Genomic DNA, 56,225 nt, shown 5'->3' with positions numbered 1-56,225 from the left:
GGTCGGCGGCGGCCGCGTCCTCGAGCGCCGCGTGGCCCTCGTGGCGGAAGCCGGCGTTCTCGTCGAGGGTGACCTTGCCGTCGAGCGCGATGATGTCGCCCGACTCGGTGAGCACGAGCGGGTTGACCTCGACGAGCGTCGCGTCCTCGTCGCGGTAGACCCACCAGAGGCGCTCGAAGACGGGCGCGACCTTGGCGATGAGCTCCTCGGGGAAGGAGGCGGCGCGGGCGATCTCCTCGGCCTTGGCGGCGTCGATGCCGGCGACCGGGTCGATCTCGATGCGGGCGAGGGCCTCGGGCCGAGTGACCGCGAGCTCCTCGATCTCCATGCCGCCCTCGTAGCTGGCGAGGCAGAGGTAGGAGCGCTCGGCGCGGTCGAGGAGGATCGAGAAGTAGAACTCCTGCGAGATGCGGGCGCCCGCCGCGACCATCACGCGGTGCACGGTGTGCCCCTTGATGTCGAGGCCGAGGATGCCCTTGGCCGCCTCGAACGCCGCGTCGGCGCTCTGGGCGACCTTGACGCCGCCGGCCTTGCCTCGGCCGCCGGTCTTCACCTGCGCCTTCACGACCACGGTGCCGCCGAGCTTCTCCGCCGCGGCGCGCACCTCCTCGGCGGTGTCGGCGACGATCCCCGGGAGGACCGGGACGCCGTAGGACTCGAAGAGGTCCCTGGCCTGGTATTCGAAAAGATCCACGCGTGTCATCCCATCCGCACCCGCGCCAGGCGGTACGTGCGTCGTTCGAGGCTGCGGTGCCACGACCGTCTGGTGGCGGCACCCGGTGTGTTGCGGCTGGTCGGCCCGCGTGCTGACCGCCCGGAGGGGCCGGCCCGCCGCGTCGACGACCGTGGAGAGCCTATCGGGTCACGGGTCGGCCGACCCGGGTCGGCGGGAGCCGTGCGGCGACGGCACCTGTGGAGGGAGACTGGAGGGATGAGCCCGAGGACCCACCCCGCCCGGAGGCGCGGCGGGTCCATCCGCGACATCGCGGGCGAGGGCATCCTGCTCGCCGCGGGGGGCCGCGCGATCCTGCTGCAGATCGCCGATCCGGCGGTCGCGCGCGGCGTCGCGGAGCACAGCGACTTCGCGTCCCGGCCGCTCGACCGCCTCGAGGGCACGCTCGGCTACGTGTACGCGGTCGTCTTCGGGTCGCCGGCCGAGGTCGCCCGGGCCCGGCGCATCGTCGGCCGCGCGCACGCGCCGGTGCGGTCCGACGCCCCCGCCGCCGACGGATCGGCCCCGGCCTACTCCGCCTACGACCCCGACCTGCAGCTGTGGGTGGCGGCGACGATCTACGACAGCGCGGTGACGATGTTCGAGATCGCCTTCGGACCCCTGCCGGACGAGGTGGCCGACCGCGTCTACCGCCAGTACGCCGTGCTGGGCACCGCCCTCCAGGTGCCCGAAGGGCGGTGGCCGCCGGATCGCGCGGCGTTCCGCGCCTACTGGGAGGAGCGGGTCGCGATCCTCGAGCCGACCGCGGACGCACGCCGGATCGCGCGGGCGCTCCTGCGAGGAGGCGACGGCCCGATGTGGCTCCGGAGCATCATGCCCCTGGCGGCGCTCATGACCGCGGCGCTGCTTCCGCCGCGGATCCGAGCGGGCTTCGGCCTGCGCTGGGATGCGCGCCTCGAGCGACGGGCGACGCGCGCGATCAGCGCGATCCTGGTGCCGTACCGGCGGATGCCGCGATGCGTGCGGGAGGCGCCGCGCACCGTGGTCACGCGGCGGTACGCGCGACGGGAAGCCGGGTAGCCGGACGCGCGATCGGCCGTGCGCCGCGCCTCCTGCACAGGCACCGGACGCCGCCCGACGTCCCCGATGCGGGCCTTGCGCGACGTCCGGCGGATCGGTCCGGAGCACCATCCGGCCATGACACGCATTCGCTCCGCTTCTGCCAGCTCCGCCTCCGCTGCCCCCGGCCCCGGCCCCGGCCCCGGCCCCGGCCCCGCGACGACGCACCGGCCGAGTCGATCGCGCGCGGGGCGCCTCGTCTCGGCGGCCGTCGGGATCGGGCTCGCCCTCGGGATCGCGGCGAGCGCCGTCCCGTCCGCGCAAGCCCTCACGGCCGTCTCGCACGGCATCGGGTACTCGTCCCCGGGCGACGGGAGGTGGCTGGGTTCGTACCGGCTCGACGACGGCCGCCTGGGATTCTGCATCGACGTCGGGCTCGCCGCGCCGCCCGGGCACGCCTACGCGCCCGTCGACGACGCGGGCCGCTCGGCGGACGACCGTGCCCGGCTCGCCTACATCGCGCGCGAGTGGGCCGGATCCTCCGATCCGGACACCGCGGCCGCCGGCCAGCTCGCCACCTGGAGCATCACCGGGCTCGGCGGGCACGATCTCGGGTGGTACGCGGCACGGGCGGGCGATCGAGCCGGCGTCGTGGAGGCGCGCGCACGGGAGATGCTCGCCGAGACCGACTCGGCAGCGGGGGCGTCGCGCTCGGTCACGGCTGCGGCGAGCGCGGTCCTCGGCGACGATGGTCGCGGGACCGTCCGCGTCGACCTGCGCGCCGACTTCCTGGCGACGGGTCCGGCGTCCGTCCCCGCCGGCACGCGGACCGGCACGGTCCAGCTCGAGGGGGCGACCTTCGCCGACGGGAGCACGACGGCACGGGTGGCGGACGGCGTGGACACGGCCATCCGCGCCACCGGGTCGGATCCGACCCTGCACGTGCACGCGCGCGTCGTCTTCGCCGACCTCCCGTACGGAGACGCGCTCGACGTCGTCGGCGACGGCGGCGCCTCGCAGGGGCTCGTCCTCGCCCGTCCGGCGGACGCGAGGGCGGACGCGGAGGCGGAGGCGACGACCCCGAACCCGCTGCCCTTCGCGCCGCGCGTCGAGACCCATGCGTCCTCGGCCGTCGCGCATGCGGGTGACGTCGTCACGGACGCCCTCCACGTCACGGCGGACCCCGCCGCGGGATCGACGCCGGTGTCCGCCGGCTGGGGAACGACCCGGCGGCCCGATGGCGGCCTGCGTCCGGTGCCCGTCGTCGTCCGCAGCCGACTGCTCGGCCCCTTCCCCGAGCAGGTGGGCCCCGAACGCGACGACGTCCCCGTCGACGCGCCGGAGGTCTGCCGGGTCGCGACCCTCGTCGACCACGGCCCCGGCGACTACGTCACGCCCCCGTGCACGCTGCCGTCGGGCGGTTACTACACGTGGGTGACGTCCATCGCCCCGGAGGACACGTCCGTGGCCGACGGCCGGTCGCGGGTGCTCCCGTGGCGCTCGACGTTCGGATCCGCCCTCGAGACGACGCAGGTCCCGCATCCCCCGACCATCGACACGACCGTGGCCGCGCAGGAGGTCCTCGCGGGCGCCTGCCAGACCGACACCCTGCACGTCACCTCGTTCGCCGGCACGGGGCCGGTGCCGGTGCGGGTGCGCCTCGCGGGCCCCTTCGCCTCGACGCCGACCGATGGTGCGCCCGTCTCCCCGAGCGACCTCGCCGGGGCGACCGGTCGATCCGCCGAGGTGACGCTCACCGACGACGGCGACATGGCCACGCCATGCATCCCGGTCGACGCTCCTGGCTGGTACGTCGCCGTGCTGGACAGCCCCGGACGGCCCGCGTCCGACGCGGACGGGGCGGCGGTCGCGCCCTTCTCGGACATGGTGGCGCACGCGAGCGAGACCTTCCACGCGAGCCCGCCTCCCCCGGTGGCGCAGGTCACGCCCCCGGCACGGCACGAGCTCGCCATGACGGGCGGAGCGCCCGGCATCACCGCGCCCATGCGATGGTCGGCGCCGCAGCTCGCGATCGGCGCATCGGTCCTCGGCCTGCTCGGCGCCGCCGGGGTCGGTCTGGGACGCACCGGCCGACGCCGCGCCTCGGCTAGAGCTTCTCGATGGGCGCGATCTTGATGAGCAGGCGCTTCCGGCCGGCCGGCCCGTCGAACTGCACCTCGGCTATGCGCTTGCGCCCCTCGCCGGTCACGCCGGTGACGCGCCCGTCGCCGAAGTCGGTGTGGCGGATCCGGTCGCCGAATGCGAGCTCGAGGTCGCCGTTGTCGCGCACCTGGCCGGTGACCGTGTTGGCCCACTGCGTCTTCGGGCGGGGAGGCGGCGGCAGGGCAGGATCCTCGAAGCCGCTCGAGGACCGGGACCGGCCGCCGTACCCGCCGCCCTCGCGGCGCGCGTTCAGGGCCCGGGGCTGCGTGCCGCCGCGCGACGTCGCCATGCCGGGCGACTGCTTCCAGTCGATGAGCTCGGCGGGGATCTCCTGCAGGTACCGGCTCGGCATCGCCACGTTGACCTCGCCGAACTGGGCGCGGGTCATGGCGAGGGAGATGAAGAGCCGACGGCGGGCGCGGGTGATGCCCACGTAGAACAGTCGCCGTTCCTCAGCCGGTCCGCCCGGCTCGTTGGCCGACATGCGGTGCGGGAGCAGGTCCTCCTCGACGCCCGTGAGGAACACGGAGTCGTACTCGAGGCCCTTCGCGGTGTGCAGCGTCATCAGCGACACCGTGCCGCTCGAGTCGTCGAGCTCGTCCGCGGCGGCCACCAGGGAGACCTCCGTGAGGAAGTCCACCAGCTGGCCCTCCGGGTTGTTCCGCGAGAACTCCTTCGTGACGGCGACGAGCTCCTCGACGTTCTCGGCGCGCGCCTCGTCCTGCGCGTCCTTGCTCGCGCGCAGCGCCTGCACCAGCCCGCTCCTCTCGAGGAGGGTCGTGACGAGGTCGCCGACGGAGGTGCGGCCCTCCGGTCGTTCCGGGTCGAGGAGGAGGGCGACCTCGTCGAGCATCCGCGAGAGCGTCAGGATGGCCTGCGTCACCTTGGGTCCGAGCCCCAGCTCGGACGCACGGCGCATGGCCTCGCGGAAGGTCACGCCGTGCGCCTCGGCGAAGTTCGCGAGCGCCGTCTCCGTCGCCGGGCCGACGCCGCGCTTCGGGGTGTTGAGTATCCGGCGGAGCGCCAGCACGTCGGCGGGGTTGGCCACCGCGATCAGGTAGGCCATGGCGTCCTTGATCTCGGCCCGCTCGTAGAACTTCGTGCCGCCCATGATCCGGTACGGCACGGCGGAGCGGATCAGGATCTCCTCGAGCGCCCGGGTCTGCGCGTTCGTGCGGTAGAACACCGCGATCTCGGAGTACGCGGTGCCCTCCTCGTGCAGCTTCTGGATCTCGTCCGCCACGAACTGCGCCTCGTCGTGGCCCGAGTACCCGGTGAAGCCGATGATCTTGTCGCCGTCGCCGATGGACGTCCACAGCTTCTTGTCCTTGCGGTCGAAGTTGTTCGAGATCACGGCGTTGGCGGCGGTGAGGATGTTCTGCGTCGAGCGGTAGTTCTGCTCGAGGAGCACGACCTTCGACTGCGGGAAGTCGCGCTCGAACTCGGTGATGTTGCGGATGTCGGCGCCGCGGAAGGCGTAGATCGACTGGTCGCTGTCGCCCACCACCGTGAGGGAGGCGCCGTCGATGCCGCCCATGCCGTTGGTGGACATGCGCGTGTCGACGGGCACGTCCTCCGGGGCGACGGCGCGCGTGAGCTCGCGGATGAGCGAGTACTGCGCGTGGTTCGTGTCCTGGTACTCGTCCACGAGCACGTGGCGGAAGCGGCGCTGGTAGAGCGCCGCGACCTTGGGGAACGCCCGGAAGAGGAAGACGGTCTGGCCGATGAGGTCGTCGAAGTCGAAGGCGTTCGCCGCGGCGAGCGAGCGCGTGTACTGCCGGAAGATCTCCACGAACATCGCCTCGGCCGGGTCGTTGAAGTTCGCGGTGCGCGCGAACGTGTCCGCGTCGGAGAGCTCGTTCTTGAGCTTCGAGATGCGCCCGGACACCGAGGAGACCGTGAAGCCCAGCGTGTCCGCGTCGAGCTGCTTGATGATCCGCTTGATGAGGACCCGGCTGTCGGCCGAGTCGTAGATCGTGAAGTTCTGGGTGAAGCCGAACGCCTCGGCCTCTCGGCGGAGGATCCGCACGCACGCGGAGTGGAAGGTCGAGATCCACATGCCCTCGGACGCCTGCCCGAGGAGCGACTCGACGCGCTCGCGCATCTCGGCCGCCGCCTTGTTCGTGAACGTGATGGCGAGGATCTGGCTGGGCCACGCCTCCCGCGACTCGATGAGGCTCGCGATGCGGTGGGTGAGCACGCGCGTCTTGCCGGAGCCGGCGCCGGCCACGATGAGCAGCGCGGGGCCCCGGTACACGACCGCCTCGCGCTGCTCCGGGTTCAGCCCCTCCAGCAGCGGATCCGCGGGTGCACCCGGCCCGCCGACGCCGCCCTGCCGACCGTCGAGGATGATCGGCGGGCGGGAGGCGGGAACGGCTGCGGGGTCGGCACTCATGTCGGCTTCGATCCTAGGCTCTGCCCCCGACGGGCCTCCGGGCGCAGCCGCCGACGGTCGTCGGGCGTCCTGCCGACACGACAGGTTCACGACGCGGCCGGGCACCTCGCGCGCCGCCGGGCGGGCCTCCCCTACCCGGCGGCCACGCCCGCCGCTTCCGCGCGGTCGGCCACGAGCCGCACCGCCAGGTCGGGATGGTCGGCGAAGACGCCGTCGACGCCCGCGTCCAGCAGGCGGCCCCAGTACGCGCGGTGGTCGCCGTGGTCCGACTTCGCGCCGGCGCCGCGGAGGGGACGGGGGAGGAACGCGTTCTCGGGCCGGAGCGTCCACGTGAAGACGGAGAGCCCCGCGCGGTGCGCCCGGTCGACGAGGTCCGAGACGGGCGCGTCGCCCGGGCTCCCGGCACCGCCGAAGCCGGCCGCCGGGCAGATGCGCTCGAGGCCCACGCTGATCCCGTCGACGTCCGCGGCGAGCGCCGCCAGCCCGGCGTCCGTGAGCTGCGCGTCGAACGTGATCGCGTCGTCGCCGTGCCGCGCGACCTCGTCGATCGCGGCGCCGCGACCCTCGAGGAGGTAGACGAGCCGGGCGCGGATCCCCCGCTCCCGCACGCCCAGCAGCACGTCGCGCTCGAACGACTCGATGGTGAGCCGCGAGGCGTCCGAGGCCCAGCCGTGGGCCTCGAGGTCGCGGGCGAGCAGCTCGTCGAGCGGCATCCCGAGGCCGGCGAAGTGCGTGGCGTGCTTGATCTCGGCGACCATCCCGAACGGGCGGCCACGGCGCGCGGACTCCTGGTCGATGATGCGCAGCAGGTCGGGCAGCGAGAGCACCGTCTCCTCGTCGTCGTGCGCGGCGCTCGCGGGGCGGACGGCCGGGATCCGCTCGCGGCAGCGGAGCGTGCGGATCTCGGCCCACGTCATGTCCTCGGTGAACCAGCCGGTGCGCTCGACGCCGTCGACGACGCGGGTGGCGCGGCGGTCGGCGAACTCGGGACGGTCGGCGACGTCGGTCGTGCCGGACAGCTCGTTCTCGTGGCGGATGACGAGCACGCCGTCCGACGACGCGACGAGGTCGGGCTCGACCGCGTCGGCGCCCTGGGCGAAGCCGAGCCGGACGGCGGAGGCGGAGTGCTCAGGGCGGTAGCCGCTGGCTCCGCGATGGGCGATGACGAGGGGGCGGGGGCGGGAGGCGTGATGCACGCCGCGCACGCTACAGGCGCCGGGTGGACGGCGGGCGCGTACTCATCTGGGGAAATTCAGGGCCCGCGCGAGTGCTTTCCCAGCCTGGTCGGCTAAATTGACAGCGATCACGTTCATCCACCATCGAGAGTAGAAGGATCATGGCCAACCCCACGTTCTCCAACAACCCGGTCTTCAACGGCCGAGGTGCGACGCCCACGAGGGATGTGACCCCGGAGAGCCTCGACGAGCTGTACAGCCGCCCGTCCGCGACGGCCTCCGAGACCGACCGCATGACCTTCGAGGACACGACCGTCAAGACGGTCAGCCTGCTCGCCATCGTCGTCGTCCTCGGCGCGGTCGCGTGGCTCTCGGGCCCGCTCGCGCTCCCCCTCGCCATGCTCGGTGCCATCGGCGGCCTCGTGCTCGGCCTCGTCAACTCCTTCAAGAAGGAGCCGTCCGTCCCGCTCATCGTCGCGTACGCGGCGTTCGAGGGGCTCTTCGTCGGCGGCATCTCGCGCGTCTTCGAGGGCATCTACCCCGGCGTCGCCACGCAGGCCGTCCTCGGCACGGCGGCCGTCTTCGTCACCGTGCTGCTGCTGTTCCGCAGCGGCAGGATCCGGGCGTCGAAGAAGGCCACGAAGATCTTCATGGTCGCCATGGTCGGCTACCTGCTGTTCTCCGTGCTGAACTTCGCCCTCATGGCGTTCGGCGTCACGAACAGCGCGTTCGGCCTCCGGAGCGAGCCCGTCTTCGGCATCCCGCTCGGCGTGATCCTCGGCATCTTCGTCGTGATCCTCGCGTCGTACTCGCTGGTGCTCGACTTCGACTTCATCCAGCGCGGCGTCCGCTCGGGCGCCCCGCGTCGCTACGGCTGGACCGCGGCGTTCGGCCTCGTGGTCACCATCGTGTGGCTGTACGTCGAGCTGCTCCGCCTGTTCGCCATCCTGCGCGGCAACAACTAGCACCACCGCAGGTCCCCGGCACAGCACCGCGGACCTGCAGCACGACGAAGGCCGCTCCCCTAGGGGAGCGGCCTTCGTCGTTCACGGCGTGCGCGGGAGGATCACTCCCACTCGATGGTGCCCGGCGGCTTCGACGTGACGTCGAGCACGACGCGGTTCACGCCGTCCACCTCGTTCGTGATGCGGTTCGAGATGCGCGCGAGCACGTCGTACGGGAGGCGGGTCCAGTCGGCGGTCATCGCGTCCTCGCTGGAGACGGGACGCAGCACGATGGGGTGGCCGTAGGTGCGTCCGTCGCCCTGCACGCCGACCGAGCGGACGTCCGCGAGGAGCACGACGGGGCACTGCCAGATCTCCTGGTCGAGGCCCGCGGCGGTGAGCTCGGCGCGCGCGATGGCGTCGGCCTTGCGCAGCAGCTCGAGGCGCTCGGCCGTGACCTCGCCGACGATGCGGATCCCGAGGCCGGGGCCGGGGAACGGCTGGCGTCCCACGATGACCTCCGGCAGGCCCAGCTCGCGGCCGATGGCGCGCACCTCGTCCTTGAACAGGGTGCGGAGCGGCTCGACGAGCTCGAACTTGAGGTCCTCCGGGAGGCCGCCGACGTTGTGGTGGCTCTTGATGTTCGCGGTGCCCGTGCCTCCGCCCGACTCCACCACGTCCGGGTAGAGCGTGCCCTGCACGAGGAAGCGGATGGGCTCGCCGTCGGCCTTCGCCTCGAGCACGAGCGCCTCCGCGGCGCCCTCGAACGAGCGGATGAACTCGCGGCCGATGATCTTGCGCTTGGCCTCGGGATCCGTGACGCCCGCGAGCCCGTCGAGGAACTGCTCGGCCGCGTCGACCGTGACGAGGCGGACGCCCGTGGCGGCCACGTAGTCCTCCTCGACCTGGCGGCGCTCGTCATGGCGGAGGAGGCCGTGGTCGACGAAGACGCAGGTGAGCTGGTCGCCGACCGCGCGATGCACGATGGCCGCGGCGACCGCGGAGTCGACGCCGCCGGACAGGCCGCAGATGACCTTCGCGTCGCCGACCTGGGCGCGGATCCGCTCGACCTGCTCGGCGATGACGTTGCCGCTGTTCCAGTCGCCGGGGATGCCCGCGGCGCGGTGCAGGAAGTTCTCGAGCACGGCCTGGCCGTGCGCGGAGTGCTTGACCTCGGGGTGCCACTGCACGCCGTAGAGGCGGCGCTCGTCGCTCGCGAAGGCGGCGACGGGGGTGGAGGCGCTCGAGGCGAGCACCTCGAAGCCCTCGGGCGCCTTCGACACGGAGTCGCCGTGGCTCATCCACACGGTCTGGTCGTCGGGCTGGCCGTCGAGCAGGGTGCTGCCGGGCGTGAGCGTGACCGCGGTGGATCCGTACTCGCGCTGCCCGGTGTGCGCGACCTCGCCGCCGAGGGCGCGGGCCATGACCTGGAAGCCGTAGCAGATGCCGAGCACGGGGACGCCGAGGTCGAGGATCCCCTCGTCGAGGCCGGGCGAGCCCTCCTCGTAGACGCTCGACGGGCCGCCGCTGAGGACGATGCCGGACGGGTCCTTCGCGCGGATCTCCTCGGCCGTGATCGTGGACGGCACGATCTCCGAGTAGACGTTGGCCTCGCGGACGCGGCGGGCGATCAGCTGCGCGTACTGGGCGCCGAAGTCGACGACGAGGACGGGGCGCTGGTTCGTGGGGTTGTCGACGCTCAAGTGGTGGCCTCCGTGGTGGTGGTCGGGTCGATGGGTCGGGGGTCCTCGTCGTCGCGGTCGGCGGCGTTCGCGCGCCGCGGGGTCTCGAGCTTCGCGATGACCTCCCGCACCTGGCGCGCGATGCGCGACTCGACGACGAAGGAGAGGAACGGCACGACGCCGCCCGCGGCGATGAGGATGAAGCGGGTGAACGACCAGCGCATCTTCTGCCAGAGCAGGAAGTCGCTGATGAGGTAGACCACGTAGATGTTGCCGTGGACGATCTGGATGATGAGGCTGAGGTTCGTGCCCGTGAGGGTGTCGGCCGGCGACAGCGCCAGGAAGCCGGACGGGCCGTTCAGCTCGAGCTCGTAGCCGGCGCCCGCGAGGTACTGCAGGGATCCGTCGACGAACTGGAAGCCCGGCAGGTACTTGAAGCCCATCTCCACGACGAGGAGGAGCAGGAACGCGCCGGTGATGAACGCCATGACGCGGTAGAAGCCGAGGACCCTCCGGATCTGCGGGACGTCGGAGCGCTTGAGTCCGTAGGCCATGCGTGGATCCTACCGGTCGGCGTCTGCGCGGCTCCCGCGGCGGGGAGCGCCGGAGACCTCGTCGTCGGCATCCTCGGGGAGCGGATCCTCGTCGTCCTCGTCGTCCTCGCGGTAGCCGGGCTGCTCGCGCGTCCACGCGTCGCGGACGGTGCGGTACCAGATGACGATGGCGAAGATCGCGAAGACGGCCCACTCGGCCGCGTAGAAGATGTTGAGCCAGTTGAGCTGCACGGCCTCGCTCGGCGGCGGCGAGTCGATGGCCTGGAGGCCGGCGACCGGGGTCGACGCGACGATGAAGCCGTTGTAGACGTCGCCCACGTCGCCCGGCCAGAGGTTGACGAGCGCGGAGGTGGCGAGGCGCGTCATGCGCGCGGGGTCCTGGCCGGATCCGGGCGGCTCGGGCGACTCGCTCGGGAGGAAGCGGCCGACGAGCTCGGCGTCGCCCGTCGGCGCGCCGACGCCCGCGTTCAGCGCGGCGACGACGCCCGCGGCATCGGCGTCCGTGGCGGCCCAGCCGAGGGCGACGGGCACGCTGTCCGGGAGGCCGCCGTCGGTGTCTCCCCCGGGCGCGCCCGCGTCCGAGATGGCGAGGTGGCCGACGACCCAGGCGCCCGTGCGTCCGTCATTGAGGCGGTCGGACACGACGACGTAGTCGCCGGGCACCAGGGATCCCGACACCGTGACCAGGTGACCCGCCGACCGGTCCGTCACGTAGCCCTGCGGCTCGACGAGCGTGCCGAGCGGCAGCGCGGTCTCGGTGTCGCGCTCGATGACGACGCCGGACTCGACCGCGCGCGCCAGCTGCCACTGCCCGAGGGCGGCGAAGCCCGCGGCGATGAGGAGCGCCAGCGCGAGCAGCGCGATGAAGCGGGGTCGGCGGGCGACCTGGCCGACGGTGGGACCGACGGGGGCGGGCTCGGATTCGGCGGCGGGGCGCGCGCGGCCGGGATCGGGTGCGGAGGTCATCAGTAGTCGGGTTCCCGTTCGCGGGTGGGCGGTGTCCAGGTGTCGTGGTCGGACTGCTGGCCGGCCTGCTCGGCACGACGCCGGTCGGGGGCGGGGTGCCTGTCGGCGTCGTCGTCGTCGGGCGCACCGGCGTCGGGGCCGACCGCCGCGGCGGTCGGTCGGCGGGCGCCGTCGGCCTCCGGGCCGGTGCCCGGCGCCATGCCGCGGGCGGCCGTGCCCGGGCGGGATCCCGTCACCGCGAGGCCGTCGTCGTACGCCTCGGAGGCCGCGTCGCCACGCGCCTCGCCGCGCTCGGCCGCCTCGAACAGCGCCAGCGCGTCCGCCCGCTCCGCGTCGCGCTCGGCCTTGGCGGCGGCCCGCTTGGTGGCGGAGCGGTAGCGGGTGGGCAGCACGGCCGTGCCGATGCGCACCGAGTTGGCGGCGAGCAGCGGCCCCATGATCGCCATCACGAGGACGTAGAGGCCCGCGAACGGCTGGATGCGCTCGTCGAGCCCCGCCGAGAGCGAGAGCGTCGCCAGGATGAGCGCGAACTCCCCCCGGTTCTGGAGGATGAAGGCCGTGTTGATGCCGGCCTGCGCGCCGTGCCCGTTCAGCCAGGCGACGAACTGGCCGGCGATGAGGTTCAGCGCGACGGTCATCAGCACGGCGACGAGCACCGGGATCAGGACGGTGGGGAACTCCCGCGGGTCGAGCGCGAGGCCGAAGTTGAGGAAGAAGAACGCGCCGAAGACGTCGCGGAGCGGGATGGCGATCTGCTCGATGCGGTTGCGCATGCGCGTCGCCCCGAGCACGAGGCCGATGAGGAACGCGCCGATCGCGTCCGTGACGCCGAGCACCTCGCCGATGCCGCCGAACAGGATCGCGAGGCCGAAGAACAGCACCGTGAAGAGCTCCACGTCGCGCGTGCGCATGAAGCGCGACAGGAACGCGCCGCCCTTCCGCGCGACCGTGAACATGACCACGAGGAACGCGAACGAGATCGCCAGCTGCCCGACCACGGCCCACGGCTCCGTCTGGCCGCTCAGGACGACCGACACGATGGCGAGGTACACGGCGATGAAGATGTCCTCGACCACGGTGACGCCCAGGATCATGGGCGTCTCGTCGTTCGCGAGGCGGTTCAGCTCGATGAGGAGCTTCGTGACGATGGCGCTCGACGAGGTCGCCGTCATGCCCGCGATGACGAGCGCCTCGCGCGTGCCCCAGCCGAGGGCGAAGCCGAACGCGAACCCGACGCCCATGTTGATGAGCACGTACGAGCCGCCCGAGACGATGAGCTTCCCGGCGTTGCCGAAGAACTCGTCCTGGTCGAACTCGAGGCCCAGGTTGAACAGCAGCAGGATCAGGCCGAAGACGGCGATGAGCTCGATGTCGCCCGAGGCGAAGTCGAGCGGGAACCACTCCACGCTCGGGCTCGCGAGGAGCCCGACGAGCATGTAGATGGGGATCGCGGGCAGGCCGATGCGCTTGCCGAGCTGGCCGAACGCGTAGGCGAGGACGAACAGCAGGCCGAGGACGATGAGGTCGAGGCCGTGATGCACCCGCTACCCTCCGTCCGGCGCGGAGCCGGAGGCGGGGCGGTGCGGGAACTCGCCCGTCCGGTAGAACGCGAAGGCCTTGGCGACCTTCTCGGGGGATCCGGCCACCACGAGCGTGTCGCCCGGGTAGACGGTGAAGTCGTCGGACGGTGCCGGGTTCGCGGACTCGCCGCGGACGACCGCGACCACCGTGAGGCCGACGACGCCGCGGGACGCGAGGTTGCCGAGCGCCTGTCCGGCGATGTGGTCGTCGTAGTCGACCGTGAACCAGTCGATGCTGAGGCCGGGGATCTGGTCGAGCTTGTCGAGCGACTCCGTGATGCGCGTGCCGCCGAGGAGCTCGGCGAGCGTGTGGGCCTCGTCCTCGCTGAGGCGGAGCGACACCTTCTGCGTGTCGGGCCCGTCCTGCTCCTCGGAGAAGGTGATCAGGTCGCTGTGGCCGGAGCGGTGGGCGATGACGCCGACCTTGCCCCCATCGTCCGTGATGAAGGTGTGCAGCACGCCGACACCCGGCAGCTTGACGCGACGGACCTCCGCCATGCGCGCACCTCCCTCTTCCTGTGGTTCACAACGCGGGCCGCGCCCCGCATGTTCCCGTGCCGCCTGCGCGATCCGGACCGGCCGGGCGGCCGGACGCGGGCTACTTGCCGTACGGCGCGACGACGACCTCGACGCGCTGGAACTCCTTGAGGTCGGAGTAGCCGGTGGTGGCCATGGCACGACGGAGCGCGCCGACCAGGTTGGCGCTCCCGTCGGCCGTGGTGGACGGGCCGTAGAGGATCTGCTCGAGGGGCGCCACCTGGTCGACCCGCACGCGGTGCCCGCGCGGGAGCTCGGAGTGGTGCGCCTCGGCGCCCCAGTGGTAGCCCTGGCCGGGCGCATCGGTGGCGCGGGCGAGCGTGCTCCCGAGCATGACCGCGTCGGCGCCGACCGCGATGGCCTTGACGATGTCGCCCGAGCTGCCGAGACCGCCGTCCGCGATGACGTGCACGTAGCGGCCGCCGGACTCGTCCATGTAGTCGCGGCGAGCGCCGGCGACGTCGGAGAGCGCGGTGGCCATGGGCGCGTGGATCCCGAGGGTGGACCGGGTGGTGGACGCCGCTCCCCCGCCGAACCCGACGAGCACGCCGGCCGCGCCCGTGCGCATGAGGTGCAGGGCCGCCGTGTAGGTGGCCGCGCCCCCGACGATGACGGGCACATCGAGCTCGTAGATGAACTTCTTGAGGTTGAGCGGCGCCGCGCCCTTGGAGACGTGCTCGGCGGAGACGGTGGTGCCGCGGATGACGAAGAGGTCGACGCCCGCTGCGACGACCGTCTCGTAGTGGTCGGCGGTGCGCTGGGGCGAGAGCGCGGCGGCGACGACGACGCCGGCCGCGCGGATCTCGGCGATGCGCGCAGTGATGAGCTCGGGCTTGATCGGCTCGGCGTAGATCTGCTGCATGCGCGCGGTGGCCGACTCGGGCGGGAGCGAGCGGATCTCCTCGAGCAGCCGCTCGGGGTGCTCGTACCGGGTCCAGAGGCCCTCGAGGTCGAGGACGCCGACGCCGCCGAAGCGGCCCATCGCGATGGCCGTGGTCGGGGAGACCACGGAGTCCATGGGCGCCGCGAGGATCGGGATCTCGAACTGGTACGCGTCGATGGACCACGAGACCGCGACGTCCTGCGGGTCGCGCGTGCGCCTCGACGGGACGATGGCGATGTCGTCGAACGCGTACACGCGGCGGGCGCGCTTGGCGCGGCCGATCTCTACATCACTCACCCCCACAGCCTAGCGGCGGGCTCCTGCGCGACCGGTCGCCGGCCGGGCCGCCGCGACCACCCGGGGCCACGGCGGGCGCGGACCGCCGCTCCGGCTCGAGGCCGGCGTGGAGGAGGAGCGCGCGCAGGCGCCCTGCCCCCAGGACGTCGCGCTCGGCGACCTCGATGACGCGCCAGCCGCCGTCCGATCCCTCCGCGTCGGCCGTCGGCCCCGTCTCCCGCGCGGCCGCCGGAGCGCCGCGAGGGGGCCCGCCGAGGATCCGCAGCGCCACCCGCTCGCGCGGCCACGCCAGGGCGAGACGACCGTGCCCGGGCGCGTGCGGCGCCGCCAGGGGGACGGGGAGCCCGGCCTCGTGGGCGATCCCCCGGGCGATCGACTCGACGGCGGACGCCGACGCCCCGTCCGCCGCGGCGACGAGCGCCTCGGACCGCCGGCTCCAGGGGCCGGGCCCGCGGAGAGCGCGCTCGGCGTCGAGAGCGGATCGGCTGCAGGGCGCGGGGCGTCCCGCGGCGAGCGCGGCATCCAGCGCGACGAGCCCGTGGGCGAACCAGCCGGGACCGCGGGGAGCGGCGGAACGCACCGCCTCCATCGCCGCGTCGTGGGAGGCGGCGAGCGCGGCGGCGGCCAGGCCCGGCGCGCGGATCCCGCTGACGATCTGCACCAGCCGCGAGCGCCCCTGCGCGGGATCCCGCACGATGCGCGTGCCCGCCCGGCGCCCCGGCGGCGCGTGCGGCAGGTCGAGCAGCGTGACGAGCGTCGGCCAGGGCGCGATGCGCGGCAGGTCGTGCACGGCCGCCGCCGACGCCCCGCCCAGCACCACGGGCGTCGTCGAGACGCGGGCCAGCGCGCGGATGCGCAGGAGGTGCCGCTCCCGCGCCGACACCGCCTCCCACGCTCGCCGGTCCACGTGCACGCCGGCGCGCAGCCGCACGAGCTCGCCGCGCGCCTCGGCACGCGCCACCGTGGCGGCCTCGGCGCGTTCCTCGACCGCGGCGACCGCCGTGCCCGCGCCTGCTGCCGGAGCCGCCGCCGGGGGCCCCGAGAGGATCAGGACCACACCGGGCGGACCGAGCGCCCACGCGCGGAGGCCGGGGACGGGTGGAGGGGGAGGCGGGCAGCAGGAGGGCGGATGCGAGGGCATGCGGGCAGTGTCGCCGCGTCGCCGATGCGGTGGGCCGCTCGTCGACGACGCGCCGGACGCGCGTGGCCGCCCGTCGCCTGTGAGGGAGGCCCGGGACGCGGAGGAGGGGCCGGCGCACGATGCACCGGCCCCTCCTCGGCCGCGCGGGACCCGAGCGGCTCCCGCCCGCTCCCGCGTCAGCGCCGGTAGTTGGGCGCCTCGACGACCATCTGCACGTCGTGCGGGTGCGACTCCTTGAGCCCCGCCGCCGTGATCCGCACGAAGCGGCCGCGGTCCTTCAGCTCGCCGACCGTGCGGGCGCCGACGTAGAACATCGACTGCCGGAGGCCGCCCGTGAGCTGGTACACCACGTTCGCGAGGGACCCGCGGTAGGGCACCTGGCCCTCGATGCCCTCGGGGATGAGCTTGTCGTCGCTCGGCACGTCGGACTGGAAGTAGCGGTCCTTCGAGTACGAGGTCTTGGATCCGCGCGTCTGCAGGGCGCCGAGCGAGCCCATGCCGCGGTAGCTCTTGAACTGCTTGCCGCCGACAAACATGAGGTCGCCGGGGCTCTCGTCGCAGCCGGCGAGGAGGCTGCCGAGCATGACGGTGTCCGCGCCGGCGACGAGCGCCTTCGCGATGTCGCCCGAGTACTGCAGCCCGCCGTCGGCGATGACGGGGATGCCCGCCGCGCGCGCCGCCAGCGACGCCTCGTAGACCGCGGTGACCTGCGGCACGCCCACGCCCGCGACGACGCGCGTGGTGCAGATGGATCCGGGGCCGACACCCACCTTGATCGCGTCGGCGCCCGCGTCGATGAGCGCCTGGGCGCCCGAGCGCGTGGCGACGTTGCCGCCGATCACGTCGACGTGCGCCGACGCGGGGTCGGACTTGAGGCGGCGGATGATGTCGAGCACGCCCTTGCTGTCGCCGTTGGCCGTGTCGACGACGAGCACGTCGACGCCCGCGTCCACGAGGGCCATGCCGCGCTGCCAGGCATCCCCGAAGAAGCCGATGGCCGCGCCGACGCGGAGGCGCCCCTCGGCGTCCTTCGTCGCGTCGGGGTACTGCTCCGACTTGTCGAAGTCCTTGACCGTGATGAGGCCGCGCAGCTTGCCCGCGTCGTCGACGAGCGGGAGCTTCTCGATCTTGTGCTCCGCGAAGATCGCGATGGCGTGGTCCGGGTCGATGCCGACGCGGCCGGTGATGAGCGGCGTGCGGGTCATGACGTCGCGCACGAGGGTGGTCGCCGCCTGCACGGGCGACACGAAGCGCATGTCGCGGTTCGTGATGATGCCGACGAGCGTGCCGTCCGACTCCACGACCGGGAGGCCGGAGACGCGGAACTGGCCGCAGAGCGCGTCGACCTCGGCGACCGTGGCGTCGGGACGCGTGGTGACCGGGTTCGTGATCATGCCGGACTCGCTGCGCTTCACCTTGTCGACGAAGGCGGCCTGGTCCTCGATGGAGAGGTTGCGGTGGATCACGCCGAGGCCGCCCTGGCGCGCCATCGCGATGGCCATGCGCGCCTCGGTGACGGTGTCCATGGCGGAGGAGAGGAGGGGGGCGGCGACGCTGATGTTGCGCGTCAGCCGGGAGGTGGTGTCCGCCTCGCTCGGGATGACGTCGGTGTGCCCCGGCAGGAGCATGACGTCGTCGTAGGTGAGGCCGATGACGCCGAACGGGTCGGACTGATCCAAGTTCCCTCCAGGGGGATGAGAGGCGGGTGGTGGGGCCGGGGGACCGCGTCGGCAACCGGTGTGTCGATGTTAACCGCCGTGGCCGGTGCGCATTCCCGCCGTAGCACGCCGCCACGCGGCACACGGCTGAAACATCCAGGACATAATCAGCACGTACTGTCAACCAACGTCGTCCTGACGGTAGTCGCGGCGCCTGCGCGGATCTCACCATCCGCCGGCTCCCCCCATGGAGGTCTAGTGATAGCCACTGGTTCGGCCGGAGCGCGCGCGCAGCGCGTCTGGGCCCTGATTCTCGCGGTGGCGTTCGCCTGCGCCGCGCTCGTCCTCTCGGCCCCGGCCGGCGCCCACGCGGATCCGCGCGGGGCACCGCAGGCGGTCGACCCGGCCACCGCCGAGCAGTCGCTGCTCGTCTGGGTGCGGGCCGACGCCGACAAGACGGGCATCGCCGGCGTCACCGTCACGGTGACCGGCGGCGGCGTCGAAACCACGGGCGTCACCGGCGCCGACGGCAAGGCCGAGGTCGGGCTCGCCGCGCCGGGGTCGTTCACCGTCCAGGTCGACGAGTCGACCATCCCGCAGGGCGCCGGCGTCCCCCGCGCCGGCTCGAGCCCGCGCGAGATCGACGTCTCCCCGGGCAACAAGGGCGTCCCGGCCTTCTTCTTCGTCTCGCCCGACGCGGCGGCGGGCGGCTCCGGCGGGTCGACCCCCGCGCCGAGCGCGAGCGCCGGCGCGTCCACCCCCACCGCGGGCGAGACGGCGGCACCGGACACCGAGACCGGCGCGGTCTCCGGCACCGCGGAGCCCGTGACCCAGAACAACTTCTGGAAGATCTTCTGGCCCAAGGTGGTGACGGGCCTCATCTTCGGCCTCCTCCTCGCCCTCGCGGCCATCGGGCTCTCCCTCATCTACGGCACCACGGGCCTCAACAACTTCGCGCACGGCGAGCTCGTCACCTTCGGCGCGCTGATGGCGTACCTCTTCAGCAACCTGCTCGGGCTCAACCCCGTGCTCGCGATCGCGATCACGGTGGTCCTCGGCGGGGCGTTCGGGTACGCGCAGGACTGGCTCATCTGGAAGCCGCTGCGGAAGCGGAGCCTCGGGCTCGTGCCGCTGATGATCGTCACCATCGGCCTCTCGCTCGCCCTGCGCTACCTCTTCCAGTTCATCTTCGGCGCCGACCGCCTGACGCTCCCCAACAGCCCCGCGCCGTTCCTCGTGGTCGGGCCGGTGAGCCTCAAGTTCACCGACGTCGCCGGCGCGATCGTCTCGATCGTGCTGCTCCTGGCGGTCGCGTACGTGCTGCTCTACACGAAGATCGGCAAGGCCACCCGCGCCGTCTCCGACAACCGCTCGCTGGCGGCCGCATCCGGCATCGACGTGGAGCGCGTGATCCGCGTGGTCTGGGTCGGCGGCGCCGCCCTCGCCGCGCTGTCGGGCGTCTTCATCGCCTACTACCAGTCGCTGCGCTGGGACACGGGCGCGTCCATCCTGCTGCTCGTCTTCTCCGCCGTCGTGCTCGGCGGACTCGGGACGGCGTTCGGCGCCCTCATCGGCTCGATCGTGATCGGCGTGTTCATCAACGTCAGCACCATGGTCCTGCCCGAGAACATGAAGTACGTGGCCGCGCTCGTGGTCATGATCGTCATCCTGCTCATCAGGCCCCAGGGCATCCTGGGCCGGAAAGATCGGATCGGTTAGCCGCGCATGAACACCAACTTCATCTTCCTGGCGATCGGCGAGATCTTCTCGCCCACCACCGCGGCGTACGCGCTCGCGACGGTCGGCCTCGTGGTGCACTTCGGCTTCACGGGACTGCTCAACTTCGGACAGGCCGGGTTCATGGCCATCGGCGGATACGCGTTCGCCGTCACTGCGGTCATCTACGGCTGGCCCGTGTGGGCGTCCCTCCTCATGGCCATCCTGGCGTCGACCGTGTTCGCGCTCATCCTCGGCATCCCGACGCTGCGGCTGCGGGCGGACTACCTCAGCATCGTGACCATCGCGGCCGCGGAGATCATCCGGTTGAGCGTCAAGACACCCGAGTTCTCGGACGTCACGGGCGGCTCCGAGGGCATCAACGGCGCGGCCGTCGGCTTCAACGAGCTGAACCCGCTGCCCGAGGGCCGCTTCGGCGCCGGCGTGCTCACGTACTCCTCCGACCAGTGGTGGATCCGCATCGTCGGCTGGGGCCTCGTGGGCATCGCCTGCCTCCTCGTGTTCCTCCTCATGCGCAGCCCCTGGGGCCGCGTGCTGAAGGGCGTGCGCGAGGACGAGGACGCCGTCCGCGCGCTCGGCAAGAACGTGTACTCCTACAAGATGCAGGCGCTCGTGCTCGGCGGCGTGTTCGGCGGGCTCGCGGGCGTGGTCTTCATCCTCCCGAGGTCGCTGCAGCCCGACAACTACGGCACGCAGCTCACGTTCTTCCTCTACACGATCATGCTGCTGGGCGGCGCCGCGACCATCTTCGGCCCCGTCATCGGCTCGATCATCTTCTGGGTCACGCTGTCGCTCTCGGACGGCCTGCTCAGCCTCGCGGTCACCAACGGCTGGCTGCCCATCTCGAGCACCCAGCAGGGCCCGATCCGCTTCATCATCGTGGGCGTCGCGCTCATGCTGCTCGTGATCTTCCGACCACAGGGCATCTTCGGGAAGAAGAAGGAGACGCACTTTGCCTGACAAGACCCCGGTCTCGGCCATCCTCGACGGCGACGCCGGGCCCGGCTGCGCCAAGAAGGACCCGATCATCGTCGCGCACGGCGTCAGCCGCCAGTTCGGCGGCCTCACGGCGGTCGACGTGGAGCACCTGGAGATCCCGCGCGGCTCCATCACCGCGCTCATCGGCCCGAACGGCGCCGGCAAGACCACGTTCTTCAACCTGCTGACCGGCTTCGACAAGCCGAACACCGGCACGTGGGAGTTCTCCGGCAGGGACCTCGCCGGGATGAGCGCGTTCCGCGTGGCCCGCCTCGGCATGGTGCGCACCTTCCAGCTCACCAAGGCCCTCGGCGGCATGACCGTGCTGGAGAACATGCGCCTCGGCGCCACCGGCCAGGGCGGCGAGAACTTCTTCTCCGCGCTGATCCGCCCGCTGTGGCGCACGAAGGAGGACGCGATCACGGAGCGCGCCCGCGGGCTCCTGAAGAAGTTCAAGCTCGACGCCAAGGAGGAGGACTACGCGGCCAGCCTCTCCGGCGGCCAGCGGAAGCTCCTCGAGATGGCCCGCGCGCTCATGACCGAGCCCGAGCTGGTGATGCTCGACGAGCCCATGGCCGGCGTGAACCCGGCGCTCACGCAGTCGCTGCTCCACCACATCCTCGACCTCAAGACCGAGGGCATGACCGTGCTGTTCGTCGAGCACGACATGCACATGGTCAACGAGATCGCCGACTGGGTGGTCGTCATGGCCGAGGGCCGCATCGTCGCCGAGGGCCCGCCCTCGACGGTGATGAGCGACCCGGCCGTCATCGACGCCTACCTCGGCGCTCACCACGACACCGACCTCGGCACGCTCACGGGCCAGCGCGAGGTGGCGAAGGACATGGAGTCCGACCTCGTCAAGGACGAGATCGAGAAGGAAGCGGCAGAGAAGTGACGACAGAGCGGGTCCTCCAGACCACCGACCTCCACGCGGGCTACCTGCCCGGCGTCAACATCCTCAACGGGTGCAACGTGCACGTCGACAAGGGCGAGCTCGTCGGCATCATCGGCCCGAACGGCGCCGGCAAGTCCACGCTCCTCAAGGCGATCTTCGGCCAGGTGGACGTGCGCGGCGGCAGCATCGAGCTGAACGGCCAGGACATCACCGGGCTCAAGGCCGACAAGCTCGTCTCGCGGGGCGTCGGCATGGTGCCGCAGAACAACAACGTGTTCCCCACCCTCACCATCGACGAGAACCTGCAGATGGGCGCCTACCAGAAGCCCAAGATGTACAAGGAGCGGCTGGCGTTCGTCACCGACCTGTTCCCGGAGCTCGGCAAGCGGCTGAAGCAGCGCGCCGGATCCCTCTCCGGCGGCGAGCGCCAGATGGTCGCCATGTCGCGCGCGCTGATGATGGACCCGACGGTGCTGCTCCTCGACGAGCCGTCGGCGGGCCTCTCCCCCGTGCGCCAGGACGAGACGTTCATCAACGTCGCGCAGATCAACCGCGCGGGCGTCTCCGTGATGATCGTGGAGCAGAACGCCCGCCGCGCGCTGCAGATCTGCGACCGCGGCTACGTCCTCGACCAGGGCAAGGACGCGTACGAGGGCCGGGGGCGCGAGCTCATGAACGACCCGAAGGTCATCGAGCTGTACCTCGGCACCCTCGCGGCCGACCAGGAGAAGGCGAAGGCGGCGCCCCAGCCCTGATCCGCCCTCCCGCACCACGCGACGCGGCATCCCTCCGGGGGTGCCGCGTCGTCGTGTCGGGGGGCGGGGAGCGGGAGCACGTCGACGGCGAGGCGCACGGGCCGGTGGGTGATCCCGCGATCGCCGCGGTGGACGCCGCCGCACGCCCGCGGGGCCTCGGCTCCACCCCGAGCACGCCGGAGGGCCCGGTCCATGCGGACCGGGCCCTCAGCAGTGCGTGGTGCGGGTGCTAGTTCAGCTTGCCGTAGACCTGCTCGGAGAAGGTGCGCGTGTTGCCCTGGCCGTACTTGTAGACGGAGACGTACGCCTCGGTCGGGTCGCCGTTGTCATCGAACGTGATCGGGCCGGAGAGGCCGTCGTAGTCGATGTCGGTGCCCTCCTTGATGAGCTTCGCGCAGTCGGCGAACGACTCGCACTTGGTGCCGCCCTCGGAGACCGACTTCAGGTTGGCCTTCAGCGTCGCGCCGTCGGTGCTCTTGCCCTGGAGAGCGGCGAGCGCGAGGAGCACGGTGCCGTCGTACGACTCGGCCGAGTAGCTGAAGACCGTGAGGGCGGGGTCGCCTTCGGCCTTCACCATGTCCTGGAGGCGGGACTGGAAGTCCTCCTTGGCCTCGACGCCGGGGTTCGTGAACTGCGCACCCGCGATGTCGACGTTGGTGTCGGCCTCGGTGATGATGCCGTAGTTCCCGTCCGTGCCGTAGAACTTGTTGAAGTCGAAGCCCTTCGACGCGAGCTGGTCGGCGATGGTCTTGACCTCGTCGAACGAGATCACGACGAGCGCGTCGGGGTTCGGCGCGAGCACGGACGTGATGGCGCTGTTGAAGTCCGTCGCGGACGGCTCGAACACCTGCTCGGCCGCGATGGTGGCGCCGTTGTCCTCGAGCGTCTTCTTGATGTTCGCCTCGAGGCCCGTGCCGTAGGCGTCGTTCATGTAGAGGATCGAGACGTTGGTCTTGCCGTCCTTCAGGATCTTGTTGCCGAGGATGCGGCCCTGGAGCACGTCCGAGGGGGCGGTGCGCCAGAAGTATCCGTCGTCCTTGTAGGTCGAGAAGTCGGGCGAGGTGTTCGCGGGCGACAGCTGGACGACGCCGGCCTGGGTCACCTGGTCGATGAAGGTCTTCGAGACGCCGGAGGACGCCGCGCCGATGATGGCGCTGTTGCCGTCCGCGATGAGCGAGGTGGCCGACTGGCTGGCGATGTCGGTCGTGGTGTCGCCCGAGTCCTTGTCGGTGACGGTCACCTGGATGCCGGCCTTGGCATCGTTGATGTCCTTCTCGGCGAGCCCGACGCCCGCGATCTCGGGCGGGCCGAGCACGGCGAGGGAGCCCGTCTGCGGCAGGATCGTGCCGATCTTGAGGTCCAGGTCGCCGCTCGCGGTGGTGCCGCCGCTGCCGCCGCCGCCGGAGCAGCCGGCGAGGACGAGGGCGCCGGCGACCGCGATGGTCACCGCGCTGAGGGCTGTGCGGGCAGATCGTGAGCGGGAGGACGAGACCCTGCCGAATGCGCTCATGGTGCTCCTTATGGATGTGTGTGGTGATGCTCGGGAATGTGGTGCATGAGGCCCGCGAATGCGCGCCTCGCCTGGTGCGACCCTAGGGCGCGGATGAGACGGGCACAATGCATCGGCATTTCCGTCGTGTAACGCGACCGGATCGTTACCGTTCGCGCGATGCGCGACGGGATCCGCATCAGATGCCGTCGACGACCGCCGGTTCCCTCCGGATGGGCGTCGACGCCATACCCGGCCGACGAGACGCCCGGAGCATGTCCACGGTGAGCAGCACGAGCGCCGCCCACACGATCGCGAAGCCGGCCCAGCGCTCGGGCGGCATCGCCTCGTGCAGCACGAACACCCCGAACGCGAACTGCAGCAGCGGCGCCAGGTACTGCGTGAGGCCGATGACGGAGAGCGGGAGCCGACCCGCGGCGAAGCCGAACAGGAGGAGCGGGCCGGCCGTGACCACGCCCGTGCTCACGAGGAGCAGCGTGTGCCCGAGCGAGACCGTGCCGATGGTGAGGCCGGCGCCCGCGCCCGTGATCACGAGCATCACCGTCGCCGCGGGCACGAGCCACGCGGTCTCGAGCGCGAGCCCGGAGAGCGCGTCCGCTCCCCCGCTGACGCGCTTCTTCACGAGCCCGTAGAGGCCGAAGGACCCGGCGAGCGCGAGCGACACCCACGGCAGCTGCCCGTAGCCGATCGCGATGACCGCCACCGCGACCGCGGACAGGCCGACCGCCGCCCACTGCAGCGCACGCAGGCGCTCGCGCAGGAGGATCACGCCGAGCAGCACCGTGACGATCGGGTTGATGAAGTAGCCGAGCGCGGTCTCGACCACGTGGCCGGACAGCGTGCCGTACACGTAGACGGTCCAGTTGACGAGGATCAGGTGCCCGGCGAGGGCGAGGCCGAACAGGAGCCGCGGCTGCCGCGCGATGGCGACCAGGTGCGGCCACCGCCGCGCGAGCGTGATGACCAGGGCGCACACGACGAGCGAGAAGAGGATCCGCCAGCCGACGATCTCGAACGCGCCCGCCGGCACCAGCAGGAGGAAGAAGACCGGCAGGACGCCCCAGAGACCGTAGGCGCCGATCGCCGCGAGGAGGCCGGTGCGGGTGGGGGTGTCGCACGGTTCGGGTGTCACATCCGTGAGGCTAGCGCGCGCTCGAGCGGTCCGAGAGGTGCTCCGCGACTGGTCCACGCGTCACCCGAGCGCACTCTTGCCGCGGCCTCACCTGCGGAGAGCGGCCATGGTGTCGAAGAACAGCTCGAGGGCGCTCCGCATCACATCGGTGCCGGACACGACGGCGAGTCGCACGCGTCCGTCCGGCAGGTCCTCCGGCTGGAACCAGCCGACGTCGCCTGTCCGGATGGCCTCGTACTTGATGCCGGCCTGGGGCGAGGCGACGGTGTATCGGGTCCACTCCCCGGCAGCCCAGGCTCGGGCGGTCATCCCGCTCGCGCCTTCGGGGACTGCCGGCTCGTTGCCGGGCGCCGCGTCGATGCGGTGGGTGATCAGGTCAGCGTCGAACTCGCCCCGCCCTTCTCCGTGGGGGAAGGCCCACGCGGGACCGATGCGCATCCAGGAGATGAGGAGGCCGAAGGACGCCGACATGGTCGTGGAGTGGACGGACATGACGGTGGAGCCGTCGGGAAGGGGGAGCTCGGCGACGACCAAGGCCTCCCTGCCGGAGTACCAGCTGTTGAGGATCCGGCGTCGTCCGCCGGTGTCCGCGAGCACCCCGAACACGATCTTCGCGGTCGCACGGACGCGCAGCAGACCCTCTCCCGCGGTGGTCAGCCCGCCGAGTCGATCGAGGAGGCCGAGGGCGCGGAGCTCGTCGGTCACGCCCGGGGCTCGTCCGACCCGGGCGAAGATGCCGCGTCGCCTGATGAGCCACAACTGATCCCAGGCAGCGCGGCTCATCCGCATCTCGCCGAGCGGGAAAGGCTGCTGGGACGCGACGCCGACGAGCTGCTCGAAGGGCTTGCCCTCGTTCTGGGAGCTCGCCTCGTCATCCAATGCGATGTCGATCATGCGATGCCCTTCAGCTGTGCGGTGCGCGATATCCGGCTGAACACGACCTCGAACTGCAGCGTGTCCATGACGTCGCAGCTGGCGGTGACCTCCATCACCTGGGTTTCGGTGACGAGAGCTCGGCGCGTGACCTCCACGCACACCCCGGACGCCTCGTAGAGGAACTTGACGTAGCGCCCCGTGAGCCCCGGGTACAGCCACTCCTTGTCGGCCACGACATGGGACCAGCCCGGGAGCGCCAGCGCCTCGGCGACCGAACGCGCACCCAGCTGCTCCACCGTCTCGATGGAAGGGCGCACTACCACCACGATGTTCGCCCGGAAGGTGCTCTTCCGGCCGGTGCGCTCGGCGACCGTGAGCACACGGTCGTCCTCGGAGGGCAGAGCCTCCCAGAAGTCGGGGATCTCGACCGTCGCCAGCGCGCTCTCGACCGTCGCCCAATCCGGCGTCAGGGCTTCATCGTGGGTGGACATCCGGTTCCCCTCACCTTGTGCACTCACTCCGACCTGCAACGTCATGGATGCCCGAGTCGCGATGCCGCCGCCAGCGCGAATGAACCGGCCTCCGTCAGCGCGTCGCGCGCACCGCCTGCAGGAACAGGCCGACGACGTCGCGCATGACGTCGAGGGGTGACTCGGGTGCCAGCCTGACGCGGCCGTCCGGCAGCTCCTCCGGCTTGAACCAGCCGACCTCTCCGGTCCGGATCCGGTGGAACGCCATGTCCGCGGCGGGAGACCCGACGTAGTAGCTGGTCCACTCGCCCGCGCGCCATGCTCGCGTCGTGCTCTGGCTGGCATCCGAGGGAAGCGGGATCTCGTCATCCGGCGCCGCATCGATGCGCTGCTTCACCGCAGCGGCATCGTGCGTGCCGTCGCCGATGTCATGGCCGAAGGTCCATGCCGGCCCGATCCGGAGCCACGAGATGAGCAGGCCCAGCGACGCGGAGAAGGTCGTGCGGTGGATGGACATGACCGTCGATCCGTCTTCTTGAGGGATCTCCGCGGCGACGAGCGCTTCACGGCCGACGTACCACCCGGTGAAGGTGCGCCGCTTGCCGTGCGCGTCTGCCGTGCCGCCGAAGTTGAGGACCGCGGTTGCGCGGACACGCAAGAGGTCCTCGCTCGCCACCGACAGGCCACCCCTCCGGTCGAGCAGACCCGCACGGGACAGCTCCGCCACCTCCGCGGGGTCGCCGCCGAGACGCGCGAAGATCCCGCGCCTGCGGATCGACCACAGCTTCTCCCAGGCCGCCGGGCTGAGCAGGATCGAGCTGGCCGGGTACGGCTGCATCCCGGCGACGCGGGTGACCAGCTCGAACGGCCTGCCGTCGCCGCGCGCCACGGCCTCTTCGTCCAGCCTGATATCGGTCATGCCTGCACCGCCACTCGCGCAGTGCGCGCGATCGTCTTGAACAGATCCTCGAAGCGCAAGCGGTCGACGATGTCGCAGCTCGCCGTCACCTCGAGGACGTGCGAGCCGGTGACCAGCGCGGAGCGCGTCACGGCGACGCACCTCCCGGCGGTCTCATGGACGAAGTTCACCACGCGCCCGGTCGTGTCGGGACGCCGCCATTCGGAGTCCGAGACCACGTGCGACCAGCCCGGGTACACCAGGCCCTCCGCGATGCTCCGCGCGCCGAGCTGGATCACGGTCTCCGTCGAGGCGCGCACCACGACGATGACGTTCGCCCGGAATCCCTCGTCGGGCGTGCTCGGGTTCGCGATGGCGACGGCGCGGTCATCATCTGACGGCAGCCTCTCCCACGTCGGGGGCATCTCCATGTGCAGCCACGGGGTCTCGATGCCCGTCCAGTCCTCTGTCATTTCATCGCTTTCTCAGTACTCAAGTAGCCGTATCGCCTCGCGCGCGTCATCCGAAGAAGTGATCAACGAAGTTGGTGAAGCCCTCTCCTGAAGTCGATCCTATTTTATCGCCGATATATCCTCCGGCAAGGCCGCCGAGGAAACCACCGATCTCCGCACCGACCACGGTACCCAGCGGAGGAAAGACTGCACTGCCGACCACAGCGCCCAGGCCTTCTCCGGCGACTGTGCCTATCTCGCCGCCGACTATGCTGCCCGCCACTCCTCCTACCGCAACTACCGCAGCATGCGTCGTCGCGTGTGTGGCCCGCTCGGTAGGATTCCAGTCGGGATGTTCCGCCTCATCGTGGTCGTACGTATTGGCGAATGCCGCCGCACCCGATACCAGCACGCCTGCGGCCCCTAAGCCTCGGGCGATTCCTTCCCCCGCAGCACCGACTTCGGCGACACGCCTACCCAGGGCCTCGTCGCCCGCCGCAGTCAGACGCTCAGAGGCAGGTTGCGCGCCGTCGACGACTGGCTCCGCAGTGTGGTTGCCGTCTTGTTCCGTGATCCCCAATAAGTCCGTCACGGCGTGAAATGCGTCTTTGACCTTCGGCGAATCCTTAATGAGGTCCGTACCACCATCGATCCCGAGCTTCAGGGCCGGCTGCTCCAGCGTCTCGCCGATCCCCTGCACCGCATCCACGAGCGCATCGCCTGCGTATCGCGTCAGCTTGAGCAGAGCCTCTGCACATTCCTCGTCGGCATGGTCGACTTCGTTGTTGAATCCGTCGATGATGCCCGGGGCGAGCGGAATCGCGGTGGCAACCTCGGATGATTTGTCCGCCGCCAGGGAATCCGCCGCCTCCTTGCGCTTGGCCGGCAGGTCGGCGAGAGACGTCGAATAGGCGAGGAGCGCCGCTTTCGCCGCGGCGGCATCCTCACCAAGGGTCCTCGAGAGCGTCTGCGCGGAGGAGAGGGCATCGAATAGTCGTGCGGAGTCAGGGGTGTCGAATACGTCGACAGCCGAGAGGCCTGACCATGAGCGGGTGATTGACTGCATGGCCTCGTCCATCGCCGCGCCGATCTTGTCGAAGGCGGCAGCCGCAGTCTCGACATCGGCCGCGCTCGGTATGTCCGACAGCCGGTCCGCGGGGTCGGATGACGTCATCGGCCCGCCCCCTGGGAGAGGTTGGTGGCCATCTCGTCGTCGCCTTGGGTGTAGGCGTCAAGGGCGAGCTGCGTCTGGTCGATGACCTTGCCCACTGCGGAGTCGACCGCGGCGATCTGGGACAGGAGAGGATTCCCGCTGATGAGGGCGAGCGCTGCCGCTGTCTTGGGTCCGACGACAGCAGAGGCACCTTCGATGGCCTTCGTGACTGCCGCCTTGGCGGTGTCCAGCCCGGACAGGTCATTGCGCGTGGCGGTGAGGACGGTCCTCACCGTGTCGGGATCGATCCTCCAGCCGTTGCCGCTGGTCTGCCCGGTCATGCCGCGCGGCCTTCCCAGGAGGACGAGTTCGTCACAGTGGGCCGGTGTCCCGCCGCGAAGTGACGACGACCGCTGACGGACGCGACGATAGGAGAGACGGTAGCAATCGAGGCAAGCATGATCGGCGAGATTCTGGACACGGGCGGAGCCTTACACGCGGTAGGAGTTCGGCACCGCTCTTGTGCACAGGGGAGGCGTCGAGCTACTTCCGCTCTGGGGGGGGAGCCGGAACGTGAGGCAGTCCGCTCAGCGCCCTGAGCGGCCGAATCTCGCACGTAGGGCCGCCGCACCCTTCGCGAGGACTCGATCAGTCAGCTGAGCCGAACGTCTTCCTCATCACTTCTTCCAAGGGGACGCCGTCTCGTGTCCCCTTCGGCGACGGGGCGTCCTGCTCCGAACCCGCGACGGTCGACCGCACAGCGGACGCATCGCGTGAGACAGCAGCACCTCGAGATGACTCCGACGCTCGGCGGTCGAGGCCCTTCGCGGCCCTGTACCACCGAGGCAGGAGCACGCGGGGCATGAACCCCATGCCGATCAGGCCTAGCACCACGATGGCTACTACGAGGAATGCAACCGGCATCTGAGCCGGAGGAGGCAGGACGAGCGCCACAGCCCCGAGGAGAAGGCCCACTCCCGTCCAGCCGATGCCCAACGGTAGGTACGGGAAGTAGTAGATGCTCACCACAGGTGGCTTCCACCGAGCCCACGACCTCCAAAGACCGGAGTAGGCGAGAGCACCCACAGTGAGGAAGACGATCGCCGGGACGAGCAACCGGGCCGCTATGCCAAGGGAAGACGCGTCCTGGCTCGAGGCACTCGTCATGCCGACGATCGCGGTCGAGGATGACGAAGCGGAGATCGGGAGCAGAAGCAGCAGCACCTGCCGAGTCTCACAAATCGGGGGAACCCCGTCGGCCGTCCCCCACACCCCCTGCCCTCGAGAGCCGGCGGTCGCTCAGGATCACAACCCTCGTGCGCGCCTCCTCCGACCCCGGAAAAGGTGTCGACATCGGGCTCGGCTCCGAGCCATCACCTCGACGAACGGGCCCCACCGGAGAGTCATCGATGTAGGCGTCTCGCCGCCGCTCGATGTCCCTTCCGAAGCGACGCACGCATGGGCGCCTCCCGGGCGCGAGAGGAGCGACACCTCGACTCAGTCGGATGACCCGAAGGCCTTCCTCATCACTTCTTCCATCGCGACGCCGTCTCGTGTCCCCGTCGGCGACTCAGCACCCGGGCATGCGCGCTCGTCGCCCGCCCGCCCGTTGGGCGAGTCGCGTGAGAATGTGGCGCCTAGAGACGCATCCGCCGCTCGGCGGTCGAGGCCCTTCGCGGCCCTGTACCACCGAGGCAGGAGTGCCCGGGGCATGAAGCGCATACCGATCAAGCCGAGAAACACGATCGCCACGCCGAGGTAGATGACCGGCATCTCGATCGCCGGAGGCAGGAACAACCCTGGAGCCATGACCGCGTAGCCCACCCCCATCCACCCGATGCCGAGCGGCAGATACGGGAAGTAGTAGATGCTCACCACAGGGGGCTTCAAGCGAGCCCACCACCTCCACAGTCCGGAGAATGCCAGCAGCCCGATGGCGAGAAACACGATGGCCATCACGAGTCCTTCAGCCGCGATGCCGAGGGAGGACATGCCTCCGCTCGCGCCGCTCGTCTCGCTCAGCATCGCTCTGAATGAATACGCAGGAGACGACCGGAACGGGAGCACCTGCTGAGCCTCGCAGATGGTGGGAATTGCGCCGGCTGTCGCCCACAGCCTGAGCACCTTTCCACCTCACCTGCTGAGGCGAGAGGGCATTCGCCAGCAATAGGGTCCAGGTGATCGACTCGACCGAGCTTCCACACTTGCCAGCGCATGTCACGTCGATCGCCGGGGCCGTTCAGGGCCGATCGACCGGGTCCTCACCGTTCCGATCAGAGTCCATGTCCATCCGCGCTCGGTACCACGCAGGGAGCAGGACCCTCGGGACCCCGATCATCGACATGGCACCCACCACGCCGATGCCCAGCCCGAGGTACAGGAAGACCGAGCTGAGGAAGGGTGGGAGCACTCTGCCGGCGGATACGGCGAGGGCTCCCACTCCCATGACACCGATTCCCAAAGGATAGGTGTACCGGGTCCTCGACCACGCACGCCAGAGCCCCGTGTACGCGACCACCCCGATCGCCACCATCACCACACCGACGAGGAAGGACTCGACGTAGATCGAAGCAGACGTGTCGCCGCTCGGGGCACCTCCCGCGACGACGAGGGCGTGGACTACTCCTGCGGCCGATCGCATCACGACAGCGTCCGTGAGCAGACGATCTCCTCCACGTCAGCCTCGGCTCAGTCCGCCGAGCCGAACGTCCGGCTGACCGCGTCATTGACAGCGGTCTCGTCTTTCCCGGACGCGCCGCCCTGAGCGGCCGGTCCAGCCCCCGCTTGCGTCGGCGACGGGCTGCCCGCCGAGATCGGGTAGCGACGATCGCTCGACGTGCTTCCGTCCAGCCCCTTCGCGGCCCGGTACCACCGAGGCAGGAGCGCACGAGGCATCCACATGGCGCTGCACACCGCGAGGATCTCCACGAAGATCCCGAGGTAGATGACGGGCAAGCGAGCGGCTGGCGGGAAGAGGATGAAAGCACCGATGATCAGAAGACCCACGCCCATCCAGCCGATCGCCAAGGGCAAGTACGGGAAGTAGAACATGGTGACGATGGGGCGCTTCATGCGGGCCCACCATCGCCACACACCGGAATACGCCAGAGCACCCACTCCGAGGAAGACCAGGCCCATGAGGGCCGCGGTGACAGCGGAGGCCAGCAGGCTGCGGCTCGCTGAGTCGTCGGAGGCGAGGGCGAGTAGAGCGGAGGTGGCGAGGATCGGGACGGCATGCACTCGACGAGTGTCACAGATCCCAGGCACCCGGTCGGTGTTCCCCCACAGCTGCGGGATCCCATTGAGGGCATCGGCGTGCGACCGTCGGCCCCGCACGCACGAGAGCCCGGCCGAACGTGTCGGCCGGGCTCTCGCGTGGTGCGATGGTGCGTGGTGCGGTGTCGCTGCGTGCGGAGCGTCAGCGCTCGATGACGGCGAGCACGTCGCGCGCGGAGAGGACGAGGAGGTCCTTGCCGTCGTACTTGACCTCGGTGCCGCCGTACTTGGAGTAGATGACCTTGTCGCCGACGGCGACGTCGAGGGGGACGCGGTTGCCGTTGTCGTCGATGCGGCCGGGGCCCACGGCCACGACCTCGCCCTCCTGGGGCTTCTCCTTGGCGGTGTCGGGGATGACCAGACCAGACGCGGTGGTCTGCTCGGCTTCGACCTGCTGGATGACGATGCGATCCTCGAGCGGCTTGATGGAGACCGACACGGTTGACCTCTTCCTTCGTGACTAAGGGACAAGACTTCATTGGCAATCTCCGGGGGAGAGTGCCAGGTGAGATTCTACGGGCCGCGCTTGCACTCGCGCAACGCGAGTGCCAATCGGTGGGGAGCGGCCCCGATACGGTGGGCGGATGGATCAGACCGACCTCCGCGAGGTCCTCTCCCTCGAGGGGCTCCGCCTGCTCGACTCCCTGCCCGAGCCTCAGCCCGGCAATGACGCCGTGCGGATCGTGAGCGCCCTGCGCGCCGAGGGCCACTCCCCCGAGCGGGTGCGCGCGGTGCTCACGCAGTCCCGCCTGCGCGCGAAGGCGCGGGGGAAGTTCGGCGACTTCGCCGAGCGCATGCTGTTCACGGAGGCCGGGCTCGAGCAGGCCACCCGGCTGCCGGTCGCCGCGCAGCACGCGGGCCGCTTCCAGCAGGCCGGCGTCGCGCACGTCGCCGACCTCGGCTGCGGGATCGGCGGGGACGCGATGGCGATGGCGGCCATCGGGATCCGCGTCACAGCGGTCGAGCGCGACGAGGTGACCGCGGCGATCGCCGGCTGGAACCTCGCGCCGTTCCCCGAGGCGGTCGTCGAGCAGGGCACAGCCGAGGCGTTCGACGCGGGTCGCGTGGACGGCGTCTACCTCGATCCGGCGCGGCGCACGGAGGGGCACTCGTCGACGCGGCGCATCTCGGATCCGGACGCCTACTCCCCCACGCTCACCGCCGCGTTCGAGCGGGCGTCGGGGCGCGCCGCCGGCATCAAGCTCGGCCCGGGCCTCGACCGCGACCTCATCCCGGCGGAGGCGGAGGCGCAGTGGGTGTCGGTCGACGGGCAGGCCGTGGAGATGGGCCTGTGGTTCGGGCCGACGCGGCGGGACGGCGTGCGGCGGGCGGCGCTCGTGATCAGCGGCGGGTCGCACGCGGAGCTCACCGCGGCGGCCGACAGCGCGGACGCGGAGCTCGGCGAGCTCGGCGAGCACCTGTACGAGCCGGACGGCGCCGTGATCCGCGCGCGCCTCATCGGCGACCTCGCGCGCTCGCTCGACGGGCGGATGGTGGGCGAGGGGATCGCCTGGATCACCGCGGACCGGGAGCAGGCGACGCCGTTCGCGCGCGGCTTCCGGGTGCGCGAGGTGCTCCCGCTCGACGAGCAGCGGCTGAAGCGCGAGCTGCGGGCGCGCGGCATCGGGACGCTCGAGATCAAGAAGCGCGGAGTCGACGTGGATCCGGCGCGGCTGCGGACCCGCCTGCAGCTGAAGGGCGACGCGTCGGCGACGCTCATCGCGACGCGCGTGGGCGGGCGGCGCGTGGCGATCCTGGCGGACCGGCACGGGGTGCACGCGGGCTGACGCCCGACCGCCGGGCCGCTGCCCGGACACGACGACGCGGCCGCCCCGAGGGGACGGCCGCGCGTGTGATGCGGTGGTGCGTGCTAGCGCCCGGACGGCATCGGGATCGGCGTGCCGTTGATCTGGCCGGTGCTGATGGCGTTGAGGACCACGAGCGCGAAGATGCCGATCAGCACGCTGACCAGCACGCCGACGATGCCGAGGATGAGGCCGGTGAGCCAGAAGCCCTTGGTGCCGGGGTTGCGCTTGCGCGCGAGGACACCCGTGACGATCGCCGCGATGCCCACGAAGAACGTGAGGAACCAGAGGGGGATCGAGAGCACCAGCGACACGATGCCGAGCACCAGCGAGGTGATGGCGAGGCCCTTCTTGGGCGCACCGCCCTGGCCGGGCTGGTAGGGGGCCGCGTAGGGCGAGCCGGATCCGGCCGCGGGCGCCGCCGGGTAGGAGGGCTGGCTCGGTGCGGGCGGGAAGTCGTCGGAGGAGCGGTCCGGATTCTGCGGATCGGTCATGGTGGTTCCTTTCGTCCCTGGGAACATACCGTGTTCCGGGCCCGGCGCGAGAGGACGCGCGCAATGGATGCAATGCGCACGGCGCGTCGCTGCAGTGCGCCGGCTCAGCCGACCTGCACGACGGTGACGGGGAGCGTGGAGTCGGCGCCGAACGCGAGGCCGGACGGCGCACGCCCGGAGGTGATGAGGCGGGCGCCGAGGGCCGCGATCATCGCGCCGTTGTCGGTGCAGAGGGACAGCGGCGGGATGCGCAGCTCGATGCCCGCGGCCGCGCACCGCTCCGCCGCGAGCTCCCGCACGCGCGCGTTCGCGACGACGCCGCCGCCCAGCAGCAGGCGCGGGATCCCGTGGTCGACGCACGCGGCGACGGCCTTCGTGAGCAGCACATCGACCACGGCCTCGCGGAAGCTCGCGGCGACGTCGGCGACCGGCACGGGCTCGCCCGCGTCCTGGCGCTTCTCGACCCAGCGGGCGACCGCGGTCTTGAGACCGGAGAACGAGAAGTCGTAGCGGTGGCGCTCCATGTCCTTGGGGAGGGAGAGGCCGCGGGGGAAGCGGATCGCCCTCGGGTCGCCGTCGGCCGCGACCCGGTCGATGTGCGGGCCGCCGGGGTACGGCAGGCCGAGGATGCGGGCGACCTTGTCGAACGCCTCGCCCGCGGCGTCGTCGATGGTCTCGCCGAGGAGCTCGACGTCGTCGACCAGGTCGCGCACGAGCAGCAGCGAGGTGTGTCCGCCGGAGACGAGGAGCGCGATGGACGGGGTCTCGAGCGGGCGGCCGGATCCGCCGTCGAGGCTGAGCAGGTCGGCGCCGACGTGGCCGACGAGGTGGTTGACGCCGTGCAGCGGGATGTCGAGGGCCACGGCGAGCGCCTTCGCCGCGCCGACGCCCACCATCAGCGCGCCCGAGAGGCCGGGGCCTGCGGTGACCGCGATCGCGTCGAGCTCGCGGAGCGTGACGCCGGCGTCCTCGAGGGCCGCGTCGATGGCCGGGGTCAGCGCCTCGAGGTGCGCGCGGGCCGCGACCTCGGGCACGACGCCGCCGTAGCGCGCGTGCTCGTCCATGGAGCTGGAGATGACGTTGGCGAGGAGGGTCTGGCCGCGGACGATGCCGATGCCCGTCTCGTCGCAGGAGGTCTCGATGCCGAGGACGAGGGGGCCGGCGGTCGCGTCGCACTCGTCCTCGTCGACGCAGGCGTCGTCGTCGGCTCGCGCCTCCGTGCCGACTCCGGGGCCGCCGGTGGCGGGGGCCGTGGCCTCGCGGGGCTCGGAGACGGACGGCGGGGTGCCGCCGAGGGCGACGCGCATCACGACCGCGTCCACGTCGTCGGGCTGGTAGTAGTGCGGGCGGACGGCGATGGGCTCGAAGCCGAGCGAGGTGTAGAGCGCCTGGGCGACAGGGTTGTCCGCGCGCACCTCCAGCAGCACCTCGCGCGCGCCGCGGGCGTGGGCCTCGGCGACGAGGCGCGTGAGCAGCGCGCGGCCGATGCCGCGGCCCCGGGCGGACTCGGCGACGGCGATGGTCTGCACGTCGGCCGCCTGCGCCCCCCGCGGGCAGGACAAGCCGGCGTAGCCGAGGATCCCGCCGTCGGCCTCGTCGGCAGCCACGACGTACCAGCTGTGACGGGAGGTGAGCTCGCCGCGCATCGCGTCGGACGACCACGCGTCGGTGACGAACGTGGTCGTCTCCAGGTGCATGAGCGCGGCGAGGTCGTCGATGGTCGCCGGGCGGAACAGGACGGTCACGACGTGACCCGCTTCGGGCCGGTCGACACCGTGACGTCGGGCGAGCGGAGGTACAGGGCCTCGTCGACGGCGAAGGGCAGGTCGAGCTCGTCCATGCGGCGGGCGACCTGCGCGAGGGAGGCGGCGCGGATCCCGGCGGCGTCGATGCGGTGGTCCGCGGCCGGCACGTCGTCCGGCTTGCTGAGGCCGGGACCCGCGGTGCGCTCGGCGACGCCGCCGTCGACGGGGGCGCGGTAGACCGACCAGTACAGCTCCCGGCGGCGGGCGTCGGTGACGACGACGAGCGATCCGGTGGCGCCCGCCGCGTAGTGGTCGTGCGCCACGGCGTCGTGGCTGACGACCGGGATCACGCGGACGTCGAGGCCGGTCGCGAGCACGCGGGCCGCGGCGATGCCGACGCGGAGGCCCGTGAAGGGACCCGGGCCCATGCCGGCGACGACGGCGCGGATGTCGCAGCGCTCGACGCCGGACGCGGAGAGGCACTCGTCGAGGAGGGTGCCGATGACCTCGGCGTGCCGCATGGTGTCGGCCTCCTGGCGCTCGGCGAGCACGCGGCCGTCGGGGTCGATCACGGCGACGCCCGTTCCGGCGGAGGTGTCGATCGCGAGGAGCACTGGATGAGTCTAGGCGCGGGGGCGCGCGCGCAGACGGCGGACCCGGACGGTGCGCGGCTCCTCGGGGGCGTCGTCGGGATCCGCGGGCTCCTCGCCGTCGTCCGCGGCGTCGTCCGCGTGGACGTCGCCGGCGCCCGTGGGCCGCGCGATGTGGAGGTCCCACCACTCCTCGGCGACGCCGTCGAGCTTGCCCTCGCCCCACTCGACCACCACGACGGAGCGCGCGAAGTCGATGTCGAGGTCGTCGAGCTCGCGGGCGTCGGCGAGGCGGTAGGCGTCGACGTGCACGAGCGGCGGCCCGTCGACGAGGCTCGGGTGCGTGCGGGCGAGCACGAACGTGGGGCTCGTGACCGGACCGCGGACGCCGAGACCCGCGCCGAGCCCCCGCGTGAAGGTGGTCTTGCCGGCGCCGAGCGGGCCGGAGAGGACGACGAGGTCGCCCGCGCCGAGCTCGCCGGCGAAGGCGCGGCCGAGCTCCTCCATCGCGTCCGGGGTGGGGACGGGGACGAGCTCGTCGGAGAGGACCTCGTCGGCGGAGGCCGCTCCGGTCGCGGCCGATGCGTCGCGCGCGTGCAGGTGGACCCGGTCCGCGCGCGGCCCGACGCGCGTCACGATCTCGTCGCCGATGGTCTCGGCCCAGCCGGCCCACTCCTCGGCCGTGGGCTCGCCGCGGTCGCCCGTGCCGAGGATCACGGCGGTGTCGCCGACCGCGACGGGCAGGTCGCCCACGTCGAGCACGAGCTGGTCCATGGCGATGCGCCCGGCGATCGGGAAGCGGCGGCCGTTCAGGAGCACCGAGGCGCGAGGGCCGGCGATGCGCGGGATCCCGTCGGCGTAGCCCAGCGGCACGAGCGCCAGCGTCGAGGGGCTGGCGGTGCGATGGTCGAGGCCGTACGAGACGCCCTGCCCCGCCTCGACGCGCTTCACGGAGACGACCTCGGCCTCGAGCGTCATCGCCGGGATCAGGCCGAGGTCGCGGCCCGAGCGGTCGTCGAACGGGGAGATGCCGTAGACGGCGATGCCGAAGCGCACCATGTCGAAGCGGGCGGCGGGCAGGCGGATCCCGGCGGAGCTCGCCGCCAGGTGCTTCTCGACCGGCCGCGCGCCCAGCTCCTCGGCCACGCGGACGGCCTCGTGGAAGCGGGCGAGCGCGGCGTCGTCGTCCTCGGGCGAGGCGTCGGCGAGGTGCGACCAGAGCGCGTGCAGCGTGAGCTCGCCCGCGGCGTCGGCGGCGACGGCCGCGCGCACGAGGTCGGGCCACATCTCGGGGGTGGCGCCGTTGCGGCTGAGCCCGGTGTCGGCCTTGAGGTGCACGCGGGCGCGGATCCCCGTGGCGCGGCCGGCCGCGGCGATGCGCTCCAGCTCCCACAGCGCCGAGACGCCGAGGTCGATGCCCTCCTCGACCGCGACGCGGAAGTCGGTGTCCACCCCGTGCAGCCAGGCGAGGAGGCGGGCGGTGATCCCGGCGCGACGCAGCTCGACCGCGGACGCGACGTCGAGCACCGCGAGGCTCTCGGCCCCGGCCTCGAGGGCGGCGCGCGCGACCTGCAGGGCGCCGTGGCCGTACGCGTCGGCCTTCACGGCGACCATCGTGCGGGCGGGGGCGGCGAGCGCCGCGAGCGTGCGGACGTTGTGGCGGATCGCGTCGAGGTCGACCACGGCGCGGCGGCCGGGGGCCTGCGGGGCGGCGGGAGCGAGCGGGGCGGCAGCGGAAGCAGCCGCGGCGGCGTGCGCGGATCCGGTCATGGGACGAGCCTCCGGGTCACGCGGCCGGCGACGCGCGTGACGATCTCGTAGCCGATGGTGCCGGTCGCCTCGGCCCACTCCTCCACCGAGGGGGCGCCGGTGGCCGGATCCCCGAACAGCACGGCGTCGTCGCCCACGGCCACCTGCCGCCCGTCGATCAGGCCGTCGCCCACGTCGACCACGAACTGGTCCATGGCGATCCGGCCGCTCACCCGGAAGCGGGCGCCGTGGATCGCGACGGGCGCGCGGTTGCTGGCGAGGCGCGGCACGCCGTCGGCGAAGCCGAGCGAGACGAGCGCCAGGGTCGTGGCCCGGGTGGTGCGGTAGGTGTAGCCGTAGGAGACGCCCGTGTCGGCGGGCACGCGCTTGACCGCGACGACGCTGCCGACGAGGGTCATCGCGGGCACGAGGCCGAGGTCGGCCGAGGTGACGCCGTCGAGCGGGGAGATGCCGTAGATCCCGATGCCGAGACGCACCATGTCGAACCGCGCCTCGGGCACGCGCAGTGCTCCCGCGGTGGCGGCGAGGTGGCGGATGCCGGGCTCGAGCCCCGCGGACCGCACCCTGTCGAGGGCCGCCTCGAACGCGCGCACCTGCGCGAGGTCCTCCTCGGCGCCGGCGTTGGCGAGGTGGCTGAAGACGCCGCCCAGCCGCAGCGCGCCCTCGTCGACGAGCCGCGCGACCTCCGCGACGACGCCCGGCCACTCCGCCGGCGTGACGCCGTTGCGGCCGAGCCCGGTGTCGACCTTGACGTGGATCTCGGCGGGCCGGCCGATCGCGCGCGCGGCCGCGGCGGCCTCCCGCACCTGACGGAGGCTGCTGAGGCCGAGGTCGACGCCCTGCGCGATCGCGGCGGCGAAGTCGGCGCCGGGCGCGTGCATCCAGGTGAGGATCGGCGCCTCGATGCCCGCCGCCCGCAGCGCGAGCGCCTCGCGGATGTCGACGACGCCGAGCCGGTCGGCCCCGCCCGCCAGCGCCGCGCGCGCGGACGCGACCGCGCCGTGCCCGTAGCCGTCGGCCTTGACCACGGCCATGACGAGCGGCGCGCCCGTGGTGGCGCGCAGGGTGCGGACGTTCGCGGAGATGGCGCCGGCGTCGATGCGCGCCTCGCGGCGGAGGGCCGCGGGGAGCTGGACGGTGGCCTCGTCGGTCATGCGCCCTCCCCCTCGGTCACCACGAACGCGGTCGCGAGGCCGGCGTCGTGGCTCATGCTCAGGTGGATGCGCGTCACGCCGCGCGCGGCCGCGACCTCTGCCACGGCGCCGCGCACCCGGAACGACGGATCGCCGTGGTCGTCGCGCACGACCTCCATGTCCTGCCAGCTGATGCCGCCCGGTCCGCCGAGCGCCTTGATCAGCGCCTCCTTGGCCGCGAACCGCGCCGCCAGCGAGCGCGCGGGCAGGGGGCGCTCGTCCGGCGCGAACAGGCGCGGCACGAGGCCCGGCGTGCGCTCGGCGCTCCGGGCGAAGCGCACGACGTCGACGACGTCGACGCCGATGCCCCTGATCACGCGCGGCCGGTCACTCGACGGTGACGGACTTCGCGAGGTTGCGCGGCTGGTCGACGTCGAGGCCCTTGGCCGCCGCGAGCTCCATCGCGAAGATCTGGAGCGGCGTGACCGCGAGCAGCGGCTCGAACAGCGGCGCGGCGAGCGGGATCGGGATGACCTCGTCGGCGTGCGGGAGGACGAACGCGTCACCCTGCTCGGCGATCGCGATGACCCGGGCGCCGCGCGCGCGGATCTCCTCGATGTTGGAGATGACCTTCTTGTGCAGCGCGAGCTGGTGCACCGGGCTCGGGACGATGACGAACACGGGCTGGCCCGGCTCGATGAGCGCGATGGGCCCGTGCTTGAGCTCGCCCGCGGCGAAGCCCTCCGCGTGGATGTACGCGAGCTCCTTGAGCTTCAGCGCGCCCTCGAGCGCGACGGGGAAGCCCACGTTGCGACCGAGGAAGAGGACGGCGCGCGTGTCCGCCATCCACCCGGCGAGCTGGCTGATCTTCTCGCCCTGCTCCACGACGGCCTGGAGCTTCTCGGGGACCGCGAGCAGCTCCTCGGTGTTCTCGACGATCTCGTCGGCCGACAGCGTGCCGCGGATGCGCGCGAGGTGCAGGCCGAAGAGGTAGAGCGCGGCGACCTGCGCGACGAACGCCTTGGTCGACGCGACCGCCACCTCGGGACCGGCGTGCGTGTAGACGACCGCCTCGGACTCGCGCGGGATCGTGGCGCCCTGCGTGTTGCAGATGGACAGCACGCGCGCCCCGGCCTCGCGGGCGTAGCGGACGGCGAGCAGCGTGTCCATGGTCTCGCCCGACTGGCTGATGGAGATGACGAGCGTCGTCGCGTCGAGCACCGGGTCGCGGTAGCGGAACTCGTGCGCGAGCTCCACCTCGACGGCGACGCGGGCCCACTTCTCGATGGCGTACTTGCCGAGGATGCCGGAGTACGCGGCCGTGCCGCACGCGACGATGACGATGCGCGAGATGTCGGCGAGGTCGACCTCGCCGATCGCGTCGAGGTCGGGGAGCACGACGACGCCGTCGACGATGCGGCCGCGCAGCGTGTTCGCCACGGCGTCCGGGCCCTCGCTGATCTCCTTCGCCATGAAGCTCGACCAGCCGCCCTTCTCGGATGCGGAGGCGTCCCAGGCGATCTCGAACTCGTGCGTCTCGACGGGCGCGCCGTGGAAGTCGGTGACCGTGACGGAGTCGGGTCGGATGGCGACCATCTGGTCCTGGCCGATGGCGACCGCGCGGCGCGTGAACTCCACGAAGGCCGCGACGTCGGATCCGAGGAAGTTCTCGCCCTCGCCCAGGCCGATGACGAGCGGCGAGTTGCGACGCGCGCCGACCACGAGGCCGGGCTGGTCGCGGTGCACCGCGAGGAGCGTGAACGCGCCCTCGAGGCGGCTCACGGTGTTGCGGAACGCCTGCTCGAGGTCGTGCGTGATGCCGTACTCGCGGCCGAGCAGCTGCGCGGCGACCTCGGTGTCGGTGTCGCTGTGGAACTCGTAGCCGTCCGCGAGGAGGTCGTCCTTGAGCTCCGCGAAGTTCTCGATGATGCCGTTGTGGATGAGGGCGAGCTTGCCGTCGTCGCCCAGGTGCGGGTGCGCGTTGCGGTCGGTCGGGCCGCCGTGGGTCGCCCAGCGGGTGTGGCCGATGCCGGTGGATCCGTTCGGCAGCGGCGACGCCTCGAGGTCCTCCAGGAGGCGGTCGAGCTTGCCGGCGCGCTTGCGGACGCCGAGCGTGCCGTCGGCGTCGAGGACCGCGACCCCCGCGGAGTCGTAACCCCGGTACTCGAGCCTCCGCAGCCCCCCGAGGAGCACCTCGAGGCTCTTGGACTCACCGACGTATCCCACGATTCCGCACATGGGGCACCACTTTAGTCGTCCGGATCGGGTTCCCCTGCGCGCCCGGCGCCGCGGCGCGCCCCCGCGGCCCGGACGCCGCCCGAGCCCCGCCGTAGGATGGGATGGCCATGCCAGACACCGCGACGGGACACCCGACGAGCCATGGCAACGTCTCCCCGTTCGTGGAGATCGCCCGGGCCGACTGGGCCGCCCTCGCCCCCGCCACGCACCTCCCGCTCCGGGAGACGGAGGTCGTGCAGCTGCGCGGGATCGGCGACCGGCTCGACATGCGCGAGGTCGGCGACGTCTACCTCCCGCTCAGCCGGCTGCTCAACCTCTACGTCTCCGGCACCAAGAAGCTCCACCGCGAGACGAGCGCGTTCCTCGGCGAGCGCGCCAAGAGCACGCCGTTCGTCATCGGCGTCGCGGGATCCGTGGCCGTCGGCAAGTCCACGGTCGCGCGCCTTCTGCGCGAGATGCTCGCCCGCTGGGACGACACCCCGCGCGTCGAGCTCGTGACCACCGACGGCTTCCTGCACCCGAACGCCGAGCTCGAGCGCCGCGGCCTCATGGAGCGGAAGGGCTTCCCGGAGTCGTACGACCGGCGTGCGCTGCTGCGGTTCGTCACGCAGGTGAAGAGCGGCGTCCCCGAGGTGCGCGCGCCGTTCTACTCGCACCTCGCCTACGACATCGTGCCGGGCGCCGAGGTCGTCGTGCGGCAGCCGGACGTGCTCATCATCGAGGGCCTGAACGTCCTGCAGCCCTCGGCCTCGGGCGCGAAGCTCGCCGTCAGCGACCTCTTCGACTTCTCCATCTACGTGGACGCCCGCACGCACGACATCGCGCAGTGGTACGAGGAGCGCTTCCTGAGCCTCCAACGCGGCGCCTTCAGCAACCCGCGCTCGTACTTCCACCGCTACGCCGACCTCAGCGTGGACGAGGCGGTGGCGCACGCGCGGCGGATCTGGTCGAGCATCAACGAGCCGAACCTCGAGCAGAACATCCGCCCGACCCGCTCGCGCGCGACGCTCGTGCTGCGCAAGGGCGCGGACCACTCCGTGACGAGCGTGGCGCTCCGCAAGCTCTGAGGCGGGCGCGCCCGGCCGACGGCGTCGCGGACCCCGCCGGCCGGTGGGGCGTCAGATGGCGAGGCGCTCCGTGACGAGCGCGGCGAGCTGCTGCGCGTGACGCTCGGCGGTCACCTGGTCGGCGGCCTCCACCATCACGCGGATCATCGGCTCGGTGCCCGACGCGCGCAGGAGGATGCGCCCGGTGTCGCCGAGCTCCGCCTCCGCGCGCGCGACCGCGGCGGCGAGCTCCGCGTCGTCGCCCACGCGCTCGCGGTCGACGCCGCGGACGTTGATCATCACCTGCGGGTACACGGTCATGACGGACGCGAGCTCGCGGAGGGTCTTGCCCGTGGCCGCCATCTCGCCGAGCAGCTGGATGCCCGTGAGGATGCCGTCGCCGGTCGTCGCGTGCTCCGCGATGACGAGGTGGCCCGACTGCTCGCCGCCGAGGGAGTAGCCGCCCTCGTTCATGGCCTCGAGCACGTAGCGGTCGCCCACGCGCGTCTGCAGGACGGTGACGTCGTTCTCGGCCATGGCGATGCGGAGGCCGAGGTTGCTCATGACCGTGGCCACCAGCGTGCGCTCCGCGAGCAGTCCGCGGCGGGCCATGGAGAGCGCGAGGACGGCCATGATCTGGTCGCCGTCGATGATCTGGCCGGTGTGGTCGACCGCGAGGCAGCGATCGGCGTCGCCGTCGTGCGCGATGCCCACGTCGGCGCCGTGCGCGAGGACGGCGTCCGCGAGCAGGTCGAGGTGCGTGGATCCGACCCGGTCGTTGATGTTCATGCCGTCGGGGTCGTTGCCGATGACGGTCACGCGGGCGCCCGCGTCCGTGAAGACCTCGGGGCTGATGCCCGCGGCGGCGCCGTGCGCGCAGTCGAGGACCACGTGGATCCCGTCGAGCCGGTGCTGCAGCGTGCCGAGCAGGTGGAGGACGTAGCGGTCCTCGGCGTCGGCGAAGCGGCGGATGCGGCCGACGTCGGCTCCCGTGGGGAGCAGGACGGGCTGGCTCAGCTGCGCCTCGATGCGGTCCTCGAGCTCGTCCGCGAGCTTGCGGCCGCCGGCGGCGAAGATCTTGATCCCGTTGTCGGGGGCGGGGTTGTGCGACGCGGAGATCATCACGCCGAAGTCGGCGTGGACGTCCGCGATGAGGTAGGCGGCGGCCGGCGTCGGGATGACCCCGGCGTCGAACACGTCGACGCCGGAGCTCGCGAGGCCGGCGGCCACGGCCGCCGCGATGAACTCGCCGGAGACGCGGGGATCCCGGGCGACGACCGCGGTGGGTCGTCGTCCGGAATCCCGCGCGTCCTGGCCGAGCACGTGCGCGGCGGCCTGGGCCAGGCGCAGGGCGAGGTCCGCGGTGATGGTCTCGCCGTTGGCGAGTCCGCGGACGCCGTCGGTGCCGAAGAGCCGGGGCATGGCTGCCGGTGTGCCCGAGCGCCTTAGCGCTTCGAGAACTGGGGCGCCTTGCGGGCCTTCTTGAGTCCGGCCTTCTTGCGCTCCTTGACGCGCGCGTCGCGGCTGAGGAAGCCGTTCTTCTTCAGCGTGGCGCGGTTGTTCTCCTCGTCGATCTCGTTGAGGGCCCGGGCGATGCCGAGGCGCAGCGCGCCGGCCTGGCCGGAGGGGCCGCCGCCGGAGATGCGCGCGACGACGTCGTAGCTGCCGAGCAGGTCGAGGACCTTGAACGGGTCGTTCACGAGCTGCTGGTGCAGCTTGTTGGGGAAGTAGTCCGCGAACTCACGGCCGTTGACCGTGATGGAGCCGGAGCCGGGGACGAGGCGCACGCGGGCGATGGCCTGCTTGCGTCGTCCGACGGCGCCGCCGGACACGTTGAGGACCGCGCGGGGGGCCTTGGGGGCCTCCTCGTTCGGGGTCTCGGTCGAGAAGCTCTCGGGAGCCACGTCGAGGGAGTCTGAGATCTGAGCCACTGGGTTCGATTCCTTCTGAGGTCTTTGGTCGTCGCTGTCGGCAGCCGGAGCTACTGAGCGACCTGGCCGAGGGTGTACGGGGTGGGCTGCTGAGCAGCGTGGGGGTGCTCGGGGCCCGCGTAGACCTTGAGCTTCTTCAGCTGCGCCGCACCCAGCGAGTTCTTCGGCAGCATGCCGCGGATGGCCTTCTCGACCGCGCGCGTGGGGTGCTTCTCGAGCATCTCGACGTAGGTGGTGGCCGTGAGGCCGCCCGGGTAGCCGGAGTGGCGGTAGGCCAGCTTCTTCTCGAGCTTCTGGCCCGTGAGCGCCACCTTCTCGGCGTTGACGATGATCACGAAGTCGCCCATGTCCATGTGCTGGGCGAAGGTGGCCTTGTGCTTGCCGCGCAGGAGCGCGGCGGCGTGGCTGGCGAGACGGCCGAGGACGATGTCCGTGGCGTCGATGACGACCCAGTCGTGCTGGACCTCACTGGCCTTGGGGGAATAGGTGCGCGTCATTGATCTGACTGCCTTCTTTTCGAGGTGAGATGGTCGTGGATCCCGCTCCGTGGGCGTTCTGACGAGAACGCATCCGGTGGAGGGCTCAACCTTGTACGTGCCGCACGCAGACGTGCAGACAACCGGTTCAGAGTACGCGATCGGAGCGGATCAGGCAATCCCGGGCGTGTCGGCGAACCGGGCGAGGGCGCGTGCGGCCCCCGCGGCGCCCTCCGCGGCCGGGTCCACCTCGTGCGCCCGGCGCCTGTTCCGGGTGATCGCGTTGCGCGCCTCGAGCTCGTCGTCGGCCGGATAGCCCACGCGCTCGAGCACGAGGCCGCGGGCGGGCATGACGCTGAACTCGCTGGTCCGCTCGCGGATCTCCAGCAGCTCCCGGAGCCGCGCGACCGTCGCGCGGCCGGATGCGGCGGCGACGCACGCGCCGACGAGCGCGCGCACCATGCTGTGGCAGAAGGCGTCCGCCCGCACGACGGCCTCGAGCGCGCCGTCGGGAGCGCGCGTCCAGGTGAGCTCCTGCAGCGTGCGGATGGTCGACGCCCCCTCGCGCGGCTTGCAGTAGGCCGCGAAGTCGTGGAGGCCGAGCAGCGCGTCGGCCGCCTGCTGGAGCACGGCCGCGTCGAGCTCGACCGGCACCTCGACCGTGCGGTGCCGCTGCAGCGGGTCGCGGGGGCCGGACGCGTCGGAGATCCGGTACCGGTAGGCGCGCCAGGTGGCGGAGAAGCGCGCGTCGAAGCCGGCAGGCGCCGGGGAGGAGCCGGTGACGACCACGTCGGAGCGCGCGCCGAGCACGCCGTTCATCCGCCGGGCGAGCGCGGCCGCCGCCCGCTCGGCGGAGGGGACGTGCCCCGCTCCCCCGGCGGGGCCGGCGGCCTCCCTCCCCCGCGGCGGGCGGTCGAGGGACGCGACCTGCGCGTCCGTCAGGTCGAGGTGCGCGACCTGGCCCGTGGCGTGCACCCCGGCGTCGGTCCGGCCCGCGACGACGAGTCCCGGCGCGGGCGGTGTGCGGGCGAGGAGCTGCGCGATCGCGTCCTCGAGCGCGCCCTGCACCGTCCGGAGGCCCGGCTGCTTCGCCCAGCCCGCGAAGCCCGTGCCGTCGTACGCGACGTCGAGGCGGATGCGCGCGCCGCCGGTCTCCGCCGCGTCCCCGGTCATCGGTCGGCGGATCCCCGCGGACGCGTCATGCCGACCTCGCGCTCGTACACGGCCGAGCGGCTCGCCTCCGTGAAGCCGAGGTGCTCGTACAGGCCGAGCGCGCCCGTGGGGCTGTCGGAGTCCACGTCGAGCACAGCGCGCTGGAGCCCCTCGGCGCGGAACCCCGCGAGCGCGGTGGAGAGCAGCGCCTGCGCGAGCCGACGTCCGCGGAACTCGCGGCGCACGCCGACGAGGGCGATGTACGCGGAGCTGTAGCCCGCGGCATCCCAGTTGTCCGGGTACACCTCGGCCAGCGCGAACCCGGCGACGACGGCGTCCTCGCCGTCCCCCGTCACCGCGATGACGGACAGGTCGTGGCGCGCGGTCGGCAGCGACGCGTACGCCTCCCAGCGCTCGACGCTGACGGGCTCGGAGCCCCAGTGGTCGCGGAACACCTCGTTCTTGGCGAGCCGCGTGCGCTCCGACCACTCGGGCGTGACGGGCACGAGCCGGAGCCCCTCGGGCGCGGCCACGTCGGGCAGCTCCTCGGCCAGGTCGCGGTGCATCTCGATGAAGTAGCGACCCGGCGTGAACCCGCGCGACTCGAGGAGCGCGACCGCGCCGGCGGAGTCCACCGACACCTCCGAGCCCATGCGCGTCGGCACGGGCTCCCGGACGTGCGGGGCCGGCTGCGCGGTCTCGAGGGTGCGCGTGGCGCGGGCGACCTGCCAGTCGAGCAGCCGACCGCCGATGCCGCGACGCCGGGCGTCGGGGCGGACGGATCCGGACACGTTCGCGCGGACGACGGCCTCGTCGTCCGGCTTCACGACGGCGACGCCCTCGGCCACGAGGCGCCCGTCGACGTCGACGGCCACGATCGTGTCCCGCGCGAGGTCGACGAAGGAGAAGCCCTGCGCCATCGCGATCTCCTCGCGGGTGGCGCGGTGCTCGGGGTGGTCGGCGTCGGCCACGTCGCCCATGAGCTCGACGAGCGCGTCGACGTCGTCCGGGGACATGGGGCGCCAGGTGATCCCGTCGGGCCCCTCGGGGAGCGGGACCGGCGCGGTGGAGGAGGGGGCGTCCGGCATGGTCGTGCTGCTGTCGGTCATGCTCCCAGGCTACCGGGGCCGGATCCGCGCCCCGCGGCCGGATCCGCCCTCCTCGCCTCCCGGGCGCCCCGGCGGCCCCGGACGCACGAGGACCCCCGTCGCGCAGGGCGACGGGGGTCCTCGTGTGGTGCGGTGGAGCGTCCTACTTGTCGGACTTCTCCGCGGCGTCGGCCTCGACCTCGGCGGCGGCCGCGTCGGTCGCCTCCGCGGGGGTCTCGTCGGTGTGCTCGACGGCGTCGGTCTCCTCGACGGGGACCTCGGACTCCTCGGGCGCCGCCTCGGCGACCGGCGCCGCGGCGAGAGCCGTCGCGGTCGCGGTGCGCGTGGAGCGGACCTTCGGGGTCACCGGCTCGAGCACGAGCTCGATCTGCACCATGGGGGCGTTGTCGCCCTTGCGGAAGCCGAGCTTCGTGATACGGGTGTAGCCGCCGTCGCGCTCGGCGACGAGGGGCGCGATCTCCGTGAAGAGCTCGTGGACGACGCTCTTCGAGGGGATGATCCCCATGACGCGGCGCCGGGCGTGCAGGTCGCCGCGCTTGGCGAAGGTCACCAGGCGCTCGGCGACGGGACGCAGGCGCTTGGCCTTCGTCTCGGTCGTCTTGATGGACTTGTGCTCGAAGAGGCTCTGGGCCAGGTTCGCGAGCATCAGGCGCTCGTGCGCCGGGCCGCCTCCGAGGCGGGGACCCTTGGTGGGCTTGGGCATGGTCTATGTCTCCGTAATGGTCGAAAGGAAGTCGGGCCGGGGCCGGACGATCAGGTGGTGGTGGTCTCGTCCTCGTCGTAGCTGTAGTAGTGCGCGCCATCGAAGCCGGGGACGGCGTCCTTCAGCGACAGACCCAGCTCGACCAGCTTGTCCTTGACCTCATCCACGGACTTCTGACCGAAGTTGCGGATGTTCATGAGCTGCGTCTCCGAGAGGGCGACGAGCTCGCTGACGTTGTTGATGCCCTCGCGCTTGAGGCAGTTGTACGACCGCACCGAGAGGTCGAGGTCCTCGATGGGCATCGACAGCTCGGAGCTGAGGACGGCGTCGACCGGCGCGGGGCCGATCTCGATGCCCTCGGCGGCCGAGTTGAGCTCGCGCGCCAGGCCGAAGAGCTCGGTGAGCGTGCGGCCGGCGGACGCGATGGCGTCGCGCGGCGTGATGGCCGACTTGGTCTCGACGTCGACCACGAGGCGGTCGAAGTCGGTGCGCTCGCCGGCGCGGGTGGCCTCGACGCGGTAGGTGACCTTGAGCACGGGCGAGTAGATCGAGTCGACCGGGATCTGGCCGGCCTCGCTGAACTCGCTGCGGTTCTGGGTCGCCGAGACGTAGCCGCGGCCGCGCTCGATCGTCAGCTCCAGCTCGAACTTCGCCTTCTCGTTGAGCGTGGCGATGACGAGCTCGGGGTTGTGGATCTCGACGCCCGCGGGAGCGGAGATGTCGGCGGCCGTGACCTGGCCCGCACCCTGCTTGCGCAGGTACGCGGTGATCGGCTCGTCGTGCTCGCTGGAGACGACGAGGCCCTTGATGTTGAGGATGATCTCGGTCACGTCCTCCTTCACGCCGGGGACGGTGCTGAACTCGTGCAGCACCCCGTCGATCCGGATGCTGGTGACGGCCGCGCCGGGGATGGACGACAGGAGGGTGCGGCGGAGGGAGTTGCCGAGCGTGTAGCCGAAGCCGGGCTCCAGCGGCTCGATGACGAACCGCGAGCGGAACTCCGAGATGGTCTCCTCGGTGAGCGTGGGGCGCTGTGCAATGAGCACTGTGTTGTTTCCTTTCGGCGAGGCGTCCGCTATATGACGTCTGCGATGCCCCCCGGGTGGCGGCCCGGGCGGGTGGTGGAGGTGGTCGAACGGACACACGGCGGATCGGCCGACGCCGTCCCCTCCTGGTGGAGCGGGACGGCAGCGGCCGATCAGCGCGAGCTAGACGCGGCGGCGCTTGGGGGGACGGCAGCCGTTGTGCGCCTGCGGGGTGACGTCGTTGATCGAGCCCACCTCGAGGCCGGCGGCCTGGAGCGAGCGGATCGCGGTCTCGCGGCCGGAGCCCGGTCCCTTGACGAACACGTCGACCTTCTTCATGCCGTGCTCCTGCGCCTGGCGGGCGGCCGACTCGGCGGCGAGCTGCGCGGCGAACGGCGTGGACTTGCGCGAGCCGTTGTAGCCCACGACGCCCGACGACGCCCAGCTGATGACGGCACCGGTGGGGTCCGTGATCGAGACGATGGTGTTGTTGAAGGTGCTCTTGATGTGGGCCTGGCCCACGGCGATGTTCTTCTTGTCCTTGCGGCGCGGCTTGCGAACAGCCGACTTGGGTGCTGCCATGGAATTCTCCTGAATCTACGGGTGGCGAGGCGCGGGCCGGAGGCCTAGCGCGCCTTCTTCTTGCCGGCTACGGTGCGCTTCGGGCCCTTGCGGGTGCGAGCGTTGGTCTTCGTGCGCTGCCCGTGGACAGGGAGGCCGCGGCGGTGGCGGATGCCCTCGTAGCTGCCGATCTCGACCTTGCGGCGGATGTCGGCGGCGACCTCGCGGCGGAGGTCTCCCTCCACCTTGAAGTTGCCCTCGATGTAGTCGCGGAGCGCGATGAGCTGGTCGTCGCTGAGGTCCTTGACGCGGATGTTCTTGTCGATGCCGGTGTCCGCGAGCGTCTTGACGCTCGAGGTGCGGCCGACGCCGTAGATGTACGTGAGTGCGATCTCGACGCGCTTGTCGCGCGGGAGGTCGACGCCTGCTAGACGTGCCATTGAGGCTTCTCCTGGTGATGGGTGGAGGTCTGCAGCAGAGCCTGTGCATCGGCCTCCGACCGATGGTGTCCCCCGGACCCTCGCGGGTCCCGGCTTCCGGCGCTGCTGTCGTGCTTCTTATGGGTGGTGCGGGTGGTGCCGTGCGATGGGTCTGATCAGCCCTGGCGCTGCTTGTGGCGCGGGTTCGTGCAGATGACCATCACGTTTCCATTGCGTCGGATGACCTTGCACTTCTCGCAGATCGGCTTGACGCTCGGGTTGACCTTCATGACGCTTCCTTATGTGTTCTTCGCTGGCCTCGTACCCCGCGGCTGCGGGGCCGTTCCTTGTGCAGCAGGCCTACTTGTAGCGGTAGACGATCCGGCCGCGCGTGAGGTCGTACGGGCTCAGCTCCACGATCACGCGGTCCTCGGGGAGGATGCGGATGTAGTGCTGACGCATCTTGCCCGAGATGTGGGCGAGGACCTTGTGCCCGTTGCTCAGCTCAACGCGGAACATCGCGTTCGGCAGAGCTTCGACAACTCCGCCTTCGATCTCGATGACGCCGTCTTTCTTGGCCATATACTCACTGTCGCTAGAGGTGGTGTCTGCTGGTCGTGCGGATGCGCATCAGGTGGAGCGCGCATGGTGGGGACGGCTCGCCGGGAGGCGGCCGCGCACCAAGGGTCGAGAGTACGGCATCCCCGGGCGTGTCGCAATTCTCCCCGCGTGTCGCGGTCGGATCCGCGGATCCTGCGCTAGCGGCGGCGCCTGCGCCCACGGAGCGCCACCGCCGTCGGGAGCATGCGCACGGGCCGGGCGGTCGCCCGCCCGGCCCGTGCCCATGCCGTCGTGCGGCTCCCGCCCGGCTACTCCGCGCGGTGGCGCGGCGCGCTGCGGCGGTCGGCCTGGGCGGCGTCCACCACGGCGACCAGGTCCGCGGTGAGCGGGTGCACGTCGTCGAGCCCGGTGACGCGTCGGACGAGGTCGGCCGCGGTGTCCGTCTGCAGGAGCTCCTGGAGCTCGAGCGCCTGCGGGTCGCCCGCGGGGTCGAAGCGGAGCGCCTGGCCCATCGCCCGGACGAGCGCCTCGTGCGGCAGGCCGCGCTCGGCGAGCTGCGACGCGGGACCCACGAAGCGCTCCTCGCGGGAGAGCTTGCGCAGCGGCTGGCGGCCGACGCGCTCGACCGTGTCGGCGAGGGCGGCGTTGGCGAAGCGCGCGAGGTTCTTCTCGCGGTACGCCGCCTGCTCGGCCTCGTCGAGCCCGTGCTTGGCGACCAGCAGCGCGCTGGTCTCCTCCAGGACCTGGCGGACCTCGTCGGCGACCTCGGGGATCGCCATCGCGTCCGACTGGCTCACGGCGCCGCGCGCGTAGCCGTGGTACGCCACGGTCGCGTGCCCGGTGTTCACCGTGAAGAGCTTCCGCTCGATGTAGGGCGCGAGGTCGTCGACGAACGTGGCGCCCGCGATCTCCGGGACGGCGTCGCCGAACGGGCCGCGCTCCACGACCCACTCCGAGAAGTCCTCGACGGTGACGTCGAGGCCCGCGGCGGGGTCCTGGTTCGGCACGATGCGGTCGACGGCCGTGTTCGCGAAGATCGCGCGGCCGATCGCGTCGGGCTCGTCGACGAGGGCCGCCCGGATCTCGGCGCGGAGCGCGTCCGTGGCGTTGATCGCGTTCTCGCACGCCATGACGGCGACGGGGCCGAGGTCGGCCGAGCGCGCGCGGAGGCCGGCGGCGATGGCCGGGGCGACGAAGCGGAGGATGTTCGGCCCCACGGCCGTGGTGACGACGTCCGCGGTCGCGAGCTCGGCGATGAGCGCCTCGCCGTCGGCGGCGCTGTCGATCGCGCGGAAGCCCGTCACGGTCCAGTCGCGCGCATGCGGCCCGACCTCGGTGACGCGGTACGAGTCCGCGGCGGCGAGGTGCCCGATGAGCTCGGCGTTGACGTCGGCGAAGACGACCTCGTACCCGGCCTCGTGCAGGATCAGCCCCACGAAGCCGCGCCCGATGTTGCCGGCGCCGAAGTGGACGGCCTTCACGCCTCGTTCACCTCGGCCAGGAGCGCGTACAGCGCGGCGGCGTCGGGGGCGTCGAGGAGCTTCTGCACCTCGTCGTCGTCGCTGAAGATGATGGCGATCTTGCTGAGGATGTCGAGGTGCCCGTTGTCCTTGCCGGCGATGCCGACGACGAACCGGACCTCGTTGCCCGCCCAGTCGATGGGGGCGTCGTAGCGGACGAAGGAGAGGGCGGAGTCGAGGATCGTGTCCTTGCCCTCGTTGGTGCCGTGCGGGATGGCGAGCAGGTTGCCCATGTAGGTCGAGACGCTCTTCTCGCGCTCGAGCATGTAGCCCTGGTACTCGGGGGTGACGGCGCCCGCGGCGACGAGGATGCCCGCCGCCTCGGCGATGGCCTCCTCCACGCTCGCGGCGGTGCCGCCGACGCGGATCTGGGCGGGTTCGAGGACGTTCGACATGGTGCTCCTGACGTGTGTGCGTGGTGCGGGGCCGGACCGCGCCTTCCAGCCTGGCCCGGCCCCGCGATTGCGGTGGTGCGGGATCCGCCGCGGGGGCGGACCCGGGTGATCAGCTGTCCGAGCGCTGCCTCTGGACCAGCTCCACGATCTCGTCGTAGCGCGGCGAGTTCATGAAGCTGTCGACCGAGACGTGCTCCGAGGCCGGGCTCTTCTCGCGGGCCCGGTCGGTGAGCTCGCGCTGCGTGATCACGAGGTCGGCCGTGCCGTCGAGGGCCGCGATCGACTTGTTGACGACGGTGACGTCGGTGACGCCGGCCTTCTTCATCTTGTTTCGGAGGACCGAGGCGCCCATGGCGGACGAGCCCATGCCGGCGTCGCAGGCGAAGACGATGTCCTGGATGCGCGTGGCCGTGGCCGTGCCGCCGTCCGTGCCCGCGCCCGTGGCCGTGGCGCCGTCGGCGAGGCCGCCGACCGTGCCCGCGGTGCCGGTCTCGGCGCCGAGACCCGAGAGGATCGAGGACTCCGTGCCCTTGTTGGCCTGCGTCGCGGCGACCGCGGCGCCGAAGTCGCCCTCGGACTTCTTGCCGGTGCGGAGGATGACCGCGGCGACGACGAAGGTGACGGCCGCGGAGATGAGCACCGAGAGGATCACGCCGAGGAAGCTGTTGCGCTCGGTCTGGCCGAGCACGGCGATGATGCTGCCGGGCGAGGCCGGGCCGCGGAGGCCGGAGCCGAACGCGACGTTGGTCGCGACGCCGGAGGCGCCACCCGCGATGACCGCGAGGAACAGGAGCGGCTTGGAGAGCACGTACGGGAAGTAGATCTCGTGGATGCCGCCGACGAACTGGATGAGGATCGCGCCGGGGGCCGTGCTGCGGGCGACGCCCGCGCCGAAGATCGTGAACGCCAGGAGCACGCCGAGGCCGGGGCCGGGGTTCGCCTCGAGCAGGAACAGGATGCTCTTGCCGGTGCGGGTCGCCTCCTCGGTGCCGAGCGGCGTGAGGATGCCCTGGTTGATGGCGTTGTTGAGGAACAGCACCTTCGCCGGCTCGATGACGATGCTCGTGAGGGGCAGCAGGTGGTTGTCCACGAGGAAGCCGACGCCGCCGCCGAGCACCGACGTGATGCCGCGGATCACCGGGGTGAGGCCGAAGTACGCGCCGATCGCGAAGATCGCGCCGAGGATGCCGGCGGAGAAGTTGTTGACGAGCATCTCGAAGCCGGGGCGGATCCGGTCGATCCAGAGCCGCTCGATGACCTTGAGCAGGTACGCCGCGAGCGGGCCCGTGATCATGGCGCCGAGGAACATCGGGCTGCCGCCGTCGAAGTACGGGGTGCCGATGGTGCCGGCGATGACGCCCATGGTCGCGATGCTCGCCACGACGCCGCCGCGCGCGTCGTAGACCATGCGGCCTCCGGTGTTCGCGATGAGCAGCGGGAGGAGGAAGAACAGCACCGGGTTCACCAGGCTGGCGAGCTCCGCGTTGGGCAGGTAGCCGTCCTTGATGAACAGGGCCGTGAGCAGGCCCCAGGCGATGAACGCCGCGATGTTCGGCATGATCATGCCGCTGAGGAACGTGCCGAACTTCTGCACGCCGATCCGCACGGACTGTCCCGTGCTGCGGGTGGGTGACGTCGTCGTCATGGGGGTGGTGCTCCTGTTCGTGGTGGTGGCGGGCCTGCGGTCGGCTCGCCTGCTGCGGTGGTGGTGGTGGGGGATCTGTGCGGTGAGGGGGCGGGTCAGACGGTGACGGGCGCCGACGCCGCGGTGACCGCGGCGCGCGCCTCGACGGCGCTGTCGGCGGCGAGGGCGACGGCGGCCAGGGCCTCCGCCTCCTCGCGCGAGTGGAGGGCGAGCTCGGCGCGCACGTCGGCGAGGGCCGCCGGCGACATCGAGAGGCTGGTGGCGCCGAGGCCGACCAGCACGACGGCGAGCAGCGGGTCGGCCGCGGCCTCGCCGCAGATCCCGACGGGCTTGCCGAGCGCGCGGCCGGCGGCGCCGACCTCCTGCACGAGGCGGAGGACGGCGGGGTGCCACGGGTCCTGGAACGCGGCCACGGATCCCAGCAGCCGGTCGGCCGCGAGCGTGTACTGCGTGAGGTCGTTGGTGCCGATGCTCGCGAAGTCGGCGACGCCGAGGATCCGGTCGGCCAGGAGCGCGGAGGACGGGACCTCCACCATCACGCCGACGGTCTTCAGCCCGAGCTCGCGGCCGAGGGCCGAGAAGTAGCGCGCCTCCTCCACCGTGGAGACCATGGGCGCCATGACCCACAGGTCGGCCTCGGTGGCGGCGTCGGCCCGCGCGAGCGCGGTGAGCTGGTCGCGGAGGATCTGCTCGTTCGCCCGGAGCGCGCGGAGGCCGCGGAGCCCGAGGGCCGGGTTCTCCTCGTCGGCGTCGTTGAGGAAGGCGAGCGGCTTGTCGGCGCCGGCGTCGAGCGCCCGCACCACGACCTTCCGGCCGGGGAACGCCTGGAGCAGGCGCGTGTAGTGCTCCTGCTGCTCGGCGACGGTCGGCGCGCTCGTGGCGTCGAGGAAGAGGAACTCGGTGCGGAAGAGGCCGACGCCCTCGGCGCCCTTCTCGACCGCGTCGGCCGCGCCGTCGGCGGATCCGAGGTTCGCGAGCAGCGGGATCGTCGTGCCGTCGGAGAGCGCGCCGGGGCCGGTGGGCACGGCGACGCGGGCGCCGCGGGCCGCGATGGCGTCACGCGCGGCGGACTCCTCCTCGGGCGTCGGGTCCACGGTGACGGCGCCGGTGAGGGCGTCGACCACGACGGTCTGGCCGTCGGCGAGCTCGGCCGCGGCCGCGACGCCGACGACCGCGACGATCGCCTTCTCGCGGGCGAGGATCGCCGTGTGCGAGGTGGGGCCGCCGTCGGTCGTGATGAGCGCGAGGACCTTGTCGAGGTCGAGGAGCGCGGTGTCGGCGGGCGCGAGGTCGCGGGCCACGAGCACGAAGGCGTGGTCGGGATCCGGCACGCCCGGGGCGGCGACGCCCTGCAGGTGCGCGACGACGCGCTGCGAGACGTCGTCGAGGTCGGTGGCGCGCTCGCCCATGTAGCCGCCCATGCTGAGGAGCAGGTCGCGGAAGCCCGCGAACGCCTCGTGCACGGCGCGCTCGGCGGTGCGGCCGGTCGCGAGGCGCGCGGTGATGTCGTCGACGAGCGTCGGGTCCTCCGCCATGAAGGCCTGCGCCTCGAGCACGTCCTTCGCAGCGCCGCCGGCCTTCTCGCCGCGGATGCGGATGTCGGCGGCGACCGCGGCGAGCGACGCGCTCACGCGGATGCGCTCCTCGTCGGCGGTCAGGGTGCTCGCGGTGTCGGCGGGCTCGGGGAGCGGGTCGGGCATCCGGATGACGGGGCCGACGGCGGATCCCCGGCCGATGCCGATGCCGTTCAGGCTGCGGGAGCTCATGCGGCGTCCAGGTCGGACTCGAGGAGCGTGGCGAGATCGGTGACGACCTGCTCGGCGTTCTCGCCCTCGGCGGAGACGACGACCTCGTCGCCCGTGTCGACGCCCAGCGAGATCACGCCGAGGATGCTGGCGGCGTTGACGCTGCGGTCGCCCTTGGCGAGCTGCACGGGGATCCCGGCCTTCGCGGCGGCCTGCGTGAACAGCGAGGCGGGGCGGGCGTGCAGCCCGTGCGACGAGGCGATGGTGACGGTGCGTTCTGCCATGGTGGCTCCTTCGATCGGCCCCGTCGGCGGGGCCCT

55 protein-coding genes (1 of these 55 running past the window's edge) are annotated in these 56,225 nt (G+C 72.0%); 9 read left to right on the top strand and 46 right to left on the bottom strand.

Annotated elements, in window-relative coordinates; genetic code table 11:
* Positions 1-694 carry the 5' portion of an ADP-forming succinate--CoA ligase subunit beta gene (sucC, locus tag AWH51_RS04120; protein WP_063070855.1) on the bottom strand. 470 nt of this gene lie to the left of the window's left edge, so only the first 694 of its 1,164 coding nucleotides appear in the window; the start codon lies at positions 692-694; its stop codon lies beyond the left edge, outside the window.
* 237 nt (positions 695-931) lie between these two features.
* On the opposite strand from sucC, the gene AWH51_RS04115 reads away from it, so the two are divergent.
* Together AWH51_RS04115 and AWH51_RS04110 are read left to right on the top strand one after the other, a co-directional pair.
* A complete protein-coding gene (locus AWH51_RS04115; protein WP_063070854.1) occupies positions 932-1,753 on the top strand; it encodes an oxygenase MpaB family protein in 822 nt (273 codons plus the stop codon).
* 117 nt (positions 1,754-1,870) lie between these two features.
* Positions 1,871-3,868: a hypothetical protein gene (locus tag AWH51_RS04110; RefSeq protein WP_063070862.1), complete on the top strand. Its 1,998-nt coding sequence runs from the start codon at positions 1,871-1,873 to the stop codon at positions 3,866-3,868.
* On the opposite strand, the gene AWH51_RS04105 is transcribed toward AWH51_RS04110, so the two are convergent.
* Both AWH51_RS04105 and AWH51_RS04100 read right to left on the bottom strand, forming a co-directional pair.
* Positions 3,840-6,290: an ATP-dependent helicase gene (locus AWH51_RS04105; protein WP_063070853.1), complete on the bottom strand. Its 2,451-nt coding sequence runs from the start codon at positions 6,288-6,290 to the stop codon at positions 3,840-3,842. The two genes, AWH51_RS04110 and AWH51_RS04105, sit on opposite strands and share 29 nt — an antisense overlap.
* A 131-nt stretch (positions 6,291-6,421) precedes the next feature.
* Positions 6,422-7,495: a glycerophosphodiester phosphodiesterase family protein gene (locus AWH51_RS04100; RefSeq protein ID WP_063070852.1), complete on the bottom strand. Its 1,074-nt coding sequence runs from the start codon at positions 7,493-7,495 to the stop codon at positions 6,422-6,424.
* Between the two features lie 131 nt (positions 7,496-7,626).
* On the opposite strand from AWH51_RS04100, the gene AWH51_RS04095 reads away from it, so the two are divergent.
* Positions 7,627-8,430, top strand: a complete 804-nt coding sequence (locus AWH51_RS04095; RefSeq protein ID WP_063070851.1) for a Bax inhibitor-1/YccA family membrane protein — start codon at positions 7,627-7,629, stop codon at positions 8,428-8,430.
* A gap of 101 nt (positions 8,431-8,531) precedes the next feature.
* Here AWH51_RS04095 and guaA read toward each other — a convergent pair whose 3' ends face one another.
* From guaA to guaB, 8 genes are all read right to left on the bottom strand, one after another.
* Positions 8,532-10,112 carry a glutamine-hydrolyzing GMP synthase gene (gene guaA / locus AWH51_RS04090; RefSeq protein WP_063070850.1) on the bottom strand — a complete coding sequence of 527 codons (1,581 nt, stop codon included), beginning with the start codon at positions 10,110-10,112 and terminating at the stop codon, positions 8,532-8,534.
* Positions 10,109-10,645 carry a DUF3817 domain-containing protein gene (locus tag AWH51_RS04085; protein WP_063070849.1) on the bottom strand — a complete coding sequence of 179 codons (537 nt, stop codon included), beginning with the start codon at positions 10,643-10,645 and terminating at the stop codon, positions 10,109-10,111. The genes guaA and AWH51_RS04085 overlap by 4 nt, the downstream gene beginning before the upstream one ends.
* 9 nt (positions 10,646-10,654) lie before the next feature.
* A complete protein-coding gene (locus tag AWH51_RS04080; protein WP_063070848.1) occupies positions 10,655-11,611 on the bottom strand; it encodes an SURF1 family cytochrome oxidase biogenesis protein in 957 nt (318 codons plus the stop codon).
* Positions 11,611-13,152: a cation:proton antiporter gene (locus AWH51_RS04075; protein WP_063070847.1), complete on the bottom strand. Its 1,542-nt coding sequence runs from the start codon at positions 13,150-13,152 to the stop codon at positions 11,611-11,613. Before AWH51_RS04075 ends, AWH51_RS04080 begins: the two co-directional genes overlap by 1 nt.
* 3 nt (positions 13,153-13,155) lie before the next feature.
* Positions 13,156-13,689: a cation:proton antiporter regulatory subunit gene (locus AWH51_RS04070; RefSeq protein WP_043668926.1), complete on the bottom strand. Its 534-nt coding sequence runs from the start codon at positions 13,687-13,689 to the stop codon at positions 13,156-13,158.
* 100 nt (positions 13,690-13,789) lie between these two features.
* Positions 13,790-14,908, bottom strand: coding sequence for a GuaB3 family IMP dehydrogenase-related protein (locus tag AWH51_RS04065; protein ID WP_063070846.1), 1,119 nt, complete (start codon positions 14,906-14,908; stop codon positions 13,790-13,792).
* The gene (locus tag AWH51_RS04060; RefSeq protein WP_063070845.1) at positions 14,901-16,049 is read right to left on the bottom strand and encodes a hypothetical protein; all 1,149 of its coding nucleotides are present in this window, start codon (positions 16,047-16,049) and stop codon (positions 14,901-14,903) included. The genes AWH51_RS04065 and AWH51_RS04060 overlap by 8 nt, the downstream gene beginning before the upstream one ends.
* Before the next feature lie 176 nt (positions 16,050-16,225).
* Positions 16,226-17,728, bottom strand: coding sequence for an IMP dehydrogenase (guaB, locus tag AWH51_RS04055; protein WP_063070844.1), 1,503 nt, complete (start codon positions 17,726-17,728; stop codon positions 16,226-16,228).
* A 237-nt stretch (positions 17,729-17,965) separates the two neighbouring features.
* Between guaB and AWH51_RS04050 the strand changes: the two genes are divergently transcribed.
* From AWH51_RS04050 to AWH51_RS04035, 4 genes are read left to right on the top strand one after another with little or no spacing between them, the layout of a single operon-like run.
* Positions 17,966-19,426, top strand: coding sequence for a branched-chain amino acid ABC transporter permease (locus AWH51_RS04050; RefSeq protein WP_063070843.1), 1,461 nt, complete (start codon positions 17,966-17,968; stop codon positions 19,424-19,426).
* Positions 19,427-19,432: 6 nt separating this feature from the next.
* Positions 19,433-20,404 (top strand): branched-chain amino acid ABC transporter permease, encoded by a 972-nt coding sequence (locus tag AWH51_RS04045; protein WP_063070842.1) that lies wholly within the window; start codon positions 19,433-19,435, stop codon positions 20,402-20,404.
* Positions 20,397-21,320 carry an ABC transporter ATP-binding protein gene (locus AWH51_RS04040; RefSeq protein WP_063070841.1) on the top strand — a complete coding sequence of 308 codons (924 nt, stop codon included), beginning with the start codon at positions 20,397-20,399 and terminating at the stop codon, positions 21,318-21,320. The genes AWH51_RS04045 and AWH51_RS04040 overlap by 8 nt, the downstream gene beginning before the upstream one ends.
* Entirely contained in the window at positions 21,317-22,075 is a 759-nt protein-coding gene (locus tag AWH51_RS04035) for an ABC transporter ATP-binding protein (RefSeq protein ID WP_063070840.1), read from the top strand. The genes AWH51_RS04040 and AWH51_RS04035 overlap by 4 nt, the downstream gene beginning before the upstream one ends.
* Positions 22,076-22,304: 229 nt before the next feature.
* Here the strand turns inward: AWH51_RS04035 and AWH51_RS04030 are convergent, their stop codons facing one another.
* The 12 genes from AWH51_RS04030 to groES all read right to left on the bottom strand — a co-directional run bounded on the left by AWH51_RS04030 (position 22,305) and on the right by groES (position 32,281).
* Positions 22,305-23,585 (bottom strand): ABC transporter substrate-binding protein, encoded by a 1,281-nt coding sequence (locus tag AWH51_RS04030; protein WP_063070839.1) that lies wholly within the window; start codon positions 23,583-23,585, stop codon positions 22,305-22,307.
* A gap of 178 nt (positions 23,586-23,763) precedes the next feature.
* The gene (gene rarD, locus AWH51_RS04025; protein WP_063070838.1) at positions 23,764-24,717 is read right to left on the bottom strand and encodes an EamA family transporter RarD; all 954 of its coding nucleotides are present in this window, start codon (positions 24,715-24,717) and stop codon (positions 23,764-23,766) included.
* Positions 24,718-24,804: 87 nt separating this feature from the next.
* Positions 24,805-25,611 (bottom strand): hypothetical protein, encoded by an 807-nt coding sequence (locus tag AWH51_RS04020; protein WP_063070837.1) that lies wholly within the window; start codon positions 25,609-25,611, stop codon positions 24,805-24,807.
* Positions 25,608-26,084 carry a hypothetical protein gene (locus tag AWH51_RS04015; RefSeq protein WP_063070836.1) on the bottom strand — a complete coding sequence of 159 codons (477 nt, stop codon included), beginning with the start codon at positions 26,082-26,084 and terminating at the stop codon, positions 25,608-25,610. Before AWH51_RS04015 ends, AWH51_RS04020 begins: the two co-directional genes overlap by 4 nt.
* A 94-nt stretch (positions 26,085-26,178) precedes the next feature.
* Positions 26,179-26,982: a hypothetical protein gene (locus AWH51_RS04010; RefSeq protein ID WP_063070835.1), complete on the bottom strand. Its 804-nt coding sequence runs from the start codon at positions 26,980-26,982 to the stop codon at positions 26,179-26,181.
* Positions 26,979-27,434, bottom strand: coding sequence for a hypothetical protein (locus AWH51_RS04005; RefSeq protein WP_063070834.1), 456 nt, complete (start codon positions 27,432-27,434; stop codon positions 26,979-26,981). Before AWH51_RS04005 ends, AWH51_RS04010 begins: the two co-directional genes overlap by 4 nt.
* A gap of 46 nt (positions 27,435-27,480) precedes the next feature.
* The gene (locus tag AWH51_RS16195; protein WP_063070833.1) at positions 27,481-28,587 is read right to left on the bottom strand and encodes a hypothetical protein; all 1,107 of its coding nucleotides are present in this window, start codon (positions 28,585-28,587) and stop codon (positions 27,481-27,483) included.
* Positions 28,584-28,907, bottom strand: a complete 324-nt coding sequence (locus AWH51_RS03995) for a DUF6507 family protein (RefSeq protein WP_063070832.1) — start codon at positions 28,905-28,907, stop codon at positions 28,584-28,586. Before AWH51_RS03995 ends, AWH51_RS16195 begins: the two co-directional genes overlap by 4 nt.
* A 307-nt stretch (positions 28,908-29,214) precedes the next feature.
* Entirely contained in the window at positions 29,215-29,790 is a 576-nt protein-coding gene (locus AWH51_RS03990) for a hypothetical protein (RefSeq protein ID WP_131798097.1), read from the bottom strand.
* 273 nt (positions 29,791-30,063) lie between these two features.
* Positions 30,064-30,690 carry a hypothetical protein gene (locus tag AWH51_RS03985; protein WP_063070830.1) on the bottom strand — a complete coding sequence of 209 codons (627 nt, stop codon included), beginning with the start codon at positions 30,688-30,690 and terminating at the stop codon, positions 30,064-30,066.
* Between the two features lie 564 nt (positions 30,691-31,254).
* Positions 31,255-31,806, bottom strand: coding sequence for a hypothetical protein (locus tag AWH51_RS03975; protein WP_063070828.1), 552 nt, complete (start codon positions 31,804-31,806; stop codon positions 31,255-31,257).
* Between the two features lie 178 nt (positions 31,807-31,984).
* Positions 31,985-32,281 carry a co-chaperone GroES gene (gene groES / locus AWH51_RS03970; protein WP_063070827.1) on the bottom strand — a complete coding sequence of 99 codons (297 nt, stop codon included), beginning with the start codon at positions 32,279-32,281 and terminating at the stop codon, positions 31,985-31,987.
* Between the two features lie 145 nt (positions 32,282-32,426).
* On the opposite strand from groES, the gene AWH51_RS03965 reads away from it, so the two are divergent.
* Positions 32,427-33,629 carry a class I SAM-dependent methyltransferase gene (locus tag AWH51_RS03965; protein WP_063070826.1) on the top strand — a complete coding sequence of 401 codons (1,203 nt, stop codon included), beginning with the start codon at positions 32,427-32,429 and terminating at the stop codon, positions 33,627-33,629.
* 83 nt (positions 33,630-33,712) lie between these two features.
* On the opposite strand, the gene AWH51_RS03960 is transcribed toward AWH51_RS03965, so the two are convergent.
* From AWH51_RS03960 to glmS, 7 genes are all read right to left on the bottom strand, one after another.
* On the bottom strand, positions 33,713-34,141 hold the full coding sequence (locus tag AWH51_RS03960) for a DUF4190 domain-containing protein (protein WP_063070825.1): 429 nt from the start codon (positions 34,139-34,141) through the stop codon (positions 33,713-33,715).
* A 104-nt stretch (positions 34,142-34,245) separates the two neighbouring features.
* Complete coding sequence (gene tsaD, locus AWH51_RS03955) at positions 34,246-35,886, bottom strand: tRNA (adenosine(37)-N6)-threonylcarbamoyltransferase complex transferase subunit TsaD (protein ID WP_063070824.1); 1,641 nt, start codon at positions 35,884-35,886, stop codon at positions 34,246-34,248.
* On the bottom strand, positions 35,883-36,500 hold the full coding sequence (gene tsaB, locus AWH51_RS03950; RefSeq protein ID WP_063070823.1) for a tRNA (adenosine(37)-N6)-threonylcarbamoyltransferase complex dimerization subunit type 1 TsaB: 618 nt from the start codon (positions 36,498-36,500) through the stop codon (positions 35,883-35,885). The genes tsaD and tsaB overlap by 4 nt, the downstream gene beginning before the upstream one ends.
* A gap of 9 nt (positions 36,501-36,509) precedes the next feature.
* Positions 36,510-38,246 carry an alanine racemase gene (gene alr / locus AWH51_RS03945; protein ID WP_063070822.1) on the bottom strand — a complete coding sequence of 579 codons (1,737 nt, stop codon included), beginning with the start codon at positions 38,244-38,246 and terminating at the stop codon, positions 36,510-36,512.
* Positions 38,243-39,400, bottom strand: a complete 1,158-nt coding sequence (alr, locus tag AWH51_RS03940; RefSeq protein WP_063070821.1) for an alanine racemase — start codon at positions 39,398-39,400, stop codon at positions 38,243-38,245. The genes alr (AWH51_RS03945) and alr (AWH51_RS03940) overlap by 4 nt, the downstream gene beginning before the upstream one ends.
* Positions 39,397-39,756, bottom strand: coding sequence for a holo-ACP synthase (locus tag AWH51_RS03935; RefSeq protein ID WP_063070820.1), 360 nt, complete (start codon positions 39,754-39,756; stop codon positions 39,397-39,399). Before AWH51_RS03935 ends, alr (AWH51_RS03940) begins: the two co-directional genes overlap by 4 nt.
* Before the next feature lie 10 nt (positions 39,757-39,766).
* Positions 39,767-41,617, bottom strand: coding sequence for a glutamine--fructose-6-phosphate transaminase (isomerizing) (glmS, locus tag AWH51_RS03930; protein WP_063070819.1), 1,851 nt, complete (start codon positions 41,615-41,617; stop codon positions 39,767-39,769).
* A 107-nt stretch (positions 41,618-41,724) separates the two neighbouring features.
* Between glmS and coaA the strand changes: the two genes are divergently transcribed.
* On the top strand, positions 41,725-42,684 hold the full coding sequence (gene coaA / locus AWH51_RS03925) for a type I pantothenate kinase (RefSeq protein ID WP_063070861.1): 960 nt from the start codon (positions 41,725-41,727) through the stop codon (positions 42,682-42,684).
* 51 nt (positions 42,685-42,735) lie between these two features.
* On the opposite strand, the gene glmM is transcribed toward coaA, so the two are convergent.
* The 16 genes from glmM to AWH51_RS03845 form a co-directional block, all read right to left on the bottom strand.
* Positions 42,736-44,085 (bottom strand): phosphoglucosamine mutase, encoded by a 1,350-nt coding sequence (gene glmM, locus AWH51_RS03920; RefSeq protein WP_063070818.1) that lies wholly within the window; start codon positions 44,083-44,085, stop codon positions 42,736-42,738.
* 23 nt (positions 44,086-44,108) lie between these two features.
* Positions 44,109-44,594, bottom strand: coding sequence for a 30S ribosomal protein S9 (rpsI, locus tag AWH51_RS03915; RefSeq protein ID WP_043668864.1), 486 nt, complete (start codon positions 44,592-44,594; stop codon positions 44,109-44,111).
* Positions 44,595-44,644: 50 nt separating this feature from the next.
* Positions 44,645-45,091 carry a 50S ribosomal protein L13 gene (gene rplM / locus AWH51_RS03910; protein ID WP_063070817.1) on the bottom strand — a complete coding sequence of 149 codons (447 nt, stop codon included), beginning with the start codon at positions 45,089-45,091 and terminating at the stop codon, positions 44,645-44,647.
* Positions 45,092-45,241: 150 nt separating this feature from the next.
* Complete coding sequence (locus AWH51_RS03905) at positions 45,242-46,243, bottom strand: tRNA pseudouridine synthase A (RefSeq protein WP_063070816.1); 1,002 nt, start codon at positions 46,241-46,243, stop codon at positions 45,242-45,244.
* Positions 46,240-47,331 carry a GNAT family N-acetyltransferase gene (locus AWH51_RS03900; protein ID WP_254654465.1) on the bottom strand — a complete coding sequence of 364 codons (1,092 nt, stop codon included), beginning with the start codon at positions 47,329-47,331 and terminating at the stop codon, positions 46,240-46,242. The genes AWH51_RS03905 and AWH51_RS03900 overlap by 4 nt, the downstream gene beginning before the upstream one ends.
* Before the next feature lie 142 nt (positions 47,332-47,473).
* A complete protein-coding gene (gene rplQ / locus AWH51_RS03895) occupies positions 47,474-48,034 on the bottom strand; it encodes a 50S ribosomal protein L17 (protein ID WP_063070815.1) in 561 nt (186 codons plus the stop codon).
* Positions 48,035-48,084: 50 nt separating this feature from the next.
* Positions 48,085-49,080 carry a DNA-directed RNA polymerase subunit alpha gene (locus AWH51_RS03890; protein WP_063070814.1) on the bottom strand — a complete coding sequence of 332 codons (996 nt, stop codon included), beginning with the start codon at positions 49,078-49,080 and terminating at the stop codon, positions 48,085-48,087.
* A 162-nt stretch (positions 49,081-49,242) separates the two neighbouring features.
* Positions 49,243-49,641: a 30S ribosomal protein S11 gene (gene rpsK, locus AWH51_RS03885; protein ID WP_012039274.1), complete on the bottom strand. Its 399-nt coding sequence runs from the start codon at positions 49,639-49,641 to the stop codon at positions 49,243-49,245.
* A 44-nt stretch (positions 49,642-49,685) separates the two neighbouring features.
* Complete coding sequence (gene rpsM, locus AWH51_RS03880) at positions 49,686-50,060, bottom strand: 30S ribosomal protein S13 (RefSeq protein WP_063070813.1); 375 nt, start codon at positions 50,058-50,060, stop codon at positions 49,686-49,688.
* A gap of 155 nt (positions 50,061-50,215) precedes the next feature.
* Complete coding sequence (gene rpmJ / locus AWH51_RS03875; RefSeq protein WP_063070812.1) at positions 50,216-50,329, bottom strand: 50S ribosomal protein L36; 114 nt, start codon at positions 50,327-50,329, stop codon at positions 50,216-50,218.
* Between the two features lie 70 nt (positions 50,330-50,399).
* Positions 50,400-50,621: a translation initiation factor IF-1 gene (gene infA / locus AWH51_RS03870; protein ID WP_012039277.1), complete on the bottom strand. Its 222-nt coding sequence runs from the start codon at positions 50,619-50,621 to the stop codon at positions 50,400-50,402.
* A gap of 287 nt (positions 50,622-50,908) precedes the next feature.
* Positions 50,909-52,081, bottom strand: coding sequence for a mannitol-1-phosphate 5-dehydrogenase (locus AWH51_RS03865; RefSeq protein WP_063070811.1), 1,173 nt, complete (start codon positions 52,079-52,081; stop codon positions 50,909-50,911).
* Positions 52,078-52,515, bottom strand: a complete 438-nt coding sequence (locus AWH51_RS03860) for a PTS sugar transporter subunit IIA (protein WP_063070810.1) — start codon at positions 52,513-52,515, stop codon at positions 52,078-52,080. The genes AWH51_RS03865 and AWH51_RS03860 overlap by 4 nt, the downstream gene beginning before the upstream one ends.
* Before the next feature lie 109 nt (positions 52,516-52,624).
* Positions 52,625-54,160 (bottom strand): PTS mannitol transporter subunit IICB, encoded by a 1,536-nt coding sequence (locus tag AWH51_RS03855; protein WP_063070809.1) that lies wholly within the window; start codon positions 54,158-54,160, stop codon positions 52,625-52,627.
* A 95-nt stretch (positions 54,161-54,255) separates the two neighbouring features.
* Complete coding sequence (gene ptsP / locus AWH51_RS03850; protein ID WP_063070808.1) at positions 54,256-55,926, bottom strand: phosphoenolpyruvate--protein phosphotransferase; 1,671 nt, start codon at positions 55,924-55,926, stop codon at positions 54,256-54,258.
* Positions 55,923-56,189, bottom strand: a complete 267-nt coding sequence (locus tag AWH51_RS03845; protein ID WP_012039282.1) for an HPr family phosphocarrier protein — start codon at positions 56,187-56,189, stop codon at positions 55,923-55,925. Before AWH51_RS03845 ends, ptsP begins: the two co-directional genes overlap by 4 nt.
* Positions 56,190-56,225 lie beyond the last annotated feature (36 nt).

The sequence above is a fragment of the Clavibacter tessellarius genome (assembly GCF_001618005.1).
GTDB lineage: Bacteria > Actinomycetota > Actinomycetes > Actinomycetales > Microbacteriaceae > Clavibacter > Clavibacter tessellarius_A.
Note: the sequence above shows the minus strand (reverse complement) of the source record. Positions and strands in the feature narration are given on the sequence as shown.

Bases quoted from the DNA above. Each gene is read 5' to 3' on its own strand.
- AWH51_RS04020 (WP_063070837.1), bottom strand. From the start codon at position 25,611: ATGATCGACATCGCATTGGATGACGAGGCGAGCTCCCAGAACGAGGGC.
- AWH51_RS04010 (WP_063070835.1), bottom strand. From the start codon at position 26,982: ATGACCGATATCAGGCTGGACGAAGAGGCCGTGGCGCGCGGCGACGGC.
- AWH51_RS04060 (WP_063070845.1), bottom strand. From the start codon at position 16,049: ATGCCCTCGCATCCGCCCTCCTGCTGCCCGCCTCCCCCTCCACCCGTC.
- rplM (WP_063070817.1), bottom strand. From the start codon at position 45,091: ATGACGCGCACCTATTCCCCCAAGGCCAGTGAGGTCCAGCACGACTGG.
- AWH51_RS04005 (WP_063070834.1), bottom strand. From the start codon at position 27,434: ATGACAGAGGACTGGACGGGCATCGAGACCCCGTGGCTGCACATGGAG.
- infA (WP_012039277.1), bottom strand. From the start codon at position 50,621: ATGGCCAAGAAAGACGGCGTCATCGAGATCGAAGGCGGAGTTGTCGAA.
- AWH51_RS04095 (WP_063070851.1), top strand. From the start codon at position 7,627: ATGGCCAACCCCACGTTCTCCAACAACCCGGTCTTCAACGGCCGAGGT.
- alr (WP_063070822.1), bottom strand. From the start codon at position 38,246: ATGACCGGATCCGCGCACGCCGCCGCGGCTGCTTCCGCTGCCGCCCCG.
- coaA (WP_063070861.1), top strand. From the start codon at position 41,725: ATGCCAGACACCGCGACGGGACACCCGACGAGCCATGGCAACGTCTCC.
- rpmJ (WP_063070812.1), bottom strand. From the start codon at position 50,329: ATGAAGGTCAACCCGAGCGTCAAGCCGATCTGCGAGAAGTGCAAGGTC.
- AWH51_RS16195 (WP_063070833.1), bottom strand. From the start codon at position 28,587: ATGACGTCATCCGACCCCGCGGACCGGCTGTCGGACATACCGAGCGCG.
- AWH51_RS03845 (WP_012039282.1), bottom strand. From the start codon at position 56,189: ATGGCAGAACGCACCGTCACCATCGCCTCGTCGCACGGGCTGCACGCC.
- AWH51_RS03965 (WP_063070826.1), top strand. From the start codon at position 32,427: ATGGATCAGACCGACCTCCGCGAGGTCCTCTCCCTCGAGGGGCTCCGC.
- rpsK (WP_012039274.1), bottom strand. From the start codon at position 49,641: ATGGCAGCACCCAAGTCGGCTGTTCGCAAGCCGCGCCGCAAGGACAAG.
- AWH51_RS03960 (WP_063070825.1), bottom strand. From the start codon at position 34,141: ATGACCGATCCGCAGAATCCGGACCGCTCCTCCGACGACTTCCCGCCC.
- alr (WP_063070821.1), bottom strand. From the start codon at position 39,400: ATGACCGACGAGGCCACCGTCCAGCTCCCCGCGGCCCTCCGCCGCGAG.
- AWH51_RS04110 (WP_063070862.1), top strand. From the start codon at position 1,871: ATGACACGCATTCGCTCCGCTTCTGCCAGCTCCGCCTCCGCTGCCCCC.
- AWH51_RS03905 (WP_063070816.1), bottom strand. From the start codon at position 46,243: ATGACCGGGGACGCGGCGGAGACCGGCGGCGCGCGCATCCGCCTCGAC.
- ptsP (WP_063070808.1), bottom strand. From the start codon at position 55,926: ATGAGCTCCCGCAGCCTGAACGGCATCGGCATCGGCCGGGGATCCGCC.
- AWH51_RS04115 (WP_063070854.1), top strand. From the start codon at position 932: ATGAGCCCGAGGACCCACCCCGCCCGGAGGCGCGGCGGGTCCATCCGC.
- AWH51_RS04105 (WP_063070853.1), bottom strand. From the start codon at position 6,290: ATGAGTGCCGACCCCGCAGCCGTTCCCGCCTCCCGCCCGCCGATCATC.
- AWH51_RS03855 (WP_063070809.1), bottom strand. From the start codon at position 54,160: ATGACGACGACGTCACCCACCCGCAGCACGGGACAGTCCGTGCGGATC.
- AWH51_RS04085 (WP_063070849.1), bottom strand. From the start codon at position 10,645: ATGGCCTACGGACTCAAGCGCTCCGACGTCCCGCAGATCCGGAGGGTC.
- glmM (WP_063070818.1), bottom strand. From the start codon at position 44,085: ATGCCCCGGCTCTTCGGCACCGACGGCGTCCGCGGACTCGCCAACGGC.
- AWH51_RS03900 (WP_254654465.1), bottom strand. From the start codon at position 47,331: ATGACCGACAGCAGCACGACCATGCCGGACGCCCCCTCCTCCACCGCG.
- AWH51_RS04080 (WP_063070848.1), bottom strand. From the start codon at position 11,611: ATGACCTCCGCACCCGATCCCGGCCGCGCGCGCCCCGCCGCCGAATCC.
- AWH51_RS03860 (WP_063070810.1), bottom strand. From the start codon at position 52,515: ATGTCGAACGTCCTCGAACCCGCCCAGATCCGCGTCGGCGGCACCGCC.
- AWH51_RS03995 (WP_063070832.1), bottom strand. From the start codon at position 28,907: ATGACCGGGCAGACCAGCGGCAACGGCTGGAGGATCGATCCCGACACG.
- AWH51_RS04030 (WP_063070839.1), bottom strand. From the start codon at position 23,585: ATGAGCGCATTCGGCAGGGTCTCGTCCTCCCGCTCACGATCTGCCCGC.
- AWH51_RS04015 (WP_063070836.1), bottom strand. From the start codon at position 26,084: ATGTCCACCCACGATGAAGCCCTGACGCCGGATTGGGCGACGGTCGAG.
- rpsM (WP_063070813.1), bottom strand. From the start codon at position 50,060: ATGGCACGTCTAGCAGGCGTCGACCTCCCGCGCGACAAGCGCGTCGAG.
- glmS (WP_063070819.1), bottom strand. From the start codon at position 41,617: ATGTGCGGAATCGTGGGATACGTCGGTGAGTCCAAGAGCCTCGAGGTG.
- AWH51_RS04045 (WP_063070842.1), top strand. From the start codon at position 19,433: ATGAACACCAACTTCATCTTCCTGGCGATCGGCGAGATCTTCTCGCCC.
- AWH51_RS04070 (WP_043668926.1), bottom strand. From the start codon at position 13,689: ATGGCGGAGGTCCGTCGCGTCAAGCTGCCGGGTGTCGGCGTGCTGCAC.
- rplQ (WP_063070815.1), bottom strand. From the start codon at position 48,034: ATGCCCAAGCCCACCAAGGGTCCCCGCCTCGGAGGCGGCCCGGCGCAC.